Source organism: Streptomyces sp. NBC_00154 (assembly GCF_026342835.1).
Classification (GTDB): domain Bacteria; phylum Actinomycetota; class Actinomycetes; order Streptomycetales; family Streptomycetaceae; genus Streptomyces.
Map to the genome: position 1 here is coordinate 1,581,182 of NZ_JAPEMI010000001.1, position 57,238 is coordinate 1,638,419.

Annotated in this window: 54 protein-coding genes, 1 tRNA gene and 1 pseudogene (1 of these 56 only partly in view); 9 read left to right on the plus strand and 47 right to left on the minus strand. The window is 68.0% G+C overall.

Features of this window, described 5'->3' with window-relative positions:
• The 3 genes from OHA03_RS06870 to OHA03_RS06880 form a co-directional block, all read right to left on the minus strand.
• Positions 1–43, minus strand: the 5' portion of a protein-coding gene (locus tag OHA03_RS06870; RefSeq protein WP_267001761.1) for an ATP-binding protein. The gene continues 2,441 nt to the left of window position 1, outside the view; only the first 43 of its 2,484 coding nucleotides appear in the window; its start codon is at positions 41–43; the stop codon falls past the left edge of the window.
• Positions 44–274: 231 nt separating this feature from the next.
• Complete coding sequence (locus tag OHA03_RS06875) at positions 275–598, minus strand: STAS domain-containing protein (protein WP_030916001.1); 324 nt, start codon at positions 596–598, stop codon at positions 275–277.
• A gap of 226 nt (positions 599–824) precedes the next feature.
• Positions 825–1,673, minus strand: coding sequence for a 3-hydroxyacyl-CoA dehydrogenase family protein (locus OHA03_RS06880; protein ID WP_267001764.1), 849 nt, complete (start codon positions 1,671–1,673; stop codon positions 825–827).
• Positions 1,674–1,975: 302 nt separating this feature from the next.
• On the opposite strand from OHA03_RS06880, the gene OHA03_RS06885 reads away from it, so the two are divergent.
• Positions 1,976–2,548, plus strand: coding sequence for a cob(I)yrinic acid a,c-diamide adenosyltransferase (locus OHA03_RS06885; protein WP_267001766.1), 573 nt, complete (start codon positions 1,976–1,978; stop codon positions 2,546–2,548).
• 317 nt (positions 2,549–2,865) lie between these two features.
• Entirely contained in the window at positions 2,866–4,737 is a 1,872-nt protein-coding gene (locus tag OHA03_RS06890; RefSeq protein WP_267001768.1) for a glycoside hydrolase family 18 chitinase, read from the plus strand.
• A 199-nt stretch (positions 4,738–4,936) separates the two neighbouring features.
• Here the strand turns inward: OHA03_RS06890 and OHA03_RS06895 are convergent, their stop codons facing one another.
• The 25 genes from OHA03_RS06895 to OHA03_RS07015 form a co-directional block, all read right to left on the minus strand.
• Positions 4,937–5,383: a DUF2550 domain-containing protein gene (locus tag OHA03_RS06895; RefSeq protein WP_267001770.1), complete on the minus strand. Its 447-nt coding sequence runs from the start codon at positions 5,381–5,383 to the stop codon at positions 4,937–4,939.
• Between the two features lie 137 nt (positions 5,384–5,520).
• Positions 5,521–5,895 carry a F0F1 ATP synthase subunit epsilon gene (locus OHA03_RS06900; RefSeq protein WP_267001772.1) on the minus strand — a complete coding sequence of 125 codons (375 nt, stop codon included), beginning with the start codon at positions 5,893–5,895 and terminating at the stop codon, positions 5,521–5,523.
• Positions 5,896–6,005: 110 nt separating this feature from the next.
• Positions 6,006–7,448, minus strand: coding sequence for a F0F1 ATP synthase subunit beta (gene atpD / locus OHA03_RS06905; RefSeq protein WP_267001774.1), 1,443 nt, complete (start codon positions 7,446–7,448; stop codon positions 6,006–6,008).
• Positions 7,448–8,362 carry a F0F1 ATP synthase subunit gamma gene (locus OHA03_RS06910; protein WP_267001776.1) on the minus strand — a complete coding sequence of 305 codons (915 nt, stop codon included), beginning with the start codon at positions 8,360–8,362 and terminating at the stop codon, positions 7,448–7,450. Before OHA03_RS06910 ends, atpD begins: the two co-directional genes overlap by 1 nt.
• 3 nt (positions 8,363–8,365) lie before the next feature.
• Positions 8,366–9,937 (minus strand): F0F1 ATP synthase subunit alpha, encoded by a 1,572-nt coding sequence (atpA, locus tag OHA03_RS06915; protein WP_267001778.1) that lies wholly within the window; start codon positions 9,935–9,937, stop codon positions 8,366–8,368.
• Positions 9,938–10,070: 133 nt separating this feature from the next.
• Complete coding sequence (locus tag OHA03_RS06920; protein WP_267001780.1) at positions 10,071–10,886, minus strand: F0F1 ATP synthase subunit delta; 816 nt, start codon at positions 10,884–10,886, stop codon at positions 10,071–10,073.
• Positions 10,883–11,425: a F0F1 ATP synthase subunit B gene (locus OHA03_RS06925; protein WP_267001782.1), complete on the minus strand. Its 543-nt coding sequence runs from the start codon at positions 11,423–11,425 to the stop codon at positions 10,883–10,885. Before OHA03_RS06925 ends, OHA03_RS06920 begins: the two co-directional genes overlap by 4 nt.
• Before the next feature lie 43 nt (positions 11,426–11,468).
• The gene (locus tag OHA03_RS06930; RefSeq protein WP_005311859.1) at positions 11,469–11,708 is read right to left on the minus strand and encodes an ATP synthase subunit C; all 240 of its coding nucleotides are present in this window, start codon (positions 11,706–11,708) and stop codon (positions 11,469–11,471) included.
• A 73-nt stretch (positions 11,709–11,781) separates the two neighbouring features.
• Positions 11,782–12,603 (minus strand): F0F1 ATP synthase subunit A, encoded by an 822-nt coding sequence (gene atpB, locus OHA03_RS06935; protein ID WP_267001784.1) that lies wholly within the window; start codon positions 12,601–12,603, stop codon positions 11,782–11,784.
• Positions 12,604–12,828: 225 nt separating this feature from the next.
• Entirely contained in the window at positions 12,829–13,266 is a 438-nt protein-coding gene (locus OHA03_RS06940; protein WP_267001786.1) for a hypothetical protein, read from the minus strand.
• 262 nt (positions 13,267–13,528) lie between these two features.
• Positions 13,529–14,914 carry an MraY family glycosyltransferase gene (locus OHA03_RS06945; protein WP_267001788.1) on the minus strand — a complete coding sequence of 462 codons (1,386 nt, stop codon included), beginning with the start codon at positions 14,912–14,914 and terminating at the stop codon, positions 13,529–13,531.
• Between the two features lie 92 nt (positions 14,915–15,006).
• Complete coding sequence (gene glyA, locus OHA03_RS06950; RefSeq protein ID WP_267001790.1) at positions 15,007–16,272, minus strand: serine hydroxymethyltransferase; 1,266 nt, start codon at positions 16,270–16,272, stop codon at positions 15,007–15,009.
• 97 nt (positions 16,273–16,369) lie between these two features.
• The gene (locus tag OHA03_RS06955; protein ID WP_267001792.1) at positions 16,370–17,011 is read right to left on the minus strand and encodes a protein-tyrosine-phosphatase; all 642 of its coding nucleotides are present in this window, start codon (positions 17,009–17,011) and stop codon (positions 16,370–16,372) included.
• Positions 17,008–17,655, minus strand: coding sequence for an L-threonylcarbamoyladenylate synthase (locus OHA03_RS06960; RefSeq protein ID WP_030915951.1), 648 nt, complete (start codon positions 17,653–17,655; stop codon positions 17,008–17,010). The genes OHA03_RS06955 and OHA03_RS06960 overlap by 4 nt, the downstream gene beginning before the upstream one ends.
• Before the next feature lie 61 nt (positions 17,656–17,716).
• A complete protein-coding gene (gene prmC, locus OHA03_RS06965; protein WP_030971548.1) occupies positions 17,717–18,562 on the minus strand; it encodes a peptide chain release factor N(5)-glutamine methyltransferase in 846 nt (281 codons plus the stop codon).
• Positions 18,563–18,604: 42 nt separating this feature from the next.
• The gene (gene prfA / locus OHA03_RS06970; protein WP_267001796.1) at positions 18,605–19,681 is read right to left on the minus strand and encodes a peptide chain release factor 1; all 1,077 of its coding nucleotides are present in this window, start codon (positions 19,679–19,681) and stop codon (positions 18,605–18,607) included.
• Positions 19,682–19,871: 190 nt separating this feature from the next.
• Positions 19,872–20,096, minus strand: a complete 225-nt coding sequence (gene rpmE, locus OHA03_RS06975; RefSeq protein ID WP_030971552.1) for a 50S ribosomal protein L31 — start codon at positions 20,094–20,096, stop codon at positions 19,872–19,874.
• 182 nt (positions 20,097–20,278) lie between these two features.
• Complete coding sequence (locus OHA03_RS06980) at positions 20,279–21,382, minus strand: LCP family protein (RefSeq protein ID WP_267001800.1); 1,104 nt, start codon at positions 21,380–21,382, stop codon at positions 20,279–20,281.
• Positions 21,383–21,750: 368 nt separating this feature from the next.
• The gene (gene rho, locus OHA03_RS06985) at positions 21,751–23,823 is read right to left on the minus strand and encodes a transcription termination factor Rho (protein ID WP_267001803.1); all 2,073 of its coding nucleotides are present in this window, start codon (positions 23,821–23,823) and stop codon (positions 21,751–21,753) included.
• 384 nt (positions 23,824–24,207) lie between these two features.
• Positions 24,208–25,125: a homoserine kinase gene (gene thrB / locus OHA03_RS06990; RefSeq protein WP_267001805.1), complete on the minus strand. Its 918-nt coding sequence runs from the start codon at positions 25,123–25,125 to the stop codon at positions 24,208–24,210.
• Between the two features lie 255 nt (positions 25,126–25,380).
• Positions 25,381–26,454, minus strand: a complete 1,074-nt coding sequence (thrC, locus tag OHA03_RS06995) for a threonine synthase (RefSeq protein ID WP_267001807.1) — start codon at positions 26,452–26,454, stop codon at positions 25,381–25,383.
• A gap of 6 nt (positions 26,455–26,460) precedes the next feature.
• On the minus strand, positions 26,461–27,759 hold the full coding sequence (locus OHA03_RS07000; protein WP_267007956.1) for a homoserine dehydrogenase: 1,299 nt from the start codon (positions 27,757–27,759) through the stop codon (positions 26,461–26,463).
• A 99-nt stretch (positions 27,760–27,858) separates the two neighbouring features.
• Positions 27,859–29,250, minus strand: coding sequence for a diaminopimelate decarboxylase (lysA, locus tag OHA03_RS07005; RefSeq protein ID WP_267001809.1), 1,392 nt, complete (start codon positions 29,248–29,250; stop codon positions 27,859–27,861).
• Between the two features lie 26 nt (positions 29,251–29,276).
• Positions 29,277–30,347, minus strand: a complete 1,071-nt coding sequence (gene nrtL / locus OHA03_RS07010) for an ArgS-related anticodon-binding protein NrtL (protein ID WP_267001811.1) — start codon at positions 30,345–30,347, stop codon at positions 29,277–29,279.
• Between the two features lie 55 nt (positions 30,348–30,402).
• On the minus strand, positions 30,403–30,885 hold the full coding sequence (locus OHA03_RS07015; protein ID WP_267007957.1) for a response regulator: 483 nt from the start codon (positions 30,883–30,885) through the stop codon (positions 30,403–30,405).
• 173 nt (positions 30,886–31,058) lie between these two features.
• On the opposite strand from OHA03_RS07015, the gene OHA03_RS07020 reads away from it, so the two are divergent.
• Together OHA03_RS07020 and OHA03_RS07030 are read left to right on the plus strand one after the other, a co-directional pair.
• A tRNA-Arg gene (locus OHA03_RS07020) sits at positions 31,059–31,130 on the plus strand.
• Between the two features lie 556 nt (positions 31,131–31,686).
• Positions 31,687–32,280: a DUF4291 domain-containing protein gene (locus OHA03_RS07030; RefSeq protein ID WP_267001813.1), complete on the plus strand. Its 594-nt coding sequence runs from the start codon at positions 31,687–31,689 to the stop codon at positions 32,278–32,280.
• A gap of 191 nt (positions 32,281–32,471) precedes the next feature.
• On the opposite strand, the pseudogene OHA03_RS07035 reads toward OHA03_RS07030, so the two are convergent.
• A pseudogene (locus OHA03_RS07035) lies at positions 32,472–32,771 on the minus strand (site-specific integrase); the annotation flags it as partial.
• A gap of 235 nt (positions 32,772–33,006) precedes the next feature.
• On the opposite strand from OHA03_RS07035, the gene OHA03_RS07040 reads away from it, so the two are divergent.
• The gene (locus OHA03_RS07040; RefSeq protein ID WP_267001815.1) at positions 33,007–35,121 is read left to right on the plus strand and encodes a LamG-like jellyroll fold domain-containing protein; all 2,115 of its coding nucleotides are present in this window, start codon (positions 33,007–33,009) and stop codon (positions 35,119–35,121) included.
• A gap of 203 nt (positions 35,122–35,324) precedes the next feature.
• On the opposite strand, the gene OHA03_RS07045 is transcribed toward OHA03_RS07040, so the two are convergent.
• From OHA03_RS07045 to OHA03_RS07105, 13 genes are all read right to left on the minus strand, one after another.
• Complete coding sequence (locus OHA03_RS07045; protein WP_267001817.1) at positions 35,325–36,671, minus strand: site-specific integrase; 1,347 nt, start codon at positions 36,669–36,671, stop codon at positions 35,325–35,327.
• Positions 36,672–36,775: 104 nt separating this feature from the next.
• The gene (locus OHA03_RS07050; protein WP_267007958.1) at positions 36,776–36,967 is read right to left on the minus strand and encodes an AlpA family transcriptional regulator; all 192 of its coding nucleotides are present in this window, start codon (positions 36,965–36,967) and stop codon (positions 36,776–36,778) included.
• The gene (locus tag OHA03_RS07055) at positions 36,964–38,127 is read right to left on the minus strand and encodes an AAA family ATPase (protein WP_267001819.1); all 1,164 of its coding nucleotides are present in this window, start codon (positions 38,125–38,127) and stop codon (positions 36,964–36,966) included. The genes OHA03_RS07050 and OHA03_RS07055 overlap by 4 nt, the downstream gene beginning before the upstream one ends.
• Complete coding sequence (locus OHA03_RS07060; protein WP_267001821.1) at positions 38,124–39,062, minus strand: bifunctional DNA primase/polymerase; 939 nt, start codon at positions 39,060–39,062, stop codon at positions 38,124–38,126. The genes OHA03_RS07055 and OHA03_RS07060 overlap by 4 nt, the downstream gene beginning before the upstream one ends.
• Before the next feature lie 86 nt (positions 39,063–39,148).
• Entirely contained in the window at positions 39,149–39,499 is a 351-nt protein-coding gene (locus OHA03_RS07065) for a hypothetical protein (protein ID WP_267001823.1), read from the minus strand.
• A gap of 1 nt (position 39,500) precedes the next feature.
• Positions 39,501–40,112, minus strand: coding sequence for a hypothetical protein (locus tag OHA03_RS07070; protein WP_267001825.1), 612 nt, complete (start codon positions 40,110–40,112; stop codon positions 39,501–39,503).
• Between the two features lie 11 nt (positions 40,113–40,123).
• On the minus strand, positions 40,124–40,312 hold the full coding sequence (locus OHA03_RS07075; protein ID WP_267001827.1) for a hypothetical protein: 189 nt from the start codon (positions 40,310–40,312) through the stop codon (positions 40,124–40,126).
• Positions 40,313–40,355: 43 nt separating this feature from the next.
• Positions 40,356–40,607, minus strand: coding sequence for a hypothetical protein (locus tag OHA03_RS07080; protein ID WP_267001829.1), 252 nt, complete (start codon positions 40,605–40,607; stop codon positions 40,356–40,358).
• Between the two features lie 140 nt (positions 40,608–40,747).
• The gene (locus tag OHA03_RS07085; RefSeq protein ID WP_267001831.1) at positions 40,748–42,997 is read right to left on the minus strand and encodes a cell division protein FtsK; all 2,250 of its coding nucleotides are present in this window, start codon (positions 42,995–42,997) and stop codon (positions 40,748–40,750) included.
• A gap of 95 nt (positions 42,998–43,092) precedes the next feature.
• Positions 43,093–43,479, minus strand: a complete 387-nt coding sequence (locus tag OHA03_RS07090) for an RRQRL motif-containing zinc-binding protein (protein WP_267001833.1) — start codon at positions 43,477–43,479, stop codon at positions 43,093–43,095.
• The gene (locus tag OHA03_RS07095; protein ID WP_267001835.1) at positions 43,479–44,129 is read right to left on the minus strand and encodes a GGDEF domain-containing protein; all 651 of its coding nucleotides are present in this window, start codon (positions 44,127–44,129) and stop codon (positions 43,479–43,481) included. The genes OHA03_RS07090 and OHA03_RS07095 overlap by 1 nt, the downstream gene beginning before the upstream one ends.
• Positions 44,126–45,127 carry a DUF2637 domain-containing protein gene (locus OHA03_RS07100; protein WP_267001837.1) on the minus strand — a complete coding sequence of 334 codons (1,002 nt, stop codon included), beginning with the start codon at positions 45,125–45,127 and terminating at the stop codon, positions 44,126–44,128. The genes OHA03_RS07095 and OHA03_RS07100 overlap by 4 nt, the downstream gene beginning before the upstream one ends.
• Positions 45,124–45,417 carry a hypothetical protein gene (locus tag OHA03_RS07105; RefSeq protein WP_267001839.1) on the minus strand — a complete coding sequence of 98 codons (294 nt, stop codon included), beginning with the start codon at positions 45,415–45,417 and terminating at the stop codon, positions 45,124–45,126. The genes OHA03_RS07100 and OHA03_RS07105 overlap by 4 nt, the downstream gene beginning before the upstream one ends.
• Positions 45,418–45,879: 462 nt before the next feature.
• On the opposite strand from OHA03_RS07105, the gene OHA03_RS07110 reads away from it, so the two are divergent.
• Positions 45,880–46,266, plus strand: a complete 387-nt coding sequence (locus tag OHA03_RS07110; protein ID WP_267001841.1) for a GntR family transcriptional regulator — start codon at positions 45,880–45,882, stop codon at positions 46,264–46,266.
• A gap of 216 nt (positions 46,267–46,482) precedes the next feature.
• On the opposite strand, the gene OHA03_RS07115 is transcribed toward OHA03_RS07110, so the two are convergent.
• Both OHA03_RS07115 and OHA03_RS07120 read right to left on the minus strand, forming a co-directional pair.
• Positions 46,483–47,013, minus strand: coding sequence for a flavoprotein (locus OHA03_RS07115; RefSeq protein WP_267001843.1), 531 nt, complete (start codon positions 47,011–47,013; stop codon positions 46,483–46,485).
• Between the two features lie 29 nt (positions 47,014–47,042).
• On the minus strand, positions 47,043–48,278 hold the full coding sequence (locus OHA03_RS07120; protein WP_267001845.1) for a helix-turn-helix domain-containing protein: 1,236 nt from the start codon (positions 48,276–48,278) through the stop codon (positions 47,043–47,045).
• Between the two features lie 355 nt (positions 48,279–48,633).
• Between OHA03_RS07120 and OHA03_RS07125 the strand changes: the two genes are divergently transcribed.
• Complete coding sequence (locus tag OHA03_RS07125; protein WP_267001847.1) at positions 48,634–49,584, plus strand: PIN domain-containing protein; 951 nt, start codon at positions 48,634–48,636, stop codon at positions 49,582–49,584.
• Positions 49,585–49,691: 107 nt separating this feature from the next.
• Here the strand turns inward: OHA03_RS07125 and OHA03_RS07130 are convergent, their stop codons facing one another.
• Both OHA03_RS07130 and OHA03_RS07135 read right to left on the minus strand, forming a co-directional pair.
• A complete protein-coding gene (locus tag OHA03_RS07130) occupies positions 49,692–50,354 on the minus strand; it encodes a hypothetical protein (RefSeq protein ID WP_267001849.1) in 663 nt (220 codons plus the stop codon).
• Between the two features lie 244 nt (positions 50,355–50,598).
• Entirely contained in the window at positions 50,599–51,753 is a 1,155-nt protein-coding gene (locus OHA03_RS07135; protein ID WP_267001851.1) for a pentapeptide repeat-containing protein, read from the minus strand.
• Positions 51,754–52,548: 795 nt separating this feature from the next.
• Between OHA03_RS07135 and OHA03_RS07140 the strand changes: the two genes are divergently transcribed.
• Positions 52,549–52,986, plus strand: coding sequence for a hypothetical protein (locus OHA03_RS07140; RefSeq protein ID WP_267001853.1), 438 nt, complete (start codon positions 52,549–52,551; stop codon positions 52,984–52,986).
• Positions 52,987–53,797: 811 nt separating this feature from the next.
• Positions 53,798–55,912, plus strand: coding sequence for a SpoIIE family protein phosphatase (locus OHA03_RS07145; RefSeq protein ID WP_267001855.1), 2,115 nt, complete (start codon positions 53,798–53,800; stop codon positions 55,910–55,912).
• On the opposite strand, the gene glyA (OHA03_RS07150) is transcribed toward OHA03_RS07145, so the two are convergent.
• Positions 55,882–57,156 carry a serine hydroxymethyltransferase gene (glyA, locus tag OHA03_RS07150; protein ID WP_267001857.1) on the minus strand — a complete coding sequence of 425 codons (1,275 nt, stop codon included), beginning with the start codon at positions 57,154–57,156 and terminating at the stop codon, positions 55,882–55,884. The two genes, OHA03_RS07145 and glyA (OHA03_RS07150), sit on opposite strands and share 31 nt — an antisense overlap.
• Between the last annotated feature and the right edge of the window lie 82 nt (positions 57,157–57,238).

Consider the following 57,238-nt stretch of genomic DNA (forward strand, 5'->3'; position numbering starts at 1 on the left):
TGTCATGGCCGAAAACTTCCGGCCCCCGGTGTGTCGAGTCCATCGCCAAACCCCCCAGACGCGTCGCGCACGGTTGCCCCTCCCGGCCTCGCACGCCCTGCTGTCGCTTCTGGTCCGGTGTCCGCCGCATGGGTTCCGTCAATCGGCGGACGGCCGAACCCTAAACCTTCGCACAGTATCTACAAACCATCGGGGTGCCGCGCCGTCCAGGACGTCACGGTCTCGTGAGGATTGTGCGGGTTTTGGCGAGAGGACGAGCGCCCCTACGCCCGTGCTAAACCCGCGGCAGGGAGTCCGCGGCGATTCCGCCTTCGATCGCCAGAATGCGGTGCAGTCTCGTCGCCACCAGCAGGCGCTGCATCTGTGGCGGCACACCTCGGAGCACCAGCCGCCGTCCGGCCCGCCCGGCCCGGCGGTGCGCGCCCATGATGACACCGAGACCGGTGGCGTCCCAGGAGTCCAGCTCGGTCAGGTCGAGAATCAGGTCGCCGACCCCGTCGTCAAGGGCCGAATGCAGGACCGTACGGGCGTCCGCCGCGCTTCGGACGTCGAGGCGGCCCCCGACGACCAGCTCGGCATGGTCGCCCCTGATGTGCATATTCGCTCCCCGGAAATGCTCCATGGCACGGTCGTCTGTCTGTTTCCGTCTCTGCCACAACTGACTGCGGCAACGACAGGGAAGTTTCCGTCTGTAAGCGAACCGATACCGAATTCACTCCGTGGAGTGACAACGGCCCGCTCAAGGACCACCGCAGCCGGGGAGTGACCCCCGTCTCCCCCGGGCGTGATCGACGGCAGATCAGTCGCCCAGGGGCCGAGAACGATCAGTAGGTGTAGAAGCCCTGCCCGCTCTTGCGGCCGATGTCACCTGCATCGACCATCCGGCGCATCAGCTCGGGTGCGGCAAACTTCTCGTCCTGCGACTCGGTGTAGATGTTGGACGTGGCGTGCAGCAGGATGTCGACGCCGGTGAGGTCCGCCGTCGCGAGCGGGCCCATGGCGTGGCCGAAGCCCAGCTTGCAGGCGATGTCGATGTCCTCGGCCGTGGCGACGCCCGACTCGTACAGCTTGGCGGCCTCGACGACCAGCGCCGAGATCAGCCGGGTGGTGACGAACCCGGCGACGTCACGGTTGACGACGATGCAGGTCTTGCCGACGGACTCGGCGAACTCCCGTGCGGTGGCGAGCGTTTCGTCGCTCGTCTTGTAGCCGCGCACCAGCTCGCAGAGCTGCATCATCGGGACCGGCGAGAAGAAGTGCACACCGACGACGCGCTCCGGACGCTCCGTGACGGCCGCGATCTTGGTGATCGGGATGGCGGAGGTGTTCGAGGCGAGGACGGCGTCGTCGCGCACGATCTTGTCGAGGGCTCGGAAGATCTCGTGCTTGACCTCGAGCTTCTCGAAGACGGCCTCGACGACGACATCCGCGTCGGCGACCGCGTCGAGGTCGGTGGTCGTGGTGATGCGGGCCAGCGCGGCGTCGGCGTCGGCCGCCTCCAGCTTGCCCTTGGAGACGAACTTGTCGTACGAGGCCTTGATGCTGTCGCGCCCACGGGCCAGGGCCTCGTCGGTGACATCACGCAGCACGACGTCCCAGCCCGCCTGGGCGGAGACCTGCGCGATACCGGACCCCATGAGTCCGGCCCCGATGACGGCAAGCTTCCTGGCCACGTTCGCACCCCTTTGTGTCAGTCCTCGACGGCCGACGTCCACGACGGCTCCCCGGACATATTCGTAACGCTTGTTCACATGCTCTCCGGCGGAGATTAGTACCCGTGAGGCGCGCTGGGGCGGCGAAGAGATACGCGTCACGTCTCACATGACGGACATCACACCGGTTCACGTCATTCGGTGGCGCGCCGCGCGCAGTTGAGCACCCTGCCGCCGAGGAAGCCGTGAAGTCCTCGTGGTGTGCGCGTCCGCCCGCGTTCCGGACCGCCGGAGCGGGAACGGGCCCGGATAGGCTCGGCCGCATGGTCAATCTGACACGCATCTATACCCGTACCGGCGACCAGGGCACCACCGCCCTCGGGGACATGAGCCGCACTGCCAAGACCGATCTGCGGATCTCGGCGTACGCGGACACCAATGAGGCCAACGCCGTCATCGGTACGGCGATCGCGCTCGGCCAATTGCCGGAGGAGGTCGTGAAGGTCCTCGTCCGCGTGCAGAACGACCTGTTCGACGTGGGCGCGGATCTGTCGACGCCGGTCGCCGAGAAGCCGAAGTATCCGCCGCTGCGGGTCGAGCAGAACTACGTCGACAGGCTGGAGGCGGACTGCGACCACTTCCTGGAGCACCTGGAGAAGCTGCGGAGCTTCATCCTGCCGGGCGGTACGCCGGGGGCGGCGCTGCTCCACCAGGCGTGCACGGTGGTCCGGCGTGCCGAGCGGTCCACCTGGGCGGCGCTGGAGGTGCACGGTGACGTGATGAACGCACTGACGGCGACCTACCTCAACCGCCTCTCCGACCTTCTGTTCATCCTGGCGAGGACGGCGAACAAGGAAGTCGGCGACGTGCTGTGGGTGCCGGGCGGCAAGCGGTAGGAAGGGGGTCCGTCCGGCTCGGCAGATGTGCTCAGCCGCCGGGCGGGCCCATTCCGCTCGATTGAAGGGCACGTCAGCCGGTTGCCGGGACACTCGGGCTGCGCGACCGGCCCCAAGCGGCGCTTCCGACACAGGACTTGGGCATGTGAGGTTTAGTTCCGATCTTTGGTCCAGACCTCTTGACGATTGGTCCAGACCTTCCTAACCTCACCGAACACACTGCGGTGAGCGCGCCATGACAAAGCGTGCTCAGGGCGGCGCAGGGTTGCAGTCCACGGACCACCCCCGTTTGTCCGGACCTCACCCGAGGAGCACCGTTGAGCACCGAAACCCCCCTACGTCGAACCAGATTCAGATTCGGCCTGGCCACCACCACCCGTACGAAGGCGATGGCGGGCCTCACCGCACTACTGCTCCCCCTCGCCGCAATGGTCGGACTGGCCACCCCGGCCCAGGCCGCCACCTCGGCGACCGCCACCTACGTCAAGAAGTCCGACTGGGGCACCGGCTTCGAGGGCCAGTGGACGGTGAAGAACACCGGTACCACCGCCCTGAGTTCCTGGACCATCGAGTGGGACTTCCCCTCCGGCACGTCGGTCACGTCCGCCTGGGACGCCACTGTCACCAGCTCCGGAACCCACTGGACCGCAAAGAACGTCGGCTGGAACGGTGCGGTCGCCCCCGGCGCCAGCGTCAGCTTCGGCTTCAACGGCGCCGGCCCCGGCGCCCCCACCGGCTGCAAGGTGAACGGCGCCTCCTGTGACGGCGGCAGCGTCCCCGGCGACAACGCCCCCTCCGCACCCGGCACTCCGACCGCGAGCAACATCACCGACACCGGTGTGAAGCTCACCTGGACCGCCGCCACCGACGACAACGGCATCAAGAACTACGACGTGTTGCGCAACGGCAACAAGGTCACCACGGTCACCGGCCTGACCTACACCGACAGCGGACTGACCGCCGGCAGCGACTACTCGTACACGATCCAGGCGCGTGACACCGCCGACCAGACGGGCCCGGCCAGCGGCTCGGTGGCCGTACACACCACGGGCGGCGGAGGAAACCCCGATCCCGGCGGCAAGGTCAAGCTCGGTTACTTCACCGAGTGGGGCGTCTACGACCGCAACTTCCACGTCAAGAACCTGGAGACCAGCGGCAGCGCCGCCAAGATCACGCACATCAACTACTCCTTCGGCAACGTCACCGGCGGCCAGTGCGCGATCGGCGACGCCTACGCCGCTTACCAGAAGACCTACGACGCGGCCTCCAGCGTCGACGGCACCGCCGACACGTGGGACCAGCCGGTGGCCGGCAACATCAACCAGCTGCGCGAGCTGAAGAAGAAGCACCCGGGCCTCAAGGTCCTCTGGTCCTTCGGCGGCTGGACCTGGTCCGGCGGCTTCACCCAGGCCGCGCAGAACCCCACCGCCTTCGCCAACTCCTGCTACAACCTGGTCGAAGACCCGCGCTGGGCCGATGTCTTCGACGGCATCGACATCGACTGGGAGTACCCCAACGCCTGCGGCCTGTCCTGTGACAGCAGCGGCGCCGCGGCCTTCAAGAACGTGGTCTCCGCGCTGCGGACGAAGTTCGGCAGCTCCAACCTGGTCACTGCGGCGATCACCGCCGACGCCTCGTCGGGCGGCAAGATCGACGCGACCGACTACGCGGGCGCGGCACAGTACGTCGACTGGTACAACGTGATGACGTACGACTTCTTCGGCGCCTGGGACGCGGACGGACCGACCGCCCCGCACTCCCCGCTCACCTCGTACAGCGGCATCCCGCTGGACGGCTACAACAGCGACGCCGCGATCACCAAGCTCAAGGGCAAGGGCATCGCGGGCAGCAAGCTGAACCTCGGCATCGGCTTCTACGGGCGCGGCTGGACCGGCGTCACCCAGGCCACCCCGGGCGGCACGGCGACCGGTCCCGCGCCCGGCAAGTACGAGCAGGGCATCGAGGACTACAAGGTGCTCAAGACCAGCTGCCCGTCCACCGGCACCATCGCGGGCACCGCCTACGCCAAGTGCGGCAGCAACTGGTGGAGCTACGACACCCCGGCCACCATCGCCGGAAAGATGACCTACGTGAAGAACCAGGGCCTCAAGGGGGCGTTCTTCTGGGAATTCAGCGGGGACACCAGCAACGGTGAACTCGTCAGCGCGATCGACAGCGGCCTGAGGTAGTCACCGCGGTCCTCGTGCAGAACAGCGCTCAATCCCGAAAAGCAGCCGGGGAGACAGGTCCGCCCCCTGTCTCCCCGGTTCCTCTTTGTGCCCGTGGTCGTGCCCGTACATAAGGGGCCCCTCCGGCAGAAGGGGCCTCGGGCCAGGTTCGCCCTCCCCGGACCTCATCCGGGGGACCCGTTACCGGCGAGGCCCTTTCTCAAGCAACATTGACTCGCTGGCCGGGCGGTGCCGCCTCCAGCCAGGCGAGAAATCCGGTGAGGGCGTCCTCGCTCATCGCCAACTCCAGGCGGGTCTCGCGGTGGAGACAGCCGAGCACCACGGCGTCGGAGAGCAGCGCCAGCTCCTCCTCGCCCTCGGGCAGCCGCCGGGCGACCACCTCGATCGCGGAACGCTCAAGAACCCGGCGGGGCCGGGGAGCGTACGAGAAGACCCGGAACCAGTCGATCCTGTCGCCGCTGTACCGGGCGACGCCGTACACCCAGCCCTTGCCCGAGAGATCGGGCTCGGCCGACACGTTCCACCGCACGCTGCAGTCGAACGTGCCGCCGGATCGCTGAATCAGCCGCCGGCGCAGGCCGAAGACGAAGAGACCCATCGCGACCAGTACGACGACCAGGCCGCACACCCACAAAGCGAGGACCATCTCCACCGACCTCCTCGCATCGTCGAGTAACGGATACCACCCGGACTGCACCTGCACCTGCATCGCCTCAGCCGCGGCACGGTCTGGAGAGATCCAGCTCGGGCCGCGGCTGAGGATAAAAACATTCGGCGGGGTGCTTAACGCACCGCCACCGCACGGAGTCGGACCTCGGCGCGACGCTCGGCGCCACCGTCCGTCTCCGACTTCGCACGCTCCAGCGCACGCTCGGCGCGCTGGACATCGATCTCGTCCGCCAGCTCGGCGATCTCCGCCAGCAGCGACAGCTTGTCGTCCGCGAACGAGATGAAACCGCCGTGCACAGCCGCGACTACGGTTGGCCCCTCGCTCGTACGGATCGTCACCGGGCCCGACTCCAGCACACCGAGAAGCGGCTGGTGACCGGGCATGACGCCGATGTCGCCGGACGTGGTACGCGCGACGACCAGGGTGGCCTCGCCGGACCAGACACTGCGGTCCGCGGCGACCAGCTCGACGTGCAGCTCAGCAGCCAAGAGTGGCTCCTCGGGTCACCACCCGGCCGTTGCAGCCGGGTGTTGGGTCAATTCTACGGGGCGTGGTGAGGGGGACGGGACGCACCCGCCCCCCTCGGTGAGCCATGGGCTCAGGAGACGCCGAGCTCCTTGGCGTTGGCCTTGAGGTCCTCAATGCCACCGCACATGAAGAACGCCTGCTCCGGGAAGTGGTCGTACTCACCGTCGCAGATCGAGTTGAACGCGGCGATCGACTCCTCGAGCGGCACATCCGAACCGTCCACGCCGGTGAACTGCTTGGCGACGTGGGTGTTCTGCGACAGGAAGCGCTCGACACGACGGGCACGGTGGACAACGAGCTTGTCCTCCTCGCCCAGCTCGTCGATACCGAGGATCGCGATGATGTCCTGGAGGTCCTTGTACTTCTGGAGGATCCCCTTGACACGCATGGCGGCCTCGTAGTGGTCCGCCGCGATGTAGCGCGGGTCCAGGATGCGGGACGTCGAGTCCAGCGGGTCGACCGCCGGGTAGATGCCCTTCTCCGAGATCGGACGCGACAGAACGGTCGTCGCGTCCAGGTGGGCGAAGGTGGTCGCCGGCGCCGGGTCGGTCAGGTCGTCCGCGGGAACGTAGATCGCCTGCATCGAGGTGATCGAGTGACCGCGGGTCGACGTGATGCGCTCCTGCAGCAGACCCATCTCGTCGGCCAGGTTCGGCTGGTAACCCACCGCGGACGGCATACGGCCGAGCAGCGTGGAGACCTCGGAGCCGGCCTGGGTGTAACGGAAGATGTTGTCGATGAAGAAGAGCACGTCCTGCTTCTGCACATCGCGGAAGTACTCCGCCATGGTCAGACCGGCAAGCGCGACCCGCAGACGGGTGCCCGGGGGCTCGTCCATCTGACCGAAGACAAGGGCGGTCTTGTCGATGACGCCCGACTCGGCCATTTCCTCGATGAGGTCGTTGCCCTCACGGGTGCGCTCACCGACGCCCGCGAACACCGACACACCGTCGTGGTTGTTGGCGACGCGGTAGATCATTTCCTGGATCAGAACGGTCTTGCCGACACCGGCACCACCGAACAGACCGATCTTTCCACCCTTGACGTACGGGGTGAGAAGGTCGATGACCTTGACGCCGGTCTCGAACATCTCGGTCTTGGACTCGAGCTGGTCGAAGCTGGGCGCCTTGCGGTGGATCGGCCAGCGCTCGGTGACCTCGGACTCGGCCTCCGGCTTGTTCAGGATCTCACCGAGGGTGTTGAACACCTTGCCCTTGGTGATGTCGCCGACCGGCACCGTGATGCCCGCGCCCGTGTTGGTCACCGGGGCCTGGCGGACCAGACCGTCGGTGGGCTGCATCGAGATCGCACGAACCACGCCGTCGCCGAGGTGCTGGGCGACCTCGAGCGTCAGCTTCTTGATCTTGCCGTCCTCGGCCGGGTCGGCCACCTGGACAGTCAGCGCGTTGTAGATCTCCGGCATTGCGTCGACGGGGAACTCCACGTCGACGACCGGGCCGATGACCCGGGCGACGCGGCCCGTGGCAACGGCCGTCTCAACTGTGGTCGTCATTACTTGTCACTCCCCGCGGTCGCGTCGGCCAGCGCACTGGCACCACCGACGATCTCGCTGATTTCCTGGGTGATTTCGGCCTGGCGGGCCGCGTTGGCAAGCCGGGAGAGGCTCTTGATGAGATCTCCGGCGTTGTCGGTGGCCGACTTCATCGCGCGGCGGCGGGCAGCGTGCTCGGAAGCAGCGGCCTGCAGCAGTGCGTTGTAGATCCGGCTCTCGACGTACCGCGGAAGCAGGGCGTCGAGGACGTCCTCCGCCGACGGCTCGAAGTCGAAGAGCGGCAGGATCTCGCCCTTGCCCTCTTCGGTCTTCGTCATGTCGAGGCTGAGCGGCAGCATCCGGTTGTCCACCGGGTTCTGCGTCATCATCGACACGAACTCAGTGAAGACGATGTGCAGCTCGTCCACGCCGCCCTCGGCGGTCTCCTGGGTGACCGCTTCGATCAGCGGGGCCGCAGCCCGCTTCGCATCCGCGTACGTCGGGCTGTCGGTGAAGCCGGTCCACGAGTCCGCGACCTTGCGCTCACGGAAGCCGTAGTAGGCGACACCCTTGCGGCCGATCACATACGTGACGACCTCCTTGCCCTCACCGCGCAGACGCTCGGTCAGTCGCTCCGCCGCCTTGATGGCGTTGGCGGAGTAACCGCCGGCCAGACCGCGGTCGCTCGTGATGAGCAGGATCGCGGCCCGCGCCGGAGCGTCGGCCTCGGTGGTCAGCGGGTGCTTGGTGGTGGAGCCGGTCGCCACCGCGGTCACCGCGCGGGTGAGCTCGGTCGCGTACGGCGTCGACGCCGCCACTTGGCGCTGCGCCTTGACGATGCGCGAAGCGGCGATCATCTCCATCGCCTTGGTGATCTTCTTCGTGGCGGTGACGGAGCGAATGCGGCGCTTGTAAACGCGAAGCTGAGCGCCCATCGATCAGCCCTCGCCCAGGAGCTTGCCGTCCGAGGTCTCGAACTGCTGCTTGAAGGCGGCGATCGCGTCGGCGATCGACTGCAGCGTGTCGTCGGACATCTTGCCGCCCTCGGCGATGCTGGTCAGGAGCTCCTTGCGCTCGCGGCGCAGGTACTCCAGCAGCTCGCTCTCGAAGCGACGGATGTCCTCGACCGGGACGTCGTCCATCTTGCCGGTGGTACCGGCCCAGACGGAGACGACCTGCTCCTCGACGGGCATCGGCTGGTACTGGCCCTGCTTCAGCAGCTCGACCATGCGCTTACCGCGCTCCAGCGACGCCTTCGAGGCCGCGTCCAGGTCGGAACCGAAGGCGGCGAACGCCTCCAGCTCGCGGAACTGGGCGAGGTCCACACGGAGACGGCCGGAAACCTGCTTCATGGCCTTGTGCTGGGCGGAGCCACCGACGCGGGAGACCGAGATACCGACGTTCAGGGCCGGACGCTGGCCGGCGTTGAACAGGTCGGACTCCAGGAAGCACTGACCGTCGGTGATGGAGATGACGTTGGTCGGGATGAACGCCGACACGTCGTTCGCCTTGGTCTCGACGATCGGGAGGCCCGTCATCGAGCCGGCACCCATCTCGTCGGAGAGCTTCGCGCAGCGCTCCAGCAGACGCGAGTGGAGGTAGAAGACGTCGCCCGGGTAGGCCTCACGGCCCGGCGGACGGCGCAGCAGCAGCGACACGGCGCGGTAGGCGTCGGCCTGCTTCGAAAGGTCGTCGAAGATGATCAGGACGTGCTTGCCCTGGTACATCCAGTGCTGACCGATGGCCGAACCGGTGTACGGCGCGAGGTACTTGAAGCCGGCCGGGTCGGACGCCGGGGCGGCGACGATGGTCGTGTACTCGAGCGCGCCGGCCTCTTCGAGGGCACCGCGCACGGAGGCGATGGTGGAGCCCTTCTGACCGATCGCGACGTAGATGCAGCGCACCTGCTTGTTCACGTCGCCCGAGCGCCAGTTGTCGCGCTGGTTGATGATCGTGTCGACGGCCAGAGCGGTCTTACCCGTCTGACGGTCACCAATGATCAGCTGACGCTGGCCACGGCCGATCGGCACCATCGCGTCGACGGCCTTGTAGCCGGTCTGCATCGGCTCGTGCACCGACTTACGGACCATGACGCCAGGGGCCTGCAGCTCGAGGGCGCGGCGGCTGTCGGTCGCGATCTCGCCGAGACCGTCGATCGGGTTGCCGAGCGGGTCGACGACGCGGCCGAGGTAACCCTCGCCGACGCCGACGGAGAGCACCTCACCGGTGCGCTGCACCGGCTGGCCCTCCTCGATTCCGCTGAACTCGCCGAGAACGATCGCACCGATCTCGCGCTCCTCGAGGTTGAGGGCGAGACCGAGGGTTCCGTCCTCGAACTTCAGCAGCTCGTTCGCCATGGCCGAGGGAAGACCCTCGACCTTCGCGATGCCGTCGCCGGCAACGCTGACCGTACCGACCTCCTCGCGCGAGGCCGCGTCCGGCTTGTACGACTGGACAAAGTTCTCCAGCGCGTCCCGGATCTCCTCCGGCCGGATCGTGAGCTCCGCCATCTGGGTTCCCTGCTCTCCTTGTTGGGCCCGAAGTTTCTTAAGGGGGTCTGGGGGCCGACCCCCAGGAATCTTCTGCAATTTCTGCACGGCCCAACCGGGCCGCTGGTCTTGCTTGTTCTGTTGCTGCGCTGCGTCAGCCGGCCATGCGACGGGTCGCCTCGTCGAGGCGCTCCGCGATGGTGCCGTTGATCAACTCGTCACCGACCCGCACCGCGATCCCGCCGAGGACCGTCGGGTCCACATCGAGGTTCAGGTGCATCGGCCGACCGTAGATCTTCGCCAGTGCGGCACCGAGGCGCTGCTTCTGCTGATCACTCAGCGGCACTGCCGACGTGACCACGGCGACCATGCGGTCCCGGCGCTCCGCGGCAAGCTTGGAGAGGGACTCGAGTCCCGCTTCCAGGCTACGTCCCCGGGGCTGGGTCACAAGCCGCACGACGACGCGCTCGGTGACGGGCCGCGCCTTGCCGCCGAGCAGGCTGCCCAGCAGCTCGCGCTTGGCGGCGGTGGACGCGGACCGGTTGGTGAGCGCGGCGCGCAGCTCCCTGTCGGAAGCCACGATCCGGCCGAACCGGAACAGCTCGTCCTCGACGTCGTCGAGGTCTCCGCTGCGCTGGGCGGCGGTGAGGTCTGCGATGTTCGCCAGCTCCTCGACCGAGTCGACCAGGTCACGCGACTGCGACCAGCGGGAGCGGACCATGCCGGAGACCAGGTCGACGGTCTCGCCGCCCACCTGGCCGCGCAGCAGCCGTCCGGCCAGCTCCGCCTTGGCCTCGCCTGCCTGCGACGGGTCGGTCAGGACCCGCCGCAGTGAGACCTCGCGCTGGAGCAGCGCCGTGACGGCGGCCAGCTCCTCGGCGAGCTTCGCCACGTCGACCGACGTGCTGTCGGTCAGCGCGTCGAGACGCTCACGTGCGGCAGCCAGTGCCTCGCGGCTCGCGCCGTTCATCGGACAGCCTCGGCCTTCGCCTCGAGCTCATCGAGGAAACGGTCGACGGTGCCGCTCTGCCGGGCGTGGTCCTCGAGGGACTCGCCGACGAGCTTGCCGGCCAGGTCGGTGGCGAGCTTGCCCACGTCCTGACGCAGCGCAGCGGCCGCAGCCTTGCGGTCGGCCTCGATCTGGGCGTGGCCGGCAGCGATGATCTCCTCGCGCTGCCGCTGGCCTTCCGCCCGCATCTCCTGCAGGATCACGGCGCCCTGCTCCTGTGCCTCCTGGCGCAGGCGCGCGGCCTCGTGACGGGCCTCGGCGAGCTGAGCCTTGTACTGCTCAAGAACACTCTGGGCCTCGATCTGGGCCGCATCGGCCTTCTCGATACCGCCTTCGATGGCCTCGCGGCGCTCGTCCAGAACCTTGTTGATGTTCGGGAGGAGCTTCTTGGCGAGGAAGCCGAAGACGATGAGGAAGGCGATGAGGCCGATGACGAGCTCGGGGATCGGCGGGACGAGAGGGTTTTCCGTCTCGGCCGCGACCGTAAGCAACTGGCTCACATCAGTGCCTTTCGTCTCGGTTTACTGTTCGTCGGCCTGAAGATCAGGAACCGTAGACGAACGGCATGACCAGACCGATCAGGGCGAGCGCCTCACAGAAGGCGAAGCCGAGGATCTGGTTGGCGCGGATGAGGCCAGCGGCCTCGGGCTGGCGGGCGAGGGCCTGGGTGCCGTTACCGAAGATGATGCCGACGCCGACGCCGGGACCGATGGCGGCGAGGCCGTAACCGATGGAGCCGAGAGCCTTCAGGTCGCCGGTGACAGCGGCGAGGGTCTGGGACATGCCAGTCTTCCTTCTCTTTCAAGGACCGGTGGGGGTTGGCCACCGGACGAATAAGGGTCGGAGCGCGAGATGCTCAGTGGTGCTTGGCGAGCGCGCCCTGGATGAAGGTGCAGGTCAGGAGCACGAAGACGTACGCCTGCAGCGCCTGGATGAAGAGCTCGAACGCGGTCATCACGATGACCATCACAAAGGAGACGCCCGCGTAGGCGATCCCGATGCCGTTGAGCAGGTACCAGCTGGCGATCGTGAACAGCAGCAGCAGCGTGTGCCCTGCAAACATGTTCGCGAAGAGTCGGACCGCGTGGGTGAAGGGGCGGACCAGCAGGTTCGAGAAGAACTCGATGAGCATGGCCAGCGGGAGCACCGGGCCGAGCGACTTGTCGTAGCCGGTGATGTTCTTGAAGCCGCCCACGAATCCGTGCCGCTTGAAGGTCAGGCTGACCCACAGGACGTACACGATCAGGGCCAGCACGATCGGGTACGCGATGATCGACGTCACCGGGAACTGCGCGACCGGGATGATCGACCAGAGGTTCATCATCCAGACGAAGAAGAACAGCGAGACCACGAGCGGGACGTACTTCTCGCCCTCACGCTTGCCGATCGTCTCGTAGACGATGCCGCGACGGATGAAGTCGTAGCCGGTCTCGGCGACCATCTGCAGCTTGCCCGGAACAACCTTCGGCTTACGGAAGGCGGCCCAGAAGAAACCGACGACGATGATCGAGCCGAGCAGGGCCAGCAGCATCGGCTTGTTGAAGTACAGGTTGCTGTCCGCGTCGCCCCAGAGGGGCTCGAACAGGAACGAGTGCAGGCCGGGTGCCGGGAAACCACAACCGTCGAAGATGTGGCAATCGGTCTCGAAGGCGAGCACCTGTGTCGGGTCAGCACTCACCGCGGGCTCCTTCAGCGTGGCGCATAGGTACGGCAACCTCGTTGTGTCGGCGCGGCGCGCAGCCGCGGTTCGGCACTGGACTGGTGTTACGGATGTGTGAGCGGCAGTCAGGCATTGAGCCTCGCGATCGAGCAGGCGTCAGCTCACATGCCCGCGCCCGCAGTGCCGCAGTTGGAACCGGACGATAGCAGGGTCCAGAACGTGCACTTATTCCGCCCCTACCTTTCACGTCTGCGAGCCCGTGTTTTTGGGCTTGTCGCCCTGGTCGGACTCGGGCTCGACGTAAAGGATCTTGGCCTTCATGTGCGCACGCGCCTGTGCGCCGATCCACACGAGAGTCGTCGCAACCAGCGTGATCGCGAAGGCCTTCGGGTTGAACAGCGTCGTGTTCTTGAATGCGGCGACAAAGATGAACAGCAGCAGAAGCTGAGCCGTATACAGCATCAGCCCCATCGCCTGGAACAAGTGGGGCAGGGACCTCGCGGTCCGTTGCAGGACCATGAGGCCGATCCCCATGAAGAGGATCACCACGATCGTCGCAACGACCGCGCCCAGGGCTCCCTTGCCGCCGGCAACGCCACCGCTGATGGCGGCGGCAACAGCGCCGGCGACAGCGGTGGGTACGGCGGCTTGAAGGAGAGTCCGGACGTCGTTGGACGGCATGGCGGCAGCTCCGCTTGCAGGGGGTGGGCAGTGTGTCGTCATGGACGAGCGTAGGCCCGGTTCGAGTCGATGCCTCGGGCCAATGGAGCCTCTCATCAGGCTCCTTCGGCTCCGTCACCGGGCTTAGTGAACGGTATCACAAACTATTTGATGAGGTCTTTACCAAGAAAGTGTGGTCGCCGTCACACATGAGAGTTAACCCGCGCGTGTGAGCAAGACAACTCAATGCTTTGTCTGGTAATGCCCTTCGGTGCCCGAATCGTTAGCGGGCCGTATCGGCTTTGTGTCTCTCCGGGAGACGCGAACGGGGGCCGATCGCGGTCGCTCCGTTGACGCCGGAGACTCCCGCGACGACCGGGCGCCGCCCCTGGTGCTCGTCCGCGCCCTGCCCCATCTGCGTTTCTCTGGGCTCCTGTTGGGTCCCGTACGCAGCCGAGGGCGCCGCCCCCGACTCCTCGCCGTGGCGGTCCCCTCGGCGGTAGCGAGGCGGCACGAAGCGCTCCGCCCAGCGCGGTGCGCGCGGGGTGAAGCGGGGCATCAGCAGCAGGACCAGGCCCACCGCGCTCAGCCCCACGATGACCAGCACGATCCACAGCGAAGCCGAGTGCACGGAGTAGCCGACCGTCCCGAAGGCGATCAGAGCCGACCAGAAGTACATGATCAGCACGGCCCTGCTGTGCGAGTGGCCGATCTCCAGCAGCCGGTGGTGCAGATGGCCGCGGTCCGCCGCGAACGGCGACTGGCCGTTCCAGGTACGCCGCACGATCGCCAGCACCAGGTCGGCGGCCGGGATCGCGATGATGGTCAGCGGCAGCAGCAGCGGGATGAAGACCGGCAGCATCGCGTGGGTGGCCTCGCGCTCACTGCCCGCGAAGAGCTTCATCGCGTCGGGGTCGACCTGGCCCGTGACGGAGATCGCGCCGGCCGCCAGCACGAGGCCGATCAGCATCGATCCGGAGTCGCCCATGAAGATCCGGGCGGGATGCATGTTGTGCGGCAGGAAGCCGAGGCACATGCCCATCAGGATCGCGGTGAAGAGCGTCGCGGGGGCGGCCGCCTCGATCATGTGCCCGTACCAGAGCCGGTACGTGTAGAGGAAGGACGCGGCGGAGGCGATGCACACCATGCCGGCCGCCAGGCCGTCCAGGCCGTCGACGAAGTTTACGGCGTTGATCGTGATGACGACCAGTGCGACGGTGAGCAGCGTGCCCTGCCACTGGGTGAGGGCGACCGTGCCGATGCCGGGGATCGGCAGCCACAGGATGGTCAGACCCTGGATGACCATGACCGCGGCGGCGATCATCTGCCCGCCGAGCTTGATCAGCGCATCGATCTCGAACTTGTCGTCGAGGACGCCGATCAGCCAGATCAGGGCGGCGCCGGAGAGCAGCGCCCGTGGCTCGTTGGAGAGCTGGAAGACGCCGTCGAGGTTGTACAGATGGTCCGCGACGATCAGTCCGGCGCACAGCCCGCCGAACATGGCGATGCCACCGAGCCGCGGTGTCGGTTCTCGGTGGACGTCACGCGCTCGGATCGCGGGCATCGCCCCGACCGCGATAGCGAACTTCCGCACCGGACCGGTCAGCAGATAGGTCACCGCGGCCGTGACACACAGTGTCAGCAAGTAATCACGCACGGGCTGCCCCACAGATATCGCCGGCCATCTCAGCCCACACCTTAACTACGTCGGCCTCATGATTGAGGACACGGAGGTACGGGTGATGGTTGCACGAGCCACGTCTACCCCGGATAGGGGGGATATTTCCCTGTCAGTTCCTTCACCTCTGCTCGGACGTCGCCTTCCTCACGTACCGCCGCCCCGAAGAGCACCGCGATCCGCGCCATGTCGGCGTCGCCCATTCCCTGGGTGGTGACCGCGGCGGTGCCGAGCCTGATGCCCCGGGCGTCCCCGTACGGCAGCGCGCAGGTGTCCAGCACCATGCCCGCAGCCGCGAGCCGCTCGCGGGCGGTGCGGCCGTCGACGCCGAGCGGCGCCGGGTCGGCGACGATCAGATGGGTGTCCGTGCCGCCGGTGGTCACCTCGAAGCCCTCGGCCTCCAGACCGGCCGCCAGCACCCGCGCATGTGCCACCACCTGATGGGCGTACCCCGTGAACGCCGGTGTCGCCGCCTCCCCGAACGCCACCGCCTTGGCCGCGACCGTGTGCATCTGCGCCCCGCCCTGGGTGAAGGGGAAGACCGCCCGGTCGATCCGCTCGGCCAGCTCCGCGCCGCACAGGATCATGCCGCCGCGCGGCCCGCGCAGCACCTTGTGCGTGGTGGCGCACACCACATCGGCGTACGGGACGGGACTGGGCGCAGCTCCCCCGGCGATCAGCCCCATCGGATGTGCCGCATCGGCGATCAGATACGCGCCGACCTCGTCGGCGATCTCGCGGAACACCTCGTAGTCGGGGTGACGGGGGTACGAGATCGAGCCGCTGACGATCGCCTTGGGCCGGTGGGTGCGGGCCAGCGTGCGCACCTGCTCGTAGTCGATCAGACCACTGTCGGAGTCGACCCCGTAGCCGATGAACTCGAACCAGCGGCCGGAGAAGTTGGCGGGCGAACCATGCGTGAGGTGTCCGCCGTACGGGAGTCCCATCGCGAGGACCGTGTCGCCGGGGCGCAGCAGCGCCGCGTACGCCGCGAGGACGGCCGAGGAGCCGGAGTGCGACTGGACGTTGGCGTGCTCGGCGCCGAAGAGCGTGGTGGCCCGCTGGACGGCGATGAATTCGGCGGCGTCGGCCATCTCGCAGCCGCCGTGGTGGCGGGCGCCGGGATACCCCTCGGCGTACTTGTTGGCGAGCGGTGAGCCGAGGGCGGCAAGGACCGCGGGCGAGGTGAAGTTCTCGGCGGCGATCAGCTGCAGCGTGCTCGACTGCCGGTTCAGCTCCCCCAGCAGCACATCGGCGATCTCCGGGTCCTCCCGGATCAGGGCTGCGAAGTCCTGCGGCAGGGCGGTGACGTGGGCGGAGGAGGGTGCGGCGGGGGTGGTGACCGACATCTGACGGCTCCGGGCCTGGGGTGGGGGTGCGCTGGCGTCAGATCCAAGGTAGGCCAGTACCCGGCTCGCTGCCTGCTGCGCGCTGCCCCCGGACGCGTCAGTGCGGGGCCGGTACGCCCGTCAGTGCGGTGACCACCGGGTCGAGGGCCTGGTTGATCTCGTCGCCGACGGAGCGGAAGAACGTGATCGGGGCGCCGTACGGGTCGTACACCTCGTCGGCCTCGGCGGTGGGGGCCAGCAGCCAGCCGCGCAGCGCGGCTGCCGCGCGGACCAGCGCGCGGGCGCGTTCGACGACGCCCTCGTCGCGCGGGTCGGGCAGCGTTGCGGGGTCTATGGCCCGGACCAGCCGGGTGAATTCCTTGAGCGTGAACGTCCTCAGGCCGGCCGAGTGACCCATCGAGATCACCTGGGCGCGGTGGTCGCGGGTCGCGGTGAGGACGAGGTCGGCGCGGATCACGTGCTCGTCGAGCAGTTCGCGCCCGACGAAACCGGTGGCGTCGGCGCCGAAGTCGGCCAGGACGATCTCGGCGTTGGCCTCCATGGGGGCGCCTTCGTGCCCCCAGGTGCCGGCGCTCTCCACGATCAGGCCGCCGCTGAGCGGATCGCCGAGGCGATCCACCAGGGCATGGCGGGTCAGCCGCTCGGTGATCGGCGAGCGGCAGACGTTGCCGGTGCTGACGTGGAGGATGCGGAAAGTATCGGTCCGCCCCGCTATGCCACGCCCCTCAGGGGCGGTCAATTGGCCACCTCGAGGTCGGGTACCACCTTGCGGAGTTCCTCGACGGAGAGCGCACCGGCGCGCAGCAGTACCGGCACCTTGCCCGTGACGTCGACGATGGAGGACGGCACGATGCCGGGGGTCGGGCCGCCGTCGAGGTAGACGGAGACGGAGTCGCCGAGCATCTCCTGGGCTGCGTCGCAGTCCTCGGGAGACGGGTGTCCGGTGAGGTTGGCGCTGGAGACGGCCATCGGACCGACCTCGGTGAGCAGCTCGATCGCGACCGGGTGCAGCGGCATCCGGACGGCGACGGTGCCGCGGGTGTCGCCGAGGTCCCACTGGAGCGACGGCTGGTGCTTCGCGACGAGCGTGAGGGCGCCGGGCCAGAAGGCGTCGACGAGCTCCCAGGCCTGCTCGGAGAAGTCGGTGACCAGGCCGTGCAGGGTGTTCGGCGAGCCGATCAGGACAGGGGTGGGCATGTTGCGGCCGCGACCCTTGGCGTCGAGCAGGTCGGCGACGCCTTCGGAGCTGAAGGCGTCCGCGCCGATCCCGTACACGGTGTCGGTGGGCAGCACGACCAGTTCGCCGCGGCGCACGGCGGACGCGGCTTCGCGCAGACCCGTCGTACGGTCGGTCGCGTCGTTGCAGTCGTATCGCCGTGCCATCAGCCGGCCTCCTCAAGCGTGTACGGGTACGGGTCGTGCGGGTGCGCGTGCGGGGCGCCGGTCACGGCATGGCCTTGCGGGCCGTGGCGAACCGGGGGCGCCCGTTCAGGTCGGGGTGGTCGGCCGCGTCGGCCCAGCCCCGCTCCTCGGTGAAGATCCACGGCACCTGACCGCCCTGGGTGTCGGCGTGCTCGATGACGACGAGACCGCCGGGGCGCAGCAGACGGTGTGCGGTGCGTTCGATGCCGCGGATGGTGTCGAGACCGTCCTCGCCGGAGAAGAGCGCCATCTCCGGATCGTGGTCACGGGCCTCGGGTGCCACGTACTCCCACTCGGTGAGCGGGATGTACGGCGGGTTGGAGATGACCAGGTCGACCTGGCCGTCGAGCTCGGGAAGGGCCGTCAGGGCGTCTCCGCGGTGCACGGTGACCCTGGACCCCTCGGCGTTCTTCCGCGTCCAGGTGAGGGCCTCCTCGGACAGCTCCACGGCGTGCACGCGCGAGCGCGGCACCTCCTGGGCCATGGCGAGGGCGATGGCGCCCGATCCCGTGCAGAGGTCGACGATCATCGGCTCGACGACGTCCATCGCGCGGACGGCGTCTATCGCCCAGCCGACGACCGATTCCGTCTCCGGGCGGGGGACGAAGACGCCGGGGCCCACCTGGAGCTCCAGGTAGCGGAAGAAGGCGCGACCGGTGATGTGCTGGAGCGGCTCGCGGGCCTCGCGGCGGGCGATGGCCTCCCAGTACCGCGCGTCGAAGTCCGCGTCCGGCACATTGTGCAGCTCGCCCCGCTTGACGCCGTGCACGAACGCGGCGAGCTCCTCCGCGTCGAATCGCGGTGAGGGTACACCGGCGTCGGCCAGCCGCTGGGTGGCCTGGGCCACCTCGGCGAGCAGCAGGTTCATCGCGGTTCTCCGTACGGTTTCACGGGCGGGGCGGGGTGTTGCTTATGCGACGGCGAGCTTGGCGGCGGAGTCGGCGTCGACGCAAGCCTGGATGACTGCGTCCAGTTCACCGTCGAGCACCTGGTCCAAGTTGTACGCCTTGAATCCGACGCGGTGGTCCGAGATCCGGTTTTCCGGGAAGTTGTACGTGCGGATCTTCTCGGAACGGTCGACGGTACGCACCTGGCTGCGCCGGACGTCCGAAGCTTCCTGCTCGGCCGCCTCCTGGGCTGCGGCAAGCAGTCGCGACCGCAGGATACGCATCGCCTGCTCCTTGTTCTGGAGCTGGCTCTTCTCGTTCTGGCAGGAGGCCACGACACCGGTCGGCAGGTGCGTGATGCGGACGGCGGAGTCCGTCGTGTTGACGGACTGGCCGCCGGGGCCCGAGGAGCGGTAGACGTCGATACGGAGATCGTTGGCGTGGATCTCGACGTCGACCTCCTCCGCCTCGGGCGTGACGAGCACACCGGCTGCCGATGTGTGGATGCGGCCCTGGGACTCGGTGGACGGCACCCGCTGCACGCGGTGCACGCCGCCCTCGTACTTCAACCGGGCCCACACACCCTGGCCGGGCTCGGTGGCGCCGTTGCCGCCCTTGGTCTTCACGGCGACCTGGACGTCCTTGTACCCGCCGAGCTCGGACTCGGTGGAGTCGATGATCTCGGTCTTCCAGCCGACGCGCTCGGCGTACCGCAGATACATGCGCAGCAGATCGCCGGCGAACAGGGCGGACTCGTCGCCGCCCGCGCCCGCCTTGATCTCCAGGAGCACGTCCTTGTCGTCGCTGGGGTCGCGCGGGACCAGGAGGAGGCGGAGCTTCTCGGTGAGCTCCTCGCGCTGCTTCTCCAGGTCCTTCACCTCGGCGGCGAAGTCGGGGTCGTCCGCCGCGAACTCGCGGGCGGTCTCGATGTCGTCCCCGGTCTGCTTCCAGGAGCGGTACGTACCGACGATCGGGGTCAGCTCGGCGTAGCGCTTGTTGAGCTTGCGCGCGTTGGCCTGGTCGGCGTGGACCGCGGGATCCGCGAGCTTCTTCTCAAGATCGGCCTGTTCGCCGATCAGTTCCTCGACCGCCTCGAACATCGGGGGCTCCTGGGGGTGGGGGTATCCCCTGCTCATCAAGAGCTCGGGGAAGTGACTTCGACGTGCCTGCTGGAAGGCGTGGTGCTGTCCGGTCGGGGCTGCGGGGACTGGCCCGTACCCCCCGGCCGGAAAAAAACGCCGGTCTCGGCGCCCCCGGGAAGAGGGCGCCGAGAACCGGCGCAAGGGCTCGCTACTTGCTGGCGGAGCCTGCAGCCTTGCCGAAGCGGGCCTCGAAGCGGGCCACACGGCCACCGGTGTCGAGGATCTTCTGCTTGCCCGTGTAGAACGGGTGGCACTCGGAGCAGACGTCGGCACGGATGGCGCCGCCGCCGATGGTGGACCGCGTGGTGAACGACGCGCCACAGGTGCAGCTGACCTGCGTCTCGACGTACTCGGGGTGAATGTCGCGCTTCAAGGGTGTCTCCTAGGTTCGGGAGGGCGCCGGGTCGTACACGCGGATTTGCGCATCCGTGAACCGGGGCCGACGTACCAGTCTGCCAGGACCAGCCGCATCTCCCAAAACCGGGGGCGGGCCGCAACTATTCCCGAGCGTTCCGAAACGTTCCGCGCATACCGGGTCACCGGACTGCGGTGGTCCTACCGGACGACCTGGCCGGCCTCGCCCTTGTCACCGGCCGACTTCTCGATGGCGGAGGCGGGGATCGGCTTGTCCTGCTTGAGGGCGGTCCACACCTGCTGTGCGGACTTCTCCAGCGGTACGACGCGGTTCGGGTCGGCCGGGTCGTACTGCACGGGCAGCGTGACCATGTGGACGTTCCTCGAACCGAGCCCCTTGAGGCCGTTGGCGAAGCCCGTGAGCTCCTTGACCGAACCCAGGTCGGAGTCGGTGGTGATGGCCTTTGTGGCCGTGTCCGCGAGGCCGAACAGTGTCTTCGGGTCGGAGAACACCCCCACGGTCTTCGCCTGTTCCATCAGCGCCTTGATGAAGGCCTGCTGCAGCTGGATGCGGCCGAGGTCGCTGCCGTCGCCGACGCTCTTGCGGGTGCGTACCAGGCCGAGCGACTGCTCTCCGTCGAGGGTGTGGGTGCCGGGCGTCAGATTCAGATGACTCTTGGAGTCGTTGATCGCCTGCGTGGTGGTGATCTTGACGCCGCCCAGCTGGTCGATGAGCTTCTTGAAGCCCGTGAAGTCGACTTCGAGGTAGTGGTCCATGCGGATGCCGGACATCGCCTCGACGGTCTTGACCGCGCAGGCCGGCCCGCCGACCTCGTACGCCGTGTTGAACATCGCGCGCTGCCGGCCCGGTACGGTCTTGCCGCTGGTGTCGCTCGTGCAGTCGGGGCGGGTGACGAGGGTGTCGCGCGGGATGGAGACGACGCTCGCGGTCCTGTGGCCCTGATTGAGGTGCACGACCATCGCGGTGTCCGAGCGGGCGGTGCCTTCGTCCCTGCCGTACTCGGAGTTCGCGCCGGAGCGGGAGTCGGAGCCGAGGACGAGGATGTCCTGCGAGCCGTTGTCGACATCGGCGGGGCGGTTCTTGCCGAGCGCGGCGTTGATGTCGACGGCCTTGAGATTTCCGTTGAGCTTGAAGTACGCGTACCCCAGGCCCGTACCGCCCACGACGACCACACCGGCCACGGTCCAGGCGGCGATGGCCGTCGCCCTGCGGCGGCGGGAAGGCTCCTTCCGGCGCTTGCCGGTGCCGCGTATTCGGCCGTTGCTCCCGCTCTGCCCGGTCATCCGTCTCCTCGATCCTCGCCTGCCCCCGGCTACCCCCTGCAGTGGTGTTCGGGCACTGGTTCTGTCGCTTTGTCGCTATGAGTACGACGTGGTGGCTCGAAAAAGGGTTGCACAGCACCCTGTCGTGACCGGGTGAGGACGGAAGCCGCACACGATGGCGTGGAACGGCCGGTGATCCCGCGCTCACCTGCGGTTTCTTGCCCGTTACAGGCATCGTCGGGGCCCGGAGCGGAACGGTAGCCGTGTGGCGAAGGTCTCGGATCGGGCGGATCTGCCGAAAGGCCGGAAAACGATGCACGGGAACAGGGCCGCCCCCGTCACCGAGGTGACGGGGGCGGCCCTGTGACGACTGCCTGAGCGGTACGACGTCAGTCGTTGCCGTTGCCCGGAGCGGGCGTCGTCTTCTGGATCTGGAGCAGGAACTCCGCGTTGGACTGGGTCTTCTTCATCCGGTCCAGGAGTAGCTCGATCGCCTGCTGCTGGTCGAGTGCGTGCAGCACCCGGCGCAGCTTCCAGACAATCGCCAACTCGTCGCTGCCGAGCAGGATTTCTTCCTTACGGGTGCTGGACGCGTCGACGTCCACCGCCGGGAAGATGCGCTTGTCCGAGAGCTTCCGGTCGAGCTTGAGCTCCATGTTGCCGGTGCCCTTGAACTCCTCGAAGATCACCTCGTCCATGCGCGAGCCGGTCTCGACGAGCGCGGTGGCCAGGATGGTCAGCGAGCCGCCGTCCTCGATGTTGCGCGCGGCACCGAAGAAGCGCTTCGGCGGGTAGAGCGCGGTCGAGTCGACACCACCGGACAGGATGCGACCGGATGCCGGGGCCGCGAGGTTGTACGCGCGGCCGAGGCGGGTGATCGAGTCCAGCAGGACGACCACGTCGTGACCCAGCTCGACGAGACGCTTGGCGCGCTCGATGGCCAGCTCGGCGACGGTGGTGTGGTCCTCGGCGGGACGGTCGAAGGTCGAGGAGATGACCTCGCCCTTCACCGACCGCTGCATGTCGGTGACCTCTTCCGGACGCTCGTCGACCAGGACGACCATCAGGTGGCACTCGGGGCTGTTGACGGTGATCGCGTTGGCGATCGCCTGCAGGATCATGGTCTTGCCGGTCTTCGGCGGGGCCACGATCAGACCACGCTGGCCCTTGCCGATCGGTGCGACCAGGTCGATGATCCGCGTCGTCAGGACGTTGGAGTCGGTCTCCAGACGGAGCCGGTCCTGCGGGTACAGCGGGGTCAGCTTCTGGAACTCCGGGCGGCCGCGGCCGCTTTCGGGAGCCATGCCGTTGACCGAGTCGAGGCGGACCAGCGCGTTGAACTTCTCGCGGCGCTCGCCGTCCTTGGGCTGGCGCACCGCACCGGTGACGTGGTCACCCTTGCGCAGGCCGTTCTTGCGGACCTGGGCGAGCGACACGTACACGTCGTTCGGGCCCGGCAGGTAGCCGGAGGTCCGGATGAACGCGTAGTTGTCGAGGATGTCCAGGATGCCCGCGACGGGGATCAGGACGTCGTCGTCGGAGACCGGCGGCGCGTCGCTCGCGAAGTCGTCGCGGCCACGGCGGCCACGGCGGTCGCGGTAGCGGCCACGGCGACCGCGACGGCCGCCTGCCTCGTCGTCGTAACCGTCGTCCTGCGGTCCGCCGCCACCCTGCGGGCCCTGACCCTGGCTCTGGCTCTGGCCCTGGCTCTGGCCCTGGCTCTGGCCCTGGCGCTGCTGGCGCTGGCCGCCCTGCTGGCCCTGGCCACCGCCCTGCTCGTCGCCCTTGCCGCGGCGGTCGCGCTGACGGTCACGGCGGTCGCCGCGGTCGCCACGCTCACCGCGTTCGCCACGCTGACCGCGGTCGCCACGGTCGCCACGGTCGCCACGGCGGCCTTCGGCGGTGTCCACGGCGGCTTCGGCCTTCGCCTCGGCGCGGTCCTCGCCCTTCGGCTCGGCCTGCGTCTCCACCTTGGCCTCGGCCTTGGGCTCCGCCTTGACGTCCGGGCTGCCCGCCTGCGCGGTCGCACGGCGCCGACGACGCTCACCCGTGGGCTGGTCGTCGCTGGCCGGCTGGCCGGGGATGTCGATCTGCTGCTGGGCCGTGGCCTTCTCGGCGGGCGCGGCGGCGGACTCGTCCCCCGTGCGCGCCTTGGAGGTGGCGCGGCGCTTCGGCTTGGTCTCGGCGTCCGCGGCGGCGGGCGCTGCGGCAGCCTTGGGCGCAGCGCTTCCGCCCTGCGCCTCCTTGATGACCTCGATCAGCTGGCTCTTGCGCATCCGCGCAGTGCCCTTGATGCCGAGGCCGGACGCGACCTGCTGCAGCTCGGCCAGGACCATGCCATCGAGGCCGGTGCCGGAGCGGCGGCGCCGTGCGGTGGTGCCAGTGGCAGCACCTTCGGCGGGCGCGGAGCTGTCGACGGTCTTGTCGGCAGTCACGCCCATCAGATCGGTGGTGTCGCTCACGAAGGGTCCTTCCCTGGAGCGGACGTCGGCCTTCTGGCTCGGCGACCGGTTGTGCTGTCCGACTGCGGTCTTTGGATCTTGCGGACCGTGCCGGGGCGGTGGTCCGCCGGGTACGGCGGAGAGATGAATGTGCAAGGGTCCGACGCGAGCATCCCCCTGCTCGGCCCACTCCTGGACAAGCGAGGGGTGTCGTGCCGGTTCCGGAGCGTGCTCGAAACTGCTCAGGCAGGCTGCTCAGGCAGTTGGGGAGGCTCTCGGAAGAAATGGTGGCCCCGGAAAGGGACACGAAGCAACGCGCCACATAGACGTCGATTGCAGACTTGAGGTTAACACTACCGGCTCCAACAAACATTCCCCCTCTCACTCACCGGCAATCACTTCTCGCTACGGGGCGAGCGGCAGGACACTCGCACCCGAGGCGTCGAGAGTGAGCCGGTTGGCCGCCCATCCCTCGCCCGCCAGCCGTGCGACCTTGTCGGCCGCACCGTCCTCGGCCAGCGCGAGCACGGTCGGCCCGGCACCGGAGATGACTGCAGGGACGCCGTCGGCGCGCAGTCGGTTCACAAGTTCCACGCTCTCGGCCATTGCGGGGGCGCGGTATTCCTGGTGCAGCCGGTCCTCGGTCGCGGCGAGCAGCAACTCGGGGCGCCGGGTCATGGCCTCGACCAGGAGGCCCGCACGGCCGGCGTTGAACGCGGCGTCGACGTGCGGGACGGTACGCGGCAGCAGTCCGCGGGCGGTCTCGGTGAGCACCGGCTTGCCGGGGACGAAAACCACCGGAACGATGGAATCCGAGGGATCCATCCTGATCGCGCGGGCGGAGCCGCCGTCCATCCAGGCCAGCGTGAAGCCGCCGAGCAGGCATGCCGCCACATTGTCGGGGTGGCCCTCGATCTCGGTGGCAAGCTCCAGCAGTGCCGCGTCGTCGAGCCGGGCATCGCCACCGGTGGTCACGGCGCGGGCCGCGACGATACCGGCGCAGATGGCCGCGGAGGAGGAACCGAGGCCACGCCCGTGCGGGATGCGGTTGGCGCAGACGATCTCCAGGCCGCGGGGCTGTCCGCCGAGCAGGTCGAAGGCCGTACGCAGGGAGCGCACGAGGAGGTGGCTCTCGTCGCGGGGCAGGGTGTCGGCACCCTCGCCGGCGATGTCGATGTGCAGGCCGGAGTCGGCGACGCGGACGACGACGTCGTCGTACAGCCCCAGCGACAGGCCGAGGGCGTCAAAACCCGGGCCCAGGTTGGCGCTGGTAGCGGGGACGCGCACCCGGACGGCGGCGGCTCGGAAGGCGGGACCGGCCATCGCTTCGACGACTCTCCTTGTGAGGCAGTGGGGATTGCTGCGGCGGGGATTGTGGCGGTGGATATTTCGTAAGCCTGTGGAGAACCCGACGGCCACGAAGGCGACACCGCGGCAATTGCGGCGGGGCGGGTTGACTACAGCTTATCGAAGGAAGGTTCTGTCGCGACATAGGGCGCACAGGAGGCGCACGATGCGTGTCGCACGCCTCCTATGCGCTCTCCGCCCCGAAAAGGGGCGGTTGAGCTGCTGATGTCTTTACTGCACGAGGCCGAGCTTCTCCGCGGCGGTGGCGGCGTCGACCGGTACGGTGACGGGCTGCGGAGCACCCGCGACGGCCCAGTCCGGATCCTTCAGACCGTTGCCGGTGACCGTGCAGACGATCTTCTGGCCGGGGTCGACCTTGCCCTCTTCGGCAGCCTTGAGTAGACCGGCGACCGATGCGGCCGAGGCGGGCTCGACGAAGACACCCTCCTGAGAGGCCAACAGACGGTAGGCGGACAGAATTTGACGGTCCGTCACCTCGTCGATGAAGCCGCCCGACTCGTCGCGCGCGTCCAGCGCGTACTGCCAGGAGGCCGGGTTGCCGATCCGGATCGCGGTGGCGATGGTCGACGGGTCCTTGACGATCTCGCCGCGGACGATGGGCGCGGAGCCCGAGGCCTGGAAGCCCCACATGCGCGGCTTGTGCGTCGACATGGAATCCGCGGCGTACTCCGTGTAACCCTTCCAGTACGCGGTGATGTTGCCCGCGTTGCCGACCGGGAGGACATGGATGTCGGGGGCGTCGCCGAGCGCGTCGACGATCTCGAACGCCGCGGTCTTCTGGCCCTCGATACGGACCGGATTGACCGAATTGACCAGTGCCACCGGGTAGTTGTCCGAGAGCGAGCGGGCCAGCGTCAGGCAGTCGTCGAAGTTGCCGTCGACCTGGAGAATCTTGGCGCCGTGGACGAGCGCCTGGCCCATCTTGCCGAGCGCGATCTTGCCCTGCGGTACGAGGACGGCGCAGACCATGCCCGCCCGCACCGCGTACGCGGCGGCGGAGGCGGAGGTGTTGCCGGTGGAGGCGCAGATGACGGCCTTGGCACCTTCCTCCTTGGCCCGGGTGATCGCCATCGTCATACCGCGGTCCTTGAAGGACCCGGTGGGATTGGCGCCCTCCACCTTGAGGTGCACCTCGCAGCCCGTGCGCTCGGAGAGGACCTGAGCGGGAACGAGCGGCGTGCCACCCTCACGAAGCGTGACAACCGGCGTCGTGCTCGTGACCGGAAGACGGTCCCGGTACTCCTCGATGATGCCGCGCCACTGGTGGGTGCCCTTGCTGGTCATGGGTCCTTACTCCCCTTCAACACGCATGATGCTGGCGACACCGCGCACGGTGTCGAGCTTGCGCAGCGCCTCGACGGTCGCCGAGAGGGCGGCGTCGGGCGCGCGGTGGGTGACGACGACGAGAGATGCCTCGCCGCCTCCGTCCTGGCGGCCTTGCTGGCGGACCGTATCGATGGATACGCCCTGTTCGGCGAAGACCGTCGCGACCTGGGCGAGTACGCCAGGCTTGTCGGCCACGTCGAGACTGATGTGGTACCGCGTGACGACCTCACCCATGGGGCTGACCGGCAGACGCGTGTACGCGGACTCACCGGGGCCGGTGGCCTCGTTGAGCTTGTTGCGGCAGACCGCGACCAGGTCGCCGAGGACCGCGGAGGCGGTCGGGGAACCGCCCGCGCCGGGGCCGTAGAACATCAGCTGCCCGGCGGCATCCGCCTCGACGAAGACCGCGTTGTACGCCTCACGGACGGAGGCCAGCGGGTGGCTGAGCGGGATCATCGCCGGGTGCACGCGCGCGGTGACGGACCGGCCGTCGGCGGCGCGCTCGCAGATGGCGAGGAGTTTGACGGTGCAGCCCATGCGGCGGGCCGACGCGATGTCGGCCGCGGTGACCTCGGTGATGCCCTCGCGGTGCACCTCGCCGATCCGCACCCGGGTGTGGAAGGCGATTCCGGCGAGGATCGCGGCCTTGGCGGCGGCGTCGAAGCCCTCGACGTCGGCGGTCGGGTCGGCCTCGGCGTACCCGAGGGCGGTGGCCTCGTCGAGCGCCTCGGAGTAGCCCGCGCCGCTGGTGTCCATCTTGTCGAGGATGAAGTTGGTCGTGCCGTTGACGATGCCCAGCACCCGGTTGACCTTGTCACCGACGAGGGACTCGCGCAGCGGCCGCACGAGCGGAATGGCACCGGCCACGGCCGCCTCGTAATAGAGGTCCCGGCCGTACTGTTCGGCGGCGGCGTGCAGAGCGGCGCCGTCCTCGGCGAGCAGCGCCTTGTTGGCGGAGACGACACTCGCGCCGTGCTCGAAGGCGGTGGTGATGAGTGCGCGGGCCGGCTCGATGCCACCGATGACCTCGATGACGACGTCGATGTCGCCCCGTTTGACCAGGGCGGTCGCATCGGTGGTGATCAGCGCGGGGTCGATCCCCTCCCGCGCCTTCGAGGGCCGGCGGACGGCGACACCGGCGAGCTCGATGGGCGCGCCGATGCGCGCGGCGAGGTCGTCGGCGTGCGTCGTCATGATGCGCGCCACCTCTGAGCCGACCACTCCACAGCCCAGCAGCGCCACCTTCAGCGGACGCGTACGCATCATCCGACCTCGTTTCTCATGCATGCTCATGTGTGGACCAGTCTCACTCACCGGACGGGAGTTTCTGTCACCCGTCCGGATCCTGAGACATCTATTTCATCAGCCGACATCAAGACGCAGGAGATCTTCCTCCGTCTCGCGCCGGACGATCACCCGCGCCTCTCCGTCGCGCACGGCGACGACGGGTGGGCGCAGCGCGTGGTTGTAATTGCTCGCCATCGAGCGGCAGTAGGCGCCGGTGGCGGGCACGGCGATCAGATCGCCGGGCGCGAGGTCGGACGGCAGGAACGCATCCTTGACCACGATGTCACCGCTCTCGCAGTGCTTGCCGACGACGCGTACGAGCATCGGTTCGGCGTCGGAGCGGCGCGAGACGAGCGCGACGCTGTACTCGGCGTCGTAGAGCGCGGTGCGGATGTTGTCCGACATGCCGCCGTCGACGCTGACGTACGTACGCAGTCCTTCGAGGTGCTTGATGGTGCCGACCTCGTACAGCGTGAACGCGGTGGGGCCGACGATGGCGCGCCCGGGCTCGACCGAGATCCGCGGGGTGGCGAGGCCGGCCGACTCGCACTCGCGGGTCACGATGTCGCCGAGCGCCTTGGCGATCTCGTGCGGCTCGCGCGGGTCGTCGTCGGAGGTGTACGCGATGCCCAGACCACCACCGAGGTCGATCTCCGGCAGCTCGACACCGTGCTCGTCGCGCACCTCGGCGAGGAGCTGGACCACGCGGCGGGCGGAGACCTCGAAACCCGCCATGTCGAAGATCTGCGAGCCGATGTGCGAGTGGATGCCGATGAGTTCGATCCCGTCGAGCGTGAGCGCCCGGCGCACTGCTTCGGCGGCCTGCCCTCCGGCCAGCGCGATGCCGAACTTCTGGTCCTCGTGGGCGGTGGCGATGAACTCGTGGGTGTGCGCCTCGACGCCGACCGTCACCCGGATCTGGACACGCTGCCGCTTGCCGAGCCGCTGCGCGATGTGCGAGACGCGGACGATCTCCTGGAACGAGTCGAGCACGATCCGCCCGACACCGACGTGGATGGCCCGCTCGATCTCGGCGACGGTCTTGTTGTTGCCGTGGAAGGCGATGCGCTCGGCGGGCATGCCGGCGTCGAGTGCGGTGGTCAGCTCGCCGCCGGAGCAGACGTCGAGGTTGAGCCCCTCCTCCTTCAGCCAGCGCACGACAGCCCGTGACAGGAACGCCTTGCCGGCGTAGAAGACATCGGCGCCCGGTCCGAACGCGTCGGCCCAGGCGCGGCAGCGGGCGCGGAAGTCGCTCTCGTCGAGGAAGTAGGCGGGCGTGCCGAATTCCTCGGCCAGCCGGGTCACTTCGATCCCGCCGACGGTCACGGCGCCGTCGTCGTTGCGGGAGACGGTGCGGGCCCAGACCTTCTCGTCGAGGACGTTCAGGTCGGCGGGCGGGGCCGTGTAGTGCCCCTCGGTCAGGACGTCGGCGTGACGGGGACCGGCGGGGTGTGCGGATCGGCTCATGGTGTTGCTCTGCTCTTTCGGATCTCTCAGAGGTGTTCGGGTGCGCTGATACCGAGCAGGGACAGGCCACCGGCGAGCACCGTCCCGGCGGCTTCGGCAACGGCCAGCCGGGAGCGGTGGGCGGCCGAGGGTTTCTCGTCGCCGACGGGCAGCGGGGACGCGGAGTCCTGGAAGTCGAAGAAGGCGTGCGCGACGTCTTCGAGATGCCGGGCGAGCCGGTCGGGCGCGCGGTGGCGGGCGGCGGCGGCGAGGGCCTCTGGGTAGTCGGCCAGCGCGCGCAGCAGTGCGGGTGCGTCGACATCCTCGTCGTACGAGCTGTCGAATCCGAGGAGCACGGCGCCACGGGTGAGCGCGCGGGCCCGGGAGTGGGCGTAGCGGACGAGGAACAGCGGATTGCCGGCGCTCTGTACGAGCAGCTCGTCGCCGAGCGGGGCCCGGTCGTGCCCGGCCGGCCGCAGCAGCCCCCACCGGACGGCATCGGGTCCGAGCCGCTCCAGCAGCTCGCTCGCGGCGGCACCCGCGGGAAGGGGCCGGACGACGGTGGGCGACGCAGCCGGCTCCCCCGGGGCGTCGATGTCGACTCCCAGCCGCGCCCAGTCGGGGTCGGGGTCGGGCGACCCGTCGCAGCCGGTGCGCACCAGCGCACCCTGGGTGCGTGCGATGGTGCGCAGCGCGTGGGCGGTGACCGCGGCCCGGACCTCGCGGGCATGGCTCAACTGCAGGATGTCCCCGGCGAGCGCGTCCCCGTGCCCGTACCGGGCCCCTCGCGCCAGCACATCGCGTACGAGCGCCTCGCGCGCCCGGGCATCCGCCGACGCGTCGAGCGTGAAGTTCAGAAATCCGGGCCCGGTGACCTCGACCCGGCCGATCCCCGGTGCGCCGGCGACCCGGTCCCGCAGGATCTCGGCGACCTCCCGGGCCGGCCGCGCGGCGGCCCCGGCCAGCTGGAGCGCGACGGCACAGGCGTAGTCCCCACTACCGCCGGGCCGTGTCCGCTCCACTCGCACGCGCGCGGGCACGGGCGCGCGCAAGGCGTCCTCGTCGACCGCACGACGCACGGCGCGCAGCACGGTCCTTGAGAGCTCGGCGGGGGTCACGGGACAAGCGTATGGGAGGGAGGGGGGCGCTCCGCGACCTGGTTTCGCCATGCGGTCAGCCCGCGGCGCTCTCGGCCTTCCCGGCGCTTTGTCTGCCGTCGACCGACGGCGGGTCCTCCCTGTTCGCCAACTGCCGTACGAGCCGTACCAGCTCGCTGGGCTCGAAGGGCTTCGCCAGGAACGCGTCGACGCCCGCGGCGACACCGTTGTCAACCTCGTACTGCGTACAGGCGCTGACGATCGCGACGGGCAGATGTCTGGTCCGCGGATCGGAGCGCAGGCGAGTGGCGGTCTGCAGACCGTCGAGCCGGGGCATGACGACATCGAGGGTGATCACATCGGGGCAGACCCGATGCACCAGGTCCAGGCACTCGACACCATCGGCCGCGGTCACGACCTCGAAGCCCTCAAGCTCGAGATTGACCCTGATCAACTGCCGGATGACCTTGTTGTCGTCAACAACAAGCACGCGGCCACACGCCCCTGACACACTCCGAGAGTAGGCGGGGCGTAGGGGCTGCGTCCGGGTTTTGCCCATTTCCGGCCCCGGACGGGTGGCGGCCGGGTGGCCCACGGACGGCACGGCGGACGATACGGCGGAGGGCATGGGAGCCGACGTGACGCGGACGGTGGCCGCGCGGAAATACCTGTTCACGGACACCCCGCGGAAGCTGGTAGTGTTTCACCCGTCGCAGAGCACAACAGCGACATGCCCCCGTAGCTCAGGGGATAGAGCATCGGCCTCCGGAGCCGGGTGCGCAGGTTCGAATCCTGCCGGGGGCACTTCAGTCCGGACAGCATGATCAACCCGCTGACCAGGCAAAGTGCCAAGTACAAAGGGTCGGACCCAGTCTCACTGGGTCCGACCCTTTGTCGTTGTGTGTCACTGATCGCGAGTGAGTGGCGAGTGGGTTTTCAGGGGTGATCCCAGCTCACTCGCTGGTCTCCTCACCCCATCCCATGGACTTTTCGATCTTCCGGTTGTTCAGCTCCTCGTGATCACCGATGCAGCCCGCGTAACGGCGATGCGCCTCTTCACCTGAGTTCCCTACGCGGCGGGACACCTCCGCCACAAGGACGCCGGCGCTCAGCCAGTTCGTGTGCCGCCACCATGTTCCAGTCGAGGACGATCCCTGACGCCGCCCTGCCCGCTCCCGGGTAGCTCCGGTCATGCTTTCGGAGAAAAGCCTAGGGGCAGGCATCGCTGGACGATCGAACGCACCATGGCCTGGCTCGCCGGCTGCCGCCGCCTCCACCCTCATCTGCACCGCAGGTTCGACAGCCAAGTGTGCCGCTAATTCGATGGCACGCATCGAACGGTGCCCTCACGCTGGTCACCGTGGCAGAACCCAAGCACCAGATCCGCGCTTTTTACACCGCTTCCACGGTCACCGTCTACCAGGCGTACGGGCCGGAGATCGGCCTTCCCGCGGCCCGGGACAGTCGCTTTCCGGCAGCCTGGCAGCGGGACCGGATGACGTGGATCAAGCCCTCCTTCCTCTGGATGATGTACCGCTGCGGATGGGGCTCCAAGGACGGCCAGGAAACTGTCCTCGCCATCGAGATCACCCGTGAAGGCTTCGAATGGGCACTGGAACATGCCTGCCTGGCCCACTATGAGCACGGGCTGCATCCTGACCGCGCAACCTGGAAACGCCAGTTGAAGCGGTCTCCGGCTCGGGTCCAGTGGGACCCGGAACGTGACCTGCACCTGCAGCCACTTCCTCACCGCTCGCTGCAACTCGGTCTCACAGGAGAAGCCGCACACCGCTACGCGGACGAGTGGACGGTCTCCATCACCGACATCACCTCACTGGCGCACACAATTCACCACCACGTACGGGACGGGGACCTGACTGCAGCACGACGCCTCCTACCCGCAGAGCGTTCCTACCCAGTGCCCGAAGGAGGCTTGGACCACTTGCACCGGTGAGCAGAGCAGCCAATTGAGATGACCTGTAAAGCAGACGCGCTGCACGCTCCTCACGCGCAGGAGCTGGGTTGGACCCAGTGAGACTGGGTCCAACCCTTTGCACTCGTCCGCCACTGGTCGTGGGTGAGCGGCGCGTCGTTTTCACGCGTGGCCGCAGCTCACTCCCCGGTTCCCTCACCCCACCCCATGGCTTACTCAATCTTCCGGTTGTTCAGCTCCTCGTGGCCGTCGATGCAGCCCGCGTACCGACGGTGCACCACTTCGGGAGAGTTTCCGGCGCGCCGGGACACCTCCGCCACTGGGACCCCAGCGTTCAGCCAGTTCGTGATGCAGGTGTGCCGCAAGTCGTACGGCCGGTGGGCCAGCGGCGAATCGGTCTTGTCCGGCGGCAGCGCGTAGGGACGGGCTTCCTGCCATACCCGCCAGTAGCTGGTGGAGCCGAGGACTCCCCCACGCTCGTTGGCAAAGAGCCGACCGTCCTCGGCCGTGCCGAGCTGGAACAGGTCATCGAGCCCCCGACCACCCTCGTGGTCATCCAGCGGCCGGCCGACTCATCGTTCTACCGGAGCTGCTACCCGCTACCAGTGCCTGAGCGAAGGGGAGAAATCCTCGTCTGCGTTGTCAGACATCTCTGTTAGCTTCATGCGGCTCGTGTGATCCACGAGCTCAAGCACTTACAGGGGAGGGACATTGACCAGGTTCGGAAGGACGGTCAGATACAGACGGATGGTGGTGGGGAGCTGCGCGGCGGCGCTGCTCGCCACGTCTGCCGGTACGGCGTATGCGGTGGACAACCTGCCGCCGAAGCAGCCGCTGATCCAGGACCTCCAGTCGGAGGGCAAAGCCTGCGCCACCGGCGACGACACGCCATACGTCCCGGAGTCACCCAGGCTCAGTGCCATGCTGTACGACCCGGAGGAGGACAACCAGCCCTCCGAATCTAGCCCGGTCAAGGGCGAGTTCGAAGCCTGGTGGACGGACGCAGCAGGAGTTGAGCAGCGTCGTACCTACACCACCATCACCTTGTCGTCGGGGGCGCGCTTCTACTGGACGATGCCGGGCGACATCCCGGCGAACACGGTCGTGTCCTGGCACGTCCGCGCGAACGACGGCGAGGCGACCTCCGCATGGAGCGACGAGGGCGACGGCTCGGTCTGTTCCTTCGTGTACGACGACGTGAATCCTGAGAAGGCGACGATCAGCTCCCCCGAATACCCGAATCCGGAGGACGTGTTCTGGGTGGACGGGGTGGGCGTCTACGGCCACTTCACCATGGACTCGCCCTCGGACGACGTGGTGGCGTACACGTACGGCTTCCTGGGCGGCCCGTACGGGACCGTCTCCGCCGAGCGGCCGGGCGCAGCTGTGACCGTTCCGTACCTGCCGCTCACTGCAGGTCCCAAGCAGCTGACGGTCCGCGCGCTCGACCGGGCGGGCCGAAGCAGCGGTAGTTCGTCGTACGACTTCAACGTGCAGAACGGGCGTGCCCCTGTCGCCCGCTGGAAGCTGGACGACCCGGCGGGCTCCCGCACGGCCTCTGCCGAGACGGGCACCGTCGCCCGTGCCGGCACTGGCGTGACCTTCGGCGGCCCGGCGCCCGCGGGCACCGGAACTACCGCCACAGTCGGCCTCGACGGCAGCGGTCACGGCTTCCTCACCACGGACGCCCCGGCCACCGACATCCGCACGTCCTTCGCCGTCAGCGCCTGGGCGCGGCCCGCCGAAACCGGCCGGACCATGACCGTCGCCAGCCAGGACGCGGACGGGAAGCCCGGCTTCGGCCTCGGGCTGCGCAGCCAGGACCCCGGCCCTGTCTGGTCGTTCGCGATCGGGGGCGCACGGGTGTCCGGTGGTACGCCCGAGACAGGCGAGTGGGCCCATCTGCTGGGGCTGTACGACGCGGAGACAGGTCGCGCGCAGTTGTACGTCAACGGCCAGGAGGTCGGCACCGCGGCGGAGGCGACTCCCGCGGAGGCGGCCGGCGCGTTCCAGATCGGACGAGCCCGTGGGACTACCGGCTACCGCGACCGGTGGCACGGTGACATCGGCGACGTACGGGTCCACGACCGGGTCGTGGTACCGGGCGAGGTATCCGAACTGGCACTGCGCAAGCCGAAGCTGCTCGGTCACTGGTCGATGGACGACGCGACGGACGGCGCGAGCCCCGAGCAGTCGGACGGCGCGCCGCTGCGGCTCGGCACGGGAGCCTCGATCTACCGGGGCTCCGACAACTCCTGCATCCCGGAGATCGACCCCGACTGCACCTACGTGCCGCCGCCGCTCGTCGGCGACGGGCATCTGCGCCTGGACGGCGAGACCGGGTACGCCGCTGCCGACGGGCCGGTCGTGGACACCGGCGACAGCTTCACCCTCGGCGTCGTCGTGCGCCTCGCGGACTCCGTGCCGGCCCACCCGATGACCGTGCTCTCGCAGGCCGGCGAGCACACCGACGCGTTCAAGGTGCGCTACGAGCCGTCCACGCACACCTGGCAACTCGTGATGCCGGAGAAGGACGAGGTCGGATCTCCCGAGAAGGTGGTGTCCCGGATCGCGGGCGCGGACGGCGGCGAGGGCCAGGGTCATCGTCTCGCCGTGATCTACGACGACGGGACCGACACGATCAAGCTCTACCTCGACGGCTACACCAACGCTGAAGCGACCGCGAGCCTCCCCAACGGCTGGCACAGCACCGGTGACCTCCAGATCGGCCGGGCCAAAGCCGGTGACGGATGGGGCGAGTACCTCCATGGCGATGTGGACGAAGTGCAGGCCTACTCCGGTGCGCTGCGGGACAGGGACGTATCCAGCCTGGGCTGGGGTACGAATCCCTGCCTGTGCTGATCCGTCCGTTCTGATCCGTCCGTTCTGAATCCAGAGGTCGGAGCCCCGACGGCCCGACAGCTTGCGCGCGGAAACAACGATGGACCCGGACAGTGTGTCCGGGTCCATCGTCGTTGCAGCTCAGCCTTTGTCGTTGTGTGTCACTGATCGCGAGTGAGTGGCGAATCAATTTTCACGCGTGGTCACAGCTCACTCCCAGTTCCCTAGCCCCACCCCATGGCTTGCTCGATCTTCCGGTTGTTCAGCACCTCGTGTCCGTCGATGCAGCCCGCGTACCGGCGGTGCACCACCTCCGGCGAGTTCCCGGCGCGGCGGGACACCTCCGCGACAGGGACGCCCGCGTTCAGCCAGTTCGTGATGCAGGTGTGCCGCAGGTCGTAGGGCCGGTGGGCGAGCGGGGAATCGGTCTTGTCCGGCGGCAGCGCGTAGGGACGGGCTTCCTGCCATACCCGCCAGTAGCTGGTGGAGCCGAGGACTCCCCCGCGCTCGTTGGCGAAGAGCCGACCGTCCTTGGCCGTGCCGAACTCTTCGATGTGGGCGCGAAGCATGGCGACCAGCACGGGCGGGATCGGCACTGGCCGGTCGGTGTTCGCCTCGCGTGATTTAAGGCCGCGGCGGTCGTGCCGGAGACCGGAGTCCGTCCACTTCGTTCCGACCACCGGGCGTGTCTCGCGAAGAGTCAGGGTGCCCCACCCCTTTTCGGGGAGGTAGCAGTCCTTCTTCCGGAGCCCTACCGCTTCGGCCGGCCGAAGCGCGGCGTAGAGCTGGACAGCGAAGAATCCGACCAACCTACGGCCGCGATTGCGGTGAACGCTCCCCACGTACGAGACGGCAGTCAGAAGCTGCGCGCCTTGGTCCTGATTGACCAATACGCGAGGGTCCACCGTGTCCCCGGTACGCGAGCCGCTTCGCCGAAGGTTGGCGAGCGGGTTGCTTTCCAGGTATCCCGCTTCGATCGCGTACTCCATGGCGGTGTTCAGGCCCCGTCGGCGGCGTTTGTACGTCTCCCCCGCGGCTGGCCTGTCATCCAGCTTGAAGGAAAGCCGGTACTGGACGTCCCGCAGAACCTTCGGGTCCAGCAAGGAAGAGAGCGGCAGCGAATGCAGCGAGAGCCACGTACACGCGGCCAGTAGGTCCGGTGGCGGCTCTTCGTCCTTGTGGGCAGGCACGACACGCCACCGCATCGCGTAGCGGACTTCTTCCAGTGTCGGCGCGTTGGCTCCGTCGCCCATCATGGCGAGCGCGGTCGTTGCGAGGCTGTCCGCGATACCCTCGCGGGTCTTCGCGGCGGTACTGCGCCAGCGAGCGGCCAGGTACTCGGGGCAGAAGTCCCACCACTTCGGGTCTGGCCTGGTGTTCCCCTTTTCGGCGGCGGCGCGGAGTTCGGATTCCGGGAGACCCGTATCGGTATCGAAGGACTCGCCCCTTCGCATGGCCTGCCAGAGTTCCGAGCGACGGCTCTGCGCGAGCGCGTCCGTGGTGAAACTCGCGGCCTTCACCTTTCCGGCGACGATCCAGCGCAGCTGATAGGGGGCTTTCTTGCTCTTCACCTTGTTGACCTTCCACACCCTTACGTCAGTGGAAAGGTCAGCGGCTTCGGGCCCCACCGGGCGAGCACTCTCGCGCCCGCCCGGAGTACCACTCCTGCGATTGTTCACGCGGTCTCCTCAAGACCGGTGATCCACCGATCCAATTCCGAACGCCGGATACGGACGGCTCCGTTCGGCAGCTTGATGGCCTTGGGCCCTTTGCGAAGCTGCCGCCATCGATAGAAAGTCGCGCGGGGAACACCGATCTCCGTGATGACCTGGGAGATCGTCAGCATCTCGTCTCGGGCCACAGTCAGATCCCTCCCTGCTGCCCGGCACGGGCAGACCGATCGGACAGCCCGGACAGCTCCGCTTCTAACTGTCCGGGCTGTTTGTGCTGGTCAGGTGGGGTGACCGGACAGTCGGACAGCTGGGACACCTGTTGGGTGGTCTGTGTCCGGGTCTCGGTGTCCGGGTAGTACCGGCCGCTGCCGTCCTTGGTGAGCTGTCCGTCGGTGGCCATGCGGGAGCAGGTGCGCCGGACCGTGTCCGTGTCGACCTGCGGGAGTGCGTCGGCGATGTCCTTGGGCTTGGCGCCGGGGTTGGCCCTCACGTGCCGGAGGATGGCGGCTCGGGTGTCGCCGATGGTGTGGTCGGACGCGGGCCCGTCCAGCAGGTGCCAGGCGCCGGAGGCTTCCTGGAACTGGAGGGCGTATTCCGCTTCATTCACGTCACGGCCGGTGACGTGCAGGATGCCGTCGGCCTGCCCGCGGGCCCGCTTGAGGACGAGCGTGGCGTCCGCGGCTCCGGCGATCCCGTTGGTGCCGGAGACCTCGGTGAGGAAGTCCTCGGAGGCCATCTTGCGGACGTGGTGGACCAGGACGACGGCGATGCCGTAGTGGTCCGCAAGCCGCTTCGCGTAGCCGACGGAGACGTAGTCCGCGTCGTAGGCGGACACGCCTTGCGGGGCCTGTCCGCGCATCTTGGCGAACACGTCGATGACGACCATCCGGGCGTCCGGGTTGCGCTCCAGCCACTGCGCGATGGCTTCGCTGCCACCTTGCGGGAAGGGCGGGCATTCAGTCACCAGGGTCAGACCGGCCGGCGCCTTCTGCCCACCGAGCAGCTTGCCCATCCGGGTCTTCAGCCGACGCGGGGTGTCCTCCAGGGCGAGGTAGAGCACCGGGCCGCCATCGACGGGCACGGAGTCGAACGCGTGGCCTCCGGCAGCGACGGACAGACCGAGCCCCAGAGAAAGCCATGACTTGCCAACCTTGGGCGGTCCCGCGAGCAGGCTGACGCCTTCCGCGAGGATGCCGGGCACGGCCCATTTCGGCTCGGGGAACTCCGTGGCCATGAGCTGGTCCGCGGTCCACGCGGTCCGGGGCCGCTCCCGCACTGGGGGCGCCGTGGGGGCGGGCTGCGGACCGCTGGGGACGGAGTACAGGTGCAGCGGTGGAATCGGGGACGCGTTCATGCCGCCACCTGCCGGGGCCGGTTGGCTCCGGCCCGCAGACCGGATTCGATAGTGCGCCGCGCTTCGCGCTCGCCCTGCCCGGCCTGCCGAGCGGCGGCGGTGAGCCACTCGGTGACCTCACTGGTGCCCATCTCTCCTCCGGCGACGAGTTGCCCGAGGGCGACCGACGCGATGTAGAGAGCCTTGTTGCGCCCGCCCTCTCTGGCACGAGTGACGCGCTCCAGCTCGCCGTCGACGGCGGCACGTAGCCACTTGCCGCGCCGGTCCGAGGCGAGGGCTACCGTGATGGGCTGCTGCGGTGGCAGCGGCGCCGGGCGAAGCTGCTCCACGATCCAGCCGGGCAGCGGCTTCACCACGGCCTCGTGGACGGTGGTGTACGGGACGGGCTTACCGGTGATGGTGCTACCCGGTGCGACGACGTAGCCGCCGTGCGCGCGGGTGTCGATCTTCCATCCGAGCTTGCCCGCCGTGTTGCGCAGCTCGGCATCGCCCGGGGCCACGTAGTACAGGTGCATGCCTCCGCTGGGGGTTTTCACGATGTGCGTGGCGGGTGCCATCTCGCAGTAGCCGTCGAACGGCTCGCACATCACCAGGTCCCCCAGCCCTTCGGGGTCGTGGCGCTCCCACAGCGTCAGCAGGACTGCGAGGCCGTTACTGATGCCGGGGCGGGACCATCCGGCGGGCGGGAGGTCGTCCGGCCCTTTGGGGGTGTCGAGGTCGACAACGACCAGTTGGGATGGGCCGGTTGCGATGCCGATGTTGTAGGGGGCATGCGACCAGCATCGGGTGATGCGCTCAGGGTCGGTCGTGGCGCGCTCAGCCCAGTTCCGGATTGCGGGCGGCTTGTCGTCGGGAACGAGCGGGAAGACGTGCCACCCGCGGGCGGCAGCGTCCAGCGCCGCCGACAGCAGCGCGAGGTTGCGGTCATGCGTCATGCTGGTGGTTCTCCTGTTTCTGTCGAAGGGACGGAGAGCCGAGGCGGTCGCGGTCTTGTGGTGAGAGGCGACCGCCTCGGGCGTAGCTACTGGTGTGTGGCCCAGTGGGTGTACTGCTGTCGGACGTAGTGGCGGGGGTCGCAGATGACGGTGGTGTCGTCCAGATCCATCAGGCGTCGGGCTGCCTGGGTTGCCACCTCGCTCGCGCCGCCCGGGACCCCGGCGCGCTCGTCGTCGAGAGCGATGCGGTCGAGGACGGCGGCCTTGCGCAGCCAGAACTCCCGGCCCAGTGCCGTGCCGAACGGCTTGTCGGCCGCGGTCTGCGCGGTCCATCCGATCTCGCGGATGACGCTCGGGGCGAGCGAGTAGGCGGTCTCCGGTGTCGGCCAGTCGTCCGGTTCCGGGCGGTGCTCGGTGCTCGGGTGCAGCTGCTCCATGTCAGTGCTCCTTGGTGATGTCGATGGCGGGGAGTTCGGGAAGTCCGGCGCGGGTGAGCGCGGCGGGGTCGAAGCCGGGCAGTGCCTCGCGGTGGATGAGGGCTTGGGCCAGCGCGGTGGCGTACGCGGAGCCTTCGCGAGCGACCTCGATCTGTGCTCCGGCGCGCAGGGCTTCGACACGTTCGGTGTGGGCGTGCTCTTCGCGGCGCACCGTGGTCTGTCTGTCGTAGGCGACGGTGGCGCGGCGGTCGGTGCGCCAGTACCGGGCAGCGATCCCGTACGCCACGGCGGTGGCCAGGACCCACAGCAGCAGTGGAAGCGACAGCCCGTCGGCGTATCCGGCGACCCCGGCCAGCGCGAGCCCGCCGGAAGTGGCGAACGCGGTCGCCGCGAGGACGCCGTCACCACCACCGCGCCCGGCGGCGGCGAAGGCGCCGGCCGTTGCGGCCCCTGCTGCGAGGACGACCATCAACGCGGCGTTGCCGACGGAGTGTTCGGCGCCGTTGGCGTTCCAGATCCGCCCGAGGATGAGCACGGTGGACGTGGCGACGGCCGGGGCGACCTTCGGGGCCGCGAGCGCGACCCAGTGGTGTTGAACGAGTGGTTCGTTCATGGCGGGGTCTCCTACAGGTCCGGGATGGCGTCGATGACGGCGGTGGTGAGTTCGTTGATGGGTCCGGAGGCGCCGGTGGAGGCGAGGAAGAACCCGAACATGACGGCGATGAACGCGGAGCCGTAGCCGAGGGTGTTGGAGCGGAGCAGGAAGAACAGGACCAGTCCGAACAGCAGGACCAGGGAGACGGTGACGGCCACGACGGGCCCCTTTCCGGTGTGGTGGTGCGGGACGGTTGGCGGGTTAGCGGGTGCCGTCGCGGTGGAGGCGGGCGGCGACGTTGTAGAGGTGGCGGCCGACGCGTATCCGCTTGCCGGTGGCCTTGCAGCGGCGGCAGTCCTTGCCGCGCTTGGTGCGGCCCTTGCGGTCGGTCTTGGTGGCGTGGCCGAAGCCGCGGCACTTGCGGCAGTTTCCGAAGGGCGAGGCCGCACACAGGGATGCGTAACTGAGGGTGACGAAGAGGAGGAGTGCGCTAGCAAGCAGGGCAGGGGTCATGACGGGGCCTCCGGGCCTGTTTCAGGGGTTCGTGCAGGTAGGCCGCTATGCGCTAGTGGCCTGATCAGATGCCAGATGGGCCGCTATCGGGGCTGCTATCGATAGCAGGGTGTGGCGCTATCGATAGCAGTCCCCACAGGTCAGCTCGCGTCCCGATTTCCGTTACGCTCCGCAACCGTCGCGGCGATGTCATCGCGCTTGATGCCGCGCTTGTTGACGAACTTGCCGTCGATGCGACGGCCCACCTGTCCGGCCGCGATGCCGTACGGCTTGAGTGCTGCGGTCAGGTGCGCGGTCTGCTCCTCACCGGACATGCGAACCCAGTCGCCGTAGCGCTCCGGCCGCAGATCGGCGAGGCGCTCGACCACGGTCTCGTTCCACACCTTCGACTCGTCCGCGGGGATGACCGCGAGGATGTCCGGCAGCAGCGAGTCCGCGGCGCCCTGACTGGCCTCGAACGTCTCCCCGAGCGCATGCCCGGACAGGGTTCCGGCGGCTTCGCGCAGGCGGCGGGCCCGCAGGCCGATCACCTCGGCGGCGGGAGCGTCGACGTAGACGGACGAGACGATCCTTGCGTCGGCGCCTTCACCGACGAAGTAGTGGATGCCCTTGTCCTTCCACGAGAACATCGTGGCCCGGATGCCCCGCTTGTAGCTGGACGTGCCGAGCACCATGTCGTTCTCCAGCTGCCCCATGACCTTCAGGCACCACCGGGCCGACGCGTTCGCGCTGATCCCGGTCGGCAGAGCCTTCGCGTCCGGGCGCTGCGTGGCGAGCAGCAACACGATGCCGGTGGCGGGGCCGCGCTTGACCAGGTCGGTGCAGATCTCTTCGAACTCCCCGCCGTGCTTGGGGTGCTCGAACCACACCTGGCACTCGTCGACCCCGATGACAATCGGGTGCAGCCCGAGCTTGGGCTTGTTCGCCAGCTCGGACGTCACCTTCGACTCGGGGCTGATGTCCCGCGGCAAGGACCGGATCATCTTGGCCCTACGCCGCAGCTCGGTACGCAGTTCCCGCAGGTCAGCGAGCGCGTACTCAATGTCCTCATCGTCGTCCCCGGCCCGGTGCCGGTGCGAGACCCGCTCGCCGACGGGGTCGAGGTCGCCGGTTCCCTTCAGGTCGTAGGTGTGCAGCTCAGCCCGGGTGTCGAGGGCGGCGATGAGCAGGAGCAGACGCAGGAGGAACGTCTTGCCCATGCGCGGGATGGCGCCGATGACGCCTGCGATGTACATCAAGGTGATGTCGACCCAGCGTCCGCGCTGGTCAGTGCCGAAGGAAACCGGCTTGAACAGGTCCACCGAGCCGCCCTTGATCAGAGGCCATGCAGGCTTGGTGGCGGTCGACATGTCCTGATCCCCGACCCACAGGACCAGCCGCCCGGTGTGCTCGTCCGGCACCGCTTCGGGCCACACGCAGCCCAGCGGGCGGCGCAGACCGGAGGCGAGCTTGTCGCGGCGCTCGATCACATCGGTGACGGTCACGCCGTACGGGAGGTCTCCCTCCGCACGCCATCCGGGGCCGTCGCGGGTGATCGGGGCGGTGAACGTGAACCCGTCCCGTCCCTTGCTCTGCACCTGGTTGATCGCCGTGATACCCAGCGCCCCGAGCGCCCGCAGCACGATGTCCGACGTGAGCTTGGGTGCCTTGGTCATCTCAACGGCCCGGGTGATGACCGGGGCGTCGGCCTGCGTGCCGGCCGACCCAAGAGCGAGTAACACCGCCCCGACCGAAAGGGCTTGGAGCCAGCCGGGGGCGAGGACGTAGATGGCGAGCGCGGCACCCAGCCCGACGAACATAGCCAGCACCGTGATCAGGGTCCGCAGCCGGACACGTCCGTCCCGCTGCCGGGAGAGCTTCAGATACTCGGCCGCGTCCTCGCGGCGGACCGAGGCGAGTCGGACCGGCTCGCCCTCGCGGTCGGCTACCCACCGCATCGTCCCGCCCACGAACTTTGCCGCACCGCGCGGCGACTGGAAGGCGAGCCGGGCCGCGTAGTACGGGGAGCGCAGCGCGTGGTACCCGGCGAGGTGGCCGTAGTGGCCCGCGGCCCAGCGGGTGGCGGTCTTGAACTCGGTTCCGGAGCGCAGCCACAGCGGGACGATCGCCCTGCGTTTGGCGCCCATGATGCGGCCCATGAACCCGGGCCCGACTTCCGCTGGGCCGTCGACCATCACGGGCTCGGTCGGGTCGCCCGACCCAGCATCCGACCCGTTGCCCGACCGCGCGGTGTGTGAGTCGGCCGACCGGTCGGCGGCACGGTCGGCCGACTCGGATCGGGCCGACCGTGCCTTGTCGAGGTCGACCACGTCGCCGCCCAAGTCGGGTGCGGCGGCCTTCATGTCGGCTTCGAGTCGGTTGAAGAGTTCGCTCTCGTCGTCGTGATTCACTGACAGTCCTTCCCGGACTACAGGGGTTGGAAGGGGTCCGGACGGCGCTTTGGACGGCCTACCGTCCGGACCCCGCATGGCGGTTGCTGTGCAGTTCAAGCGGCGCGCTGTTCTTCGGGGTAGGCGCAGCCGGGGCACATGCCGAGCGAGGTCGGGATGCAGTACCCGACATCGGCCCGGCAGGCGGGGCAGGTGCGCCGTGCGGTCATGGCCTTGGCGAGCGCGGCCCGCTTGGCCGTGGTCATCGGGCGGACCGGCTTGGCCAGCTCGATGCGGTACAGGAACGCGACCGCCACACCTGCCTTACGGCGACGTGAGCGGCGCATGATCTGTGCGGCGACTGCCTGCCCACCGGGTCGCAGCCCGCGGTCGCGGAGCTGGCGGCGGGTGGCATAGCCGTCCGGGGCCAACTTCCACGGGAAGGTCGGTATCCCGTGGAAGGCGCCGGTCGGGTCGTAGCACTTGCCGAACGTCGGGGACATCAGGCGACCGCTCCCATCTCGGGTGCGTCCGTGCGTGAGCCGCGGCGGCCGGAGCGGCGGCCGGTGACGGTGGCGAAGAGCCTGCCGAGTCCGGCGCGGCGTACTCCGGCCCGTCCCTGCTTGGCGGCGTACATGGCCTCATCCGCTCGCCGCAGCAGCCCGGACAGATCGTCGCCGGGGTGGTCGGCGGCGCGAACCCAGCCCAGCGACACCGTGGTGTGCACCGCTGGGTCAAGGCCGTCGGCGGGGCGGGCGAGGACGCCGTGCAGGACAGCGAGGAGGTCGGCGGCGGTGCCGTGGTCGTCGAGGACGACCGCGGCGAACTCATCGCCCCCGAGCCGTCCGGCGACCCCGTGCCGGCCGACGTAGTGGGCCAGCCGGTCCGCAGTCGCTTTCAGCAGCGCATCGCCTGCGGCGTGGCCGTGGGTGTCGTTGATCTGCTTGAAGTGGTCCACGTCGGCGAGGACCACCACCGCCCGGGGGTCCTTCAAGAGGACCGTGGCCCGGCGGGTGAACCCGTCGCGGGTACGGAGCCCGGTGAGCGGGTCACGGCGGGCGGTCTGCAACCGTCGGCACATCCATGCCGAGTGGACGGACCACCCGGCCGCGAGCGGTCCGGCCGTGGCCAGGGCGGTTAAGAGCGTGCTCATGCCGCCACCGCCCCGGGGGCGTCACCGTCGTTGTCCTGCTCGGTGTCGACGGCGTGCAGCGGCTGACCGGCCCGCTCGCTCTTGAGCGTGTCGCGCAGGATGCGGGCGGTGGCCTGGGAGACGTGCACCGCGGCCCGGATCCGGTCCGCGGTCAGCTCCGCGTCCGTCCAACCGGCCGTGGTCGCCCGGGCCTCGGACAGGATCTCGTCCGGGGTCCGCTTGGTGTTCGCCTTGCCCGCCGTGCGGCGAGTCGGGCGCTTCGCAGACGGCTTGGACTCGGCCGGGGGCTTGGCCTCGGGCTTCGGGTCCGGGGCGGGCGGTTCTGCCTCGCTCGCGGGGTTGAGCTCCCCGAGCTTGAGCAGCACGCGTTCCGGGCGGGGCGTCTTCGACCGCCACAGGCGGCCGTGCCGCTCGCGCAGTGCCGCGCGTGCCAGCAGGCGTTCCCGCTCGCGGGCCAGCGCGTCACCGTAGGAGGTGACCTCCCACAGCGTCATGCGCCGCCACAGGGCGAACGTCGACAGCGGGGCGAGCAGCCAGCGTGAGGCACGGATCTTGTCCATGCGGCGGCCGGTCACCGCACCGATCCGTACCGCGTAGATGTGGGCGGCGATCTCGGAGAACACGACCCACAGGAGCGGCATCGTGCCGTGGGCGACCTTCGCCCATGTCCCTTGGCCAGCCGAGACGTTTAAGCCACAGGTCACCAGCGTGAGGGCCCAGGGCACGAACCGGACCCAGGCAAGCGCCATGTCCATCCGGATCAGCATCAGGTTCGCCACGGTGAACACCGGGATCGCCAGATCGATACCGACCGGCAGCATCCACGGCCCGCTGAACCCCCACCGCAGAGCGGCAGCGGACACGGCATCGAACGAGGAGATCAGACCCAGGGCGCCGACCCCCGCCGCGGCGAGCGCGCCGACCCCGGCCAGGCCCATTTCCGGGCGGGTCAAGGGCGGAACGGCCGGCCGATCCGGCGTCTGCGCAGTGGTCGTCATGCCGCGGCCGCCTTCCGGGACGGCCGACGACGACCGCACGGCCGCGGTAGCGGGATGACGTTGAACAGTTCCGGCGCGAACGTCTCGATCGCCTCAGCGGCGACCCGGCTCACGCGGTCGGGGAAATCGGGGTTGTCCGCGAGGATGTCGCGGGCCGCATCCATGCGCGCCGCACGCTCCATCTCGCTCTCGCCCTCCACCCCGAGCCACAGCTCAACCGGGGTCCCCAGAGCCAGTTCCACAAAGTCGGTGTCCGAGACGACCTCGTGGCCGCCGATGAATGCACGCATGGAGCGCTCCTGTAATCGAAGGGACGGAGAACCGGGCGGTCGTGGCCTTGTGGTGAGAGGCGACCGCTCCGCGGGTGAAGCCGTAGTTCCGGCTCCCCTCAGCCCCGCCCGTACGAGACGGGCAAGGGAGGCAACCGGCCGCAGGCGAAGTGCGCTGCGGAGTGGTTGAAGCTGCGCTGTTCAGCGCACGGCTCTCGCCGCGCGCGCCGCCTACTTGGGCCAGGAGAGGCGACGAATCCCGATTCAGTTGTCAAGGAACGAACGCTTCCTTCGAACCCGTTTCACGGGGCCCTCCGGGCGCAGGCAGTGCGGTTCTCTCGGCTTCACTAGTGCAGGCGAGCCCTGAAGTGTGATCCAAATTGACCTAGGTCAATCACTAAGGAGGAAGTTACCTAGGTCGATCTGAGTCGTCAAGGGGAGTGCGAGAACTGAAATTGACCTAGGCCGGTTACGCTCGACCCCATGGAGAAGAGCCCCGGCACACCGCGCCCTACGGCCAAGAACATTGCTGCGGAGATCCGCCAGCAGATCGTGAACGGAGACCTCGGCCCCGGCGATCAGTTGCGGGCCGCCCGCGACCTGGCCAAGGAGTATGGGGTGACCTTGGTCAAGGTGCAGAACGCTTACCGGGAGCTCAGCGAGGAAGGTCTCGTGTTCTCCCAACAGGGGCGCGGCACCTTCGTGGTCGACCCCTCGCAGCCCGTCGATGAAGTGCAGCGCGGAGGGTCGGCATTCGTCTCGCTCGCAACGGAGATCAGCGCGATGCACGAGACAATCCGTCAGCTTGGGGAGCGTCTTGAGCGCCTTGAGCAGATCGTGAATTCCGGTGGGTCAGCACCCGCTCAGTGACGACATCGGCCCGCTGGACCAGCAGAGTCGCCTCCATACGCGCCTTGTTGAGACTCGCTCTGATCAGGGCGCACTGAGCTGGGGTAAGCCCCGCTCCGCTGCTTTGCTGTTCGAACGTCTCTGACATGCGAGACAGCTTGGGCGCGGAAACAACGATGGACCCGGACACATTGTCCGGGTCCATCGTCTTTGCAGATCAGGGGTGTTGACCGTACGTCACTCCATAGCTCGATCAACAGCATCTAGTACTGCGGTCCACGGGAGTTCGCGCCCGGAGGGCGCCTGTCGCGGTTCGTACAGCGGCCACACGTCCGGTCCGTAGACGAGGTGAACTTGCGCTTCGCGCAACACCTCAAGGTGGCCCTGCCAGGCAGGATGACGGGCGTGGGCCGCACTAACCCGAGGGAAGACCACGACAGGAAGTCCGAGAGTCCCAATGGCTTCGGCCACCTGCGTCAGCGCCTGATTGTCCGCGATACCCACCGCAAGCTTGGCGACCATGTTCGCGCTGGCAGGAGCGACCACGTAGCAGTCAACGGGCGGGTGCGGCCGTGCGTCTCCAGGTAGCCGCGTCTCATCCCGCACCGGAAGACCGGTCAGCTTCTCCAGCCGCTCTACCTCGCCACTCATCCGGAGCCAGTGGCCCGCGGTCGGCGTCAGCGTCACGGCCACCTTCCAGCCGCGTTCCATCGCAGGCTCGACCAGCCCGGTGCCGAGCGCTTCCACTCCGCCGGCCGCCGAACCCACAACGCCGAGAACTCCGCGCTTCGCCGCTCTCACTGCACCGCCCTGCATCGTTGGGCCATCACGAACACCTCGGACGAGCGAGAGCCCGCAGTCATGGGGGACTGCTTGGTCAGGTCCCGCAGCGTCTCACGCACCCTGGGATTGTTGCGCACCAGCTGCGGCGACGTCCGCTCGGCCGTGCGCAGTTCCGCGAAGGCGTCGTCCCCGTGTCCCGCGAGCGAGAGCGCCCGGGCGAAGTCGATCCGATGCGAGACGCTGCGCTCTTGCGGCATGTGGTCCACGTTGATCCGGCCGTTCTCCACCACGTACGCAACGTTGTCGAGATCCAGTTCAATGGACAGCCGGTGCAGCAACACGTTCGTCGGGCCGAAGCCGGTCTGCCAGTAGTTCTCATCCGAGCCGAGGTCTTCCGCAAGCTCTTCGGCACGGTCCAAGAGTCGGGTAGCCGTCGGACGATCCTGGTGCCGAGCTGCGGCGACAGCCGCCCGCAGGTGAATCATGCCGAGCAAGCTCAGCGCGGCAGGATCACCCTCCGCCACTCGCGGGGAAAGCCAGGTCGCCGTTGCGTCGCCCAGCTGCATCGCCGCCTCGTAGCGGCCGTTGGCGAGCAGGGCGTGCGTTCCTGAGCGGGCGGCCGACGCCAGCACGAGCGGGTCATCGGACGCATCTGCCGCCTGCATCGCGCGCTCTGCCGCGAGCCACGAGATATCGGACTCCCCAATCTTCGCGAGCGTCGTGGCGGCGAGGTGGTGCGTGCGGGCCGACACCGCCCAGCAGTCGTGGCGATCCTCCTCGCGGCGCGCCGCGCGATCCTCCAACTCTTGGGCGGTTTGGAGGAGCGCAGGAAGGGCCGCGATCACGCTGCTAAGTCGACCGCCCTGGTAGTCGTTCCACGCGTTCTCGACGCGCACAGCGGCCTGGGCTGGGGTCGGGAGCTGAGCGCCTGCTTCCGGTCCGAAGAGGAGTCGAGAGAGCCGCCGCGGACTCATGAGCGCGTCGCGGACGGCCGGCACATCGTCCTGCTGCTTCTCGTCCTCCACAAGCATGGACTGCCCCACCAGGTCGCCGAGGGGGACCCGCAGGATGCGCGCGAGTTCCGCGAGCATGTCGATCCGTGGCGGCTTGCGTCGTCCGGTCTCGGCTTTCGCCAGCCAGTCAGTGCTACGGCCGACCAGCCCGGCCAGCACCTCTTGCGTGTATCCGCGGCGCTTGCGGTAGAACGCGATTCGTTCGCCAATGCTGAGGTGATCTCCAAGACCACGCATGGGGTGTTGCCTCCCGCTGCTGAGTAGGGGCGCCTTCACGGTACCGACGCGGTGGTGAGCGCGTAAGAGATTCCAACGGTGACCACTGCCAGGGTGTAGCGCTGAACTGAGGAAGACCCGGACGGATTGTCCGGGCCTGCTGTAACCGTGCTGAATGGTGTCCCAGCTGTCCGGCTGTCCGGGCTGGGGCGCTGACCTGCGAGAACCACCCGGACAACCAAAATGAGAGCTGTCCGAGGTGTCCGGCCACAGACGGCTGCAACACCCCGGGTGCCCCAGGGCAGCTCACGTCCAAAGCCGCTCCGCCGAGCTCAATCGCCAGGTGCCGACGCCCCGCGTTCACTACGATCTAGGCGTGCTCAGACTCCTGATCGATACAAGCGTTTGGCTAGATATAGCGAAGCGGCGTGACGGCCAGCGCATCATCGTCCCGCTGCGCGTTCTAAAGCATCAGAGCAAACTAGAAATCCTGGCCCCGTCACTCATCCTGGCCGAGTTTGAAAGAAATCGACCTCGCGCCGAAGAAGCAGTCAGCAATAGTATTCGCGACCGCTTCAGGGCACTTCAGAAGGACCTGCAGGACTACGGCGATAGTCAAGCCGGTGAATGGGTTTCCGAGATGGTCCATCAGATCCCCTACGTGAGTGCCCGATCCCTGCAAAACTTCGCCGAAATATCTGCTCTCCTGCAGACCGGCACCATCATCGAGCCGAATCAGCGCCACTACGAAGCAGTTGTCCGACGCGGGCTCGACAAGCGGGCCCCGTTGCATCTCAACAAGAACAGCGTCGCAGATGCTCTGCTAATCGAGCTATATGCATCAACGGTCAGCGCACCCAACTCGGGGACCAGCGTATTCGCCACGTCCAACTATCAGGACTTCTCTTTTCCCAACAGAGATCGCCGAGATCCGCATCCCGACCTGGCATCGCTATTCTCGAAAAACTCTATTTATGCGTACTCAGCGGAGGGCCTGGTAACCGTACTCACGGAAAAACTCGGCGAGGACTATACCGAGCTAGCGGAGGAGGTCGACTTCCTTCAAGAAGACACTAGATCGCTTCTAGAGATACTTGAAGCGCAGGAGGAGTACTTTGATCGAATCTGGTACACGCGGAGTATAGCCAGGAGGGCCGAGAAACCAAGTGAAGAGGATCTCGGGAAGCTCGCGCGCGAAAGGATAGAGAAAAAATATGGCGCAGAGACCCTATTGCCAGCAGACGATTGGGAATACGGCTTCTTGAACGGCAAGCTCTCAGCGCTGCGTTGGGTTCTGGGGAGTGAGTGGGACTTCCTAGACACTTAGAAATGAAGCCGGAGTCCGAGCGTAGTTCAGGCTATAGGTGTGCGAGATCGAGCGAGGGTGCCGCGGGGCGATCAACATTTACCCCGCAAGTAGGCGCACAACCCGACTCACCCACCTCGCCCCCATCGTGATTTCTTCTTTACACGATTAGAACCACCACTAATGCTTTCACTGTTCGAGGCTAGCGCTGAGAGACTTGCGCGCACCCCAATCCATTCTCCGACGAACGGATCGGCCAGAACCGCTTCCGTAGCCTCTTGTCGGAAATGGTGGTATCCGCTCCTCAGTACTGCCAGATCTTGCAGGTCGCTACGTTCAGTCAGACCGGTATGTTCATCACCAGAGTATCTATCCACGAGGTCCTGCGGTAGCCGAAAGTCCGTGATGAGCAGAAAATACTGCATGGATAGGAGGTCCATCGCGCGATGCCAGGCACACTTTGCTCGATTGGTTGCAAAGTACGCATCCAGTCGATCCTGAATCACCTCTGCGCAAATGCGTGACGCATTATACCTTCTATCCAAATCCTTTCGATATTTCTCCTTCTCGTCTGATGTGGCGGAAAAATACCTGGTCGCTCGAGCAAAGCGCAGGGTCTCGTTGTACAGGGTGCTCGCCGTCTCTGTCATCTCACGAATCAGCTCATGCCGCAAAGACCATTGCTCCTTTCGGAGTTGGGCCCTGCGGGCAATCCATGCCGCAACTAACCCCAGAATTACCGCCGAAAGTACGGGCCCTGTCGCTTGCGTGGCGATTTTCTGCCATTCCACACGTGATCCTCTCGATAAAATTTGATACATAGAGGCATACCGTGCTCACGGCAGGTTGTAACGCCGCGAGCACGGGCACAAGCTGGCCGCGATCGTCCCTGGGGCGCCCGGCGCGCAGCGCTGGGACGAGGAGGAACGCGGCACAGCAGGCACTGGGCACGTTCTCATGGGGGCATGGGATGCACAGGCAGCTGCAACAGTGCGGGGCGCAGCTGTCGGCGGTTCAGACACACTCAATTACGTCTCAGCGCGAGTCAGCTGAGGTCGAGCCCTCGAAGGCTTTAATTCGAGGATCATCCGCCATCTCCACTGGAAGCTTGGAGTGCCTGTCCAGTTTGGCAAGGAGGATCTGCTCGACGCTTACCACGGCCGATCCCAAATCTGCACCACACAAGATGGCATCGGTCAGGTTCGTCTCGCCTCGGTGGGGAGCATCAGGAAAGAGCGCCAGATCGCGTAGATCAGCGTCCTTTAGGCAGGCTCCTGTTAGATCTGCATCAGTGAGGTCCGCGCTCCCTAGCCTGGCGCTTGTGAGGTCAGCGTCCTTCAGCTTCGCTTGACTGAGCTCCGCTTCCCTCGCCCAAGCTCGGGTGAGGTTCGCCCCCTCAAGCCATGCGTGTGTCAGATTCACTCTCCATAGTCGTGAATCGCTGAGATCCACTTCTAGCAGGCCCGACGAGGTGAGATCGGCTCCTCCGAGATCCACGTTGCTGAGATCCGCTCCTTTGAGTCTCACCCTGGTCAAGTGGAGGTCGCTCAGATCGATAATCCTCTTGGACCCTCCGGACTCTACGTGTGCACGGAAAGTAGGACGCGTAAGAGCAGTCAGCGCAGCCTGGACGTCTGCGTCCGGCTCTCTTGGCAGCTCAGGAGACCGCGTCGGCGTTGCGACACGATTGCGTGCGGACCGGCGGGCGGCGGTGAGTCGACCACGTTTTCCAGCCTCCCCTCGTTTCGCGGCACGGGGTGCTCGTTCCCGAATAAAAGCGACCAGGACCTGCGCTGCGTGAGTGGCCTGGTCAGGAGCGTCGTGCACGATCTGCTCCAGCGCCAGAACGCCCCCGATACGCACATACATCTGGTCGGATCCAAGACGTTCCAACGCCTTGGTGAAGCGATCAGTCACCTGACCACGCCGTGTCAGCCGGTAGTTGAACGCCGTGAACAGAAGCGCAATGGCAGCCCCAAGGGCGGCGGCCACTTGGACGAGCGCCAACCTAAGTTGCCCCAGTGCCGCTGAGCGGGCCGCACCATCCATGCCCCTCCAATCCGGCCCCGATATCCACTCGACCAGCACCCGGGTCAAGGGGGTAAACACCATCGCCAGGACGCCCACCACTGCGGCCGCAGCCAGTCCAGCCAGCCTTGCGCCTCTTGGGCGCTTCCAGTTCACCCGCATGGCCCACACCCTTTCGGTATGCGAGCCCGCCCACAACAAGCCTGAAGCACGATGGGTGCCCCCCCTCCAACACCTAGCGGCCTTCCGCCCCGAGATCAGCACCGACCGCCCTCGCGAGTCGGCCGGCCAAGCCCAGCTGAGGTCGCTGTGGGTGTCCCCACTGTCCGGCTGTCCGGTTAGGCCCGTGACCAGTGAAAACGAGCCGGACAGGTGTAGGCGACGCTGTCCGGGCTGTCCGGTTACAGACGGCTGCAACACAGCACGTGTTGCAGCCCGTCGGCGAAGCCGACCCTGGTAGGTCGCAGGCGCCGGAGGCGACTTCCTTCTGTCGGTTGTGCACTCAGCTGAGTGTCTAACTGCGCTGCAACGGCGACGTACTGACGCGAACAGCCACGGAAGTTCAGGAACCATCGTGCGAGGTCAGCGAGGGCCTGCCCCGGCCACAACCTGTTGATCGAATTGCTTCTGGACGAAGGGTCGTCCAGCGCCAACCTCTGTCACATCCAGCTGCCAGCGACCACCGCTTTGGCCGGATCGCTCCCTTGTGGACGATTCATGCGCCTGTCAAACAGTTGATAGGCGAACAAGCGGGGGAGGGAGCGCTGCATGGCTGCGTCGGGTGAGAGTTGGGCCAGGCCTTCGGATTGGGCGGTGAAGCGGTTTGGGGAGCGGGCCGGCAGGCTCGCTGCCGCGGTTCCGGTGCAGCTGGCTCGAGCTCACGCGCAGGCTCATGCCACTCACCTCGCGGCCGGGTTGAAGAAGCGAAGTCCCTACGGCTCCACCCTCGCGGAGGCGGTGCGAGAGAAGCTGGCGGACACGGCACGGGAGCTGGACGAGCCCGTGCGGGACGTGCGTGGCTACGAGTATGCGGTGATCAACGATCACGCGCTCTTCCCCTTTAGATACGCAGACAGGCCGAGGCCTCTTGATCGCGCTCGGTTGCCGTCCAACGCCTCCCCTACGCGCCGTCGGCTGTTCCGGGCACACGGGCCGCAGCCGCCGGAGGGGCTGTTCGACCTCGACGACGACCTGACAACGGAGGAGTACCTAGAGCTACACGAAGTGTTTGAGGAACTGGGAGCTTCCACGAAACTTGTCTGCGTCTTCTTCACAGCTGACGTGGAAAACGGCATCCACGTCACCCATTGGGGAGAGGCCCACCTGGAACCTGACCGCACCTTCACGTGGCCCTACAGCGAACAGCTCCCAGTCGCTCCCCAGCCGCTTGAGTGACGGCTCAGGGCAAGCCTGACCTGCGTCGCAGCGGCGAACAAAAAGACTCTCCTGGGCCGTGCAAGGGCGCCGGCAGCGACCGACAGTCGGCCCCTGGTCAAGCGCCCACCCAAGTTGCTTCGAGACGAAGCGGTCGAGAGTCTCGGTCGGCGACCACGAGTGAGTAGCGAGTGAGCTAGCTGCCGGTCTAAGCCCGGTCAAGCGTTCTCGCAGCTCAGATGGATAGCCGGGCCTCATAGAGCTACGCCCTCCGGAGCCGGGTGCGCAGGTTCGAATCCTGCCGGGGGCACTTCCGGATAGACCCTCTGACCAGCGGAAACGCTGAGCAGAGGGTCTTTTTCATGCCGTTTTCCTGTCATTGGATCCTGCGGACGGCGGCCAGTGCGCTGTGCACCCCGAGGCCCCCTGGGCGGGCACGGCCGTCAGCGAGCGGGACACGCAGCCATTCGGCGTCACGCCCGAACAACAGCCGCCCTCACCAACCGCTCCGGTTACGGCCGGAACGGGCCCCGCCGGCTCTCCTGCCGGGGGCACTGCAGTTCGGGGGCCAAGCAGGCTCTCTGATCAGGCATGACGCCGGATCGGAGGGCCTGCTGTCGGATACGGGCCGGGCACCGGGTTCCGTCGGGTGGTCCGGTGGGTCGACGATGACCTTCCGCTTCACCGCACCCACGACCGCGCATCGGCGGTGGAGTGCTGGGTATCGGGTTCGGAGAGACGATGGAGGGACCGCAGCGAGGCGGAAGGAGCAGCTACGGGCTGGGCCGGACGGAACTGCCGCCGTGGAGGCGAGCGGAAGGGGTGCCCGGGGATGAGTACGACCGATGCGTTCCTGGCCGGGCCGGGCCGGCCAGGTGCGGCATCCGCGCCGAGCGGGCTGCTGGATTTGCTGAGCCTGGCTGCGGTGGTACTCGATGACAGTGGGCGGATCGTCTTCTGGAGCCCGCAGGCGGAGGAGCTGTTCGGGTATACCGCCGAGGAGGCCCTGGGGACGTTCGCGGGCCGGCTGCTGGTGGAGGAACGGCACCTGGAGACGGTGATCGAGCTGTTCGCCCGGGTGATGCAGAGCGGGCAGCGCTGGTCGGGGAGTTTCCCGGTCCTGCACCGGGACGGCAGCACGCGGCTGGTGGAATTTCGCAACATGCGGCTGCAGGACGACCGCGGAGGCTACTACGCGCTGGGCATTGCCACGGACCAGGCGACGCTGCAGCGCGTGGAGCGGGATCTGGCACTGTCCATACGGCTGGTCTCCCAGTCCCCCATCGGCCTGGGGGTCATGGACACCGAACTGCGGTACGTGCTGGTCAACCCGGTGCTGGCGCGCGTCGACGGCCTGCCCGCCGACGAGCAGGTCGGGCGCGCCGTCAGCGAGGCGCTGCCCTTCGCGAACGAGGATTCCATCGAGTCGGACATGCGCCGGGTCCTGGCCACCGGCATCCCGCTGCTGGACCGGTTCGTCGTCGGCCGTACCCCGGACGAATCCGACCAGGACCATGCCTGGTCGGTGTCCTTCTACCGGCTGGAGGACCCTGGCGGGCAGGTGCTCGGACTCGCCACCTCGGTGGTGGACGTCACCGAACAGCACCGGGCGGCTACCGACGCCGCCCGGGCACGGCACCGGCTGGCGCTGGTCGCCGACGCGTCGGTCCGGGTCGGCACCACCCTCGATCTGGGACAGACCGCCCGGGAGTTGGCCGAGGTCTGTGTGCCACAGGTGGCCGACGTGGCCACGGTGGATGTACTGGACAGCATCCTGCACGGCCACCGCAGCAGCGGGGGTGCGGTCGGCGCGGCACGGTTCAGGGCACTGGCGGTGGCGTCGGCCCACCCCACCATGGCCACTCACGCCGTCGATCCCACCGGCGACTACGCCCAGTACGACGCCAACCGTCTGATCACCCAGTGCGTCAACACCCGCCGGCCCGTCCTCAAGACCGATGTGACGGGCCAGGATCTGCGCCGCGTCGCCCGGGACGACGAATGCGCGGCGCTGCTGGCGGCAGCCGGAGTGCACTCCTACCTCGCGGTGCCGCTGATCGCCCGTGGCGAGGTGATCGGCGCCGTGGGCCTCATGCGCGCCGACAACCCGAGGCCCTTCGACGAGGACGACGTCGTCCTGGCCGGGGAGCTGGCTGCCCGCGCGGCGGTATGCATCGACAACGCACGCCTGTTCCAGAGCCAGCGGCACGCCGCCCTGACCCTCCAGCGCAGCCTGCTGCCCGAACGGCCGGCCGACCAACCCGGTCTGAAGATCGCCACCCGCTACCAGCCCGCGGGCGCCACCAGTGAGATCGGCGGCGACTGGTTCGACGTCATCCCACTGGCCGACGACAAGACCGCCCTGGTCATCGGCGATGTCATGGGCAGCGGTATCGACGCCGCCGCCACCATGGGCCAGCTGCGCACCTCCACCCGCACGCTGACACAGCTCGACCTCGATCCCGACCACGTCCTGCACTATCTCGACCGGGCCACCGCCGGCATCGAACACACCATCGCCACCTGTGCCTACGCCGTGTTCAACCCCCGCAACGGCACGTGCGACATCTCGCTGGCCGGGCACCTGCCGCCGGTCCTCATGCGACCGGGTCGCACCCCCGAACTGCTCGACCTGCCCACCGGCGCTCCGCTCGGCGTGGGCGGGGTCCCGTTCAGTACCACCCGCCTCGGCCTCGCCCCCGGTGACCAGCTGGTCCTGTACACGGATGGCCTGGTCGAGACCCGCGACCAGGCCATCGACGATCGGCTGGATCTCCTGCTGTCGCTGCTCGCGGGTCCGCACCGCGATCTTGAGGAGACCTGCGACCTGCTCCTGCGGGCGCTGCGCCGGCCCGGCGACCACGATGACGTGGCCCTGCTCATCGCCCGGCTGCCTGCCGCGGAGCCCGGAGACCCTCAGCCCACCGGCAACCCCGGCGCCGGGTAGGCGTCCATCAGGTTCTTCACGTCGGCGCGCACCTTGGTGACCGTCGCCTCGTCGTCCGTACGCACCGCCTCCACCACCCGGGCGATCCACTCCGCGACCGTGCCCATCTCGGATGCGGGGATCCCGCGAGAGGTCAGGGCCGGGGTGCCGATGCGGATGCCGGACGGGTCGAAGGGCTTGCGGGGGTCGTAGGGGACCGCGTTGTAGTTGACGACGATCCCCGCCCGGTCCAGGGCCTTCGCCGCGATCTTGCCGGGCACGTCCTTGCCGGTGAGGTCGATCAGCAGAAGGTGGTTGTCCGTGCCGCCGGAGACCAGGTCGAAGCCCCGGGACGCCAGCTCCTCGCCGAGGGCGCGGGCGTTGGCGACCACCTGGTGGGCGTAGGCACTGAAGTCGGTGGTTGCGGCTTCCTTGAGCGCTACTGCGATCGCTGCCGTCGTCTGGTTGTGCGGGCCGCCCTGGAGGCCGGGGAAGACGGCGCGGTCGATGGCACGGGCGTGTTCCGCCCGGCTCAGCAGCATCGCGCCGCGCGGGCCGCGCAGCGTCTTGTGGGTGGTGGTGGAGACCACGTCGGCGTGCGGGGCGGGTGAGGGGTGGGCGCCGCCCGCGATCAGGCCGGCGATGTGGGCGATGTCGGCGACCAGGACCGCGCCGACCTCATGGGCGATCTCGGCGAAGCCGGCGAAGTCGATCGTCCGGGGTACGGCGGTGCCGCCGCAGAAGATCACCTTGGGGCGCTCGGCGCGGGCCAGGTCGCGGACCTCGTCCAGGTCGATCCGGCCCGTGTCGCGCCGGACGCCGTACTGCACCCCGCGGAACCAGGTGCCGGTCGCCGAGACGCCCCAGCCGTGCGTGAGGTGACCACCCATCGGCAGCGACATGCCGAGCACGGTGTCACCGGGCTGGAGGAACGCCAGGTACACGGCGAGGTTGGCGGGCGAGCCGGAGTACGGCTGCACATTGGCGTGGTCCATGCGGAAGAGGGACGTGGCCCGTTCGACGGCCACCGTCTCCACCTGGTCGATGATCTGCTGGCCTTCGTAGTACCGCTTGCCGGGGTAGCCCTCGGAGTACTTGTTCTGGAGGACCGTGCCGGACGCCTCCAGAACCGCTGCGGAGACGTAGTTCTCACTGGGGATCAGGCGCAGGGTGTCGGCCTGCAGCTGCTCCTCCGCGGTGATGAGGGCGGCGAGCTCCGGGTCGGCGGCGGTAAGGGCGGGGCGGTGGTTCTCGGGTGTCGTCACAGGGTTCTCCCGGGTCTGGCGCATTGCTGCGGCGTGGACCCGGATGCCCAGGCGGACGGCTCTCCGGCGGTGACGCCTCCGG

Bases quoted from the DNA above. Each gene is read 5' to 3' on its own strand.
- OHA03_RS07145 (WP_267001855.1), top strand. From the start codon at position 53,798: ATGAGTACGACCGATGCGTTCCTGGCCGGGCCGGGCCGGCCAGGTGCG.
- OHA03_RS07065 (WP_267001823.1), bottom strand. From the start codon at position 39,499: ATGGAGCAGCTGCACCCGAGCACCGAGCACCGCCCGGAACCGGACGAC.
- thrC (WP_267001807.1), bottom strand. From the start codon at position 26,454: ATGACCAGCAAGGGCACCCACCAGTGGCGCGGCATCATCGAGGAGTAC.
- OHA03_RS07100 (WP_267001837.1), bottom strand. From the start codon at position 45,127: ATGACGACCACTGCGCAGACGCCGGATCGGCCGGCCGTTCCGCCCTTG.
- OHA03_RS07110 (WP_267001841.1), top strand. From the start codon at position 45,880: ATGGAGAAGAGCCCCGGCACACCGCGCCCTACGGCCAAGAACATTGCT.
- OHA03_RS07095 (WP_267001835.1), bottom strand. From the start codon at position 44,129: ATGAGCACGCTCTTAACCGCCCTGGCCACGGCCGGACCGCTCGCGGCC.
- OHA03_RS07055 (WP_267001819.1), bottom strand. From the start codon at position 38,127: ATGAACGCGTCCCCGATTCCACCGCTGCACCTGTACTCCGTCCCCAGC.
- glyA (WP_267001790.1), bottom strand. From the start codon at position 16,272: ATGTCGGTCACCACCCCCGCCGCACCCTCCTCCGCCCACGTCACCGCC.
- OHA03_RS06940 (WP_267001786.1), bottom strand. From the start codon at position 13,266: ATGCCGTCCAACGACGTCCGGACTCTCCTTCAAGCCGCCGTACCCACC.
- prfA (WP_267001796.1), bottom strand. From the start codon at position 19,681: ATGTTCGAGGCGGTCGAGGAACTGATCGGCGAACAGGCCGATCTTGAG.
- OHA03_RS07105 (WP_267001839.1), bottom strand. From the start codon at position 45,417: ATGCGTGCATTCATCGGCGGCCACGAGGTCGTCTCGGACACCGACTTT.
- OHA03_RS06920 (WP_267001780.1), bottom strand. From the start codon at position 10,886: ATGAACGGCGCGAGCCGCGAGGCACTGGCTGCCGCACGTGAGCGTCTC.
- atpD (WP_267001774.1), bottom strand. From the start codon at position 7,448: ATGACGACCACAGTTGAGACGGCCGTTGCCACGGGCCGCGTCGCCCGG.
- OHA03_RS06910 (WP_267001776.1), bottom strand. From the start codon at position 8,362: ATGGGCGCTCAGCTTCGCGTTTACAAGCGCCGCATTCGCTCCGTCACC.
- OHA03_RS07120 (WP_267001845.1), bottom strand. From the start codon at position 48,278: ATGCGTGGTCTTGGAGATCACCTCAGCATTGGCGAACGAATCGCGTTC.
- OHA03_RS07000 (WP_267007956.1), bottom strand. From the start codon at position 27,759: ATGCGTACGCGTCCGCTGAAGGTGGCGCTGCTGGGCTGTGGAGTGGTC.
- OHA03_RS07060 (WP_267001821.1), bottom strand. From the start codon at position 39,062: ATGACGCATGACCGCAACCTCGCGCTGCTGTCGGCGGCGCTGGACGCT.
- OHA03_RS06885 (WP_267001766.1), top strand. From the start codon at position 1,976: ATGGTCAATCTGACACGCATCTATACCCGTACCGGCGACCAGGGCACC.
- OHA03_RS06960 (WP_030915951.1), bottom strand. From the start codon at position 17,655: ATGGCACGGCGATACGACTGCAACGACGCGACCGACCGTACGACGGGT.
- OHA03_RS07135 (WP_267001851.1), bottom strand. From the start codon at position 51,753: ATGCGGGTGAACTGGAAGCGCCCAAGAGGCGCAAGGCTGGCTGGACTG.
- OHA03_RS07090 (WP_267001833.1), bottom strand. From the start codon at position 43,479: ATGTCCCCGACGTTCGGCAAGTGCTACGACCCGACCGGCGCCTTCCAC.
- OHA03_RS06875 (WP_030916001.1), bottom strand. From the start codon at position 598: ATGCACATCAGGGGCGACCATGCCGAGCTGGTCGTCGGGGGCCGCCTC.
- atpA (WP_267001778.1), bottom strand. From the start codon at position 9,937: ATGGCGGAGCTCACGATCCGGCCGGAGGAGATCCGGGACGCGCTGGAG.
- OHA03_RS07040 (WP_267001815.1), top strand. From the start codon at position 33,007: ATGGTGGTGGGGAGCTGCGCGGCGGCGCTGCTCGCCACGTCTGCCGGT.
- lysA (WP_267001809.1), bottom strand. From the start codon at position 29,250: ATGAGCCGATCCGCACACCCCGCCGGTCCCCGTCACGCCGACGTCCTG.
- OHA03_RS07080 (WP_267001829.1), bottom strand. From the start codon at position 40,607: ATGACCCCTGCCCTGCTTGCTAGCGCACTCCTCCTCTTCGTCACCCTC.
- thrB (WP_267001805.1), bottom strand. From the start codon at position 25,125: ATGGCCGGTCCCGCCTTCCGAGCCGCCGCCGTCCGGGTGCGCGTCCCC.
- OHA03_RS07015 (WP_267007957.1), bottom strand. From the start codon at position 30,885: ATGGGCAAAACCCGGACGCAGCCCCTACGCCCCGCCTACTCTCGGAGT.
- prmC (WP_030971548.1), bottom strand. From the start codon at position 18,562: ATGAACCTGCTGCTCGCCGAGGTGGCCCAGGCCACCCAGCGGCTGGCC.
- OHA03_RS06895 (WP_267001770.1), bottom strand. From the start codon at position 5,383: ATGGTCCTCGCTTTGTGGGTGTGCGGCCTGGTCGTCGTACTGGTCGCG.
- OHA03_RS07070 (WP_267001825.1), bottom strand. From the start codon at position 40,112: ATGAACGAACCACTCGTTCAACACCACTGGGTCGCGCTCGCGGCCCCG.
- OHA03_RS06980 (WP_267001800.1), bottom strand. From the start codon at position 21,382: ATGACCGGGCAGAGCGGGAGCAACGGCCGAATACGCGGCACCGGCAAG.
- OHA03_RS06930 (WP_005311859.1), bottom strand. From the start codon at position 11,708: ATGTCCCAGACCCTCGCCGCTGTCACCGGCGACCTGAAGGCTCTCGGC.